This window comes from Streptomyces boncukensis, assembly GCF_011045075.1.
Classification (GTDB): domain Bacteria; phylum Actinomycetota; class Actinomycetes; order Streptomycetales; family Streptomycetaceae; genus Streptomyces; species Streptomyces boncukensis.
Window position 1 is genome coordinate 1 of record NZ_JAAKZZ010000003.1, and the last position, 50,188, is coordinate 50,188.

Sequence of the window (50,188 nt, forward strand, 5' to 3'; positions counted from 1 at the left end):
CGTTCAAGGACGAGCCGCCGCCCCCTCCCCCGCCGCAGGACTTCATCAAGGACGCCAAGCGGGACAAGGCGCCGCTCAGCGCGGGCACCCTCTTCGACACCGAACGCTTCTCCGTCCAGGGCCGCGACTACGCGCTGACCAAGAAGGACACCAGCGGCAACTGCGCCGACGCCGCCTACGCGGGCCTCGGCCCCGTCCTGACCCGGCACGACTGCGGCGCCCTGTACCGCGCGACGTACCGCCGCGGCGGGCTCGCCGTCACCATCGGCATCGCCACGTTCCAGGACACGGCGACGGCTGCCCGGGTCAGGAAGGAGTACGCGCCCAACCTGGTCGCCCTCCCGGGCGGCGGCGTCCCCGACTTCTGCCGCACGGTCACCTGCCGTACGACGGCCAACCAGGTCGGCCGCTACGCCTACTTCACCATCGCGGGCCGCGTCGACGGCAAGCCGTCCGGCACCTCGGACACGGCGGCCACCCGGGCCGCGCGCGACGGCTCCGACTTCGCGCGGGCGCGGATACTGCAGCGCGGGAGGGAGCAGGCGGAGAAGTCGGTCCGCTCACCTTCCTGACGGGGCGCGGCTCAGCAGCAGCCGGGCCCTCCCGGGAGGGTGCGCCTGTTGCGGGCGGCGCGGTTGCGGGCGGCCAGCTCGGCCTCGTCCGGGTAGCCGACCTCCTCCAGGGTCAGCCCGTGCGGGCGCACGACATGCACCGCCGAGTCCCGCACCCCCGCCTCCAGCACCTTGCCCGGCCACTGAGGCGGACGGTGCCCGTCCCCGACGAACAGCAGCGCGCCGACCAGCGAGCGCACCATGTTGTGGCAGAACGCGTCCGCGAGCACCGTGGCCTCCAGCACCCCGTCGCCCCGCCGCACCCACTCCAGCCTCCGGAGCGTGCGGATCGTGCTGGCGCCCTCGCGCTTCTTGCAGTACGCGGCGAAGTCGTGCTCGCCCAGCAGCGGCCGCGCCGCGGCGTTCATCGCGTCGACGTCCAGCGGCCAGTTGTGCCACAGGACGTGGCCGCGCTGGAGGGGGTCCACTCCGCCGGGGTGGTCGCTGACCCGGTATGCGTAGCGGCGCCAGATCGCGGAGAAGCGCGCGTTGAAGTGCGGCGGGGCCTCGCTGACGCGGAAGACCCGCACATCCATGGGCAGCCGTCCGGCCAGCCGGCGCAGCAGCCCGCCGCCGTGCTCGGCCCAGACGTCCGCCGGCAGGTCGACGTGCGCGACCTGGCCGCGGGCGTGCACCCCGGCGTCCGTACGGCCCGCGACGGTCAGCTCGGGCGGGGCCGGCAGCCGCAGCACGACCCGCAGCGCGTCCTCCAGCTCGGCCTGCACCGTGCGCCGGTCGCCCTTCTGCCGGGCCCACCCGGAGAACGCCCGCCCGTCGTACGCCAGATCCAGCCGGGCCCGTACGAAGCCCGGCGCCACCTCGTCAGTCACCCCGTGATCCTCTCACCGCACAGCACAGCGGGCCCGCCCCGAGGGGCGGGCCCGCTGTGCACGCTCAGCAGCCGGCGTCAGGCGTCCTTGCTCTCGGACTCGCCCTCGGCGCCGGCGTCGCCCTCGGCGTCAGCCTCGGCATCGGCCTTCGGCTCGGCATCGGCCTTCGGCTCGGCGTCCTGCGGCTCGGCGCCCTTGGTCAGGTCCGTCTTGGCCTGCTCACCGGCGGCGTCCTTCGCGGAGCGCTTGGTCGCCGCCTCGGCCTCGCCGACCGCCTCCTGCTGCACCGTCAGCGCCTCGACCAGCTCGATCACGGCCATGGGCGCGTTGTCGCCACGGCGCGGGCCGATCTTGGTGATGCGGGTGTAGCCACCCGGCCGGTTGTCGTACCGCGGGCCGATCTCGGTGAAGAGGGTGTGCACGACGCTCTTGTCGCCGATCGTGCGCATGACCTGGCGACGGTTGTGCAGATCGCCCTTCTTCGCCTTGGTGATCAGCCGCTCGGCGACCGGACGCAGGCGGCGGGCCTTCGCCTCGGTCGTGGTGATCCGGCCGTGCTCGAAGAGGCTGGTGGCGAGGTTCGCCAGCATCGCCTTCTGGTGCGAGGCGCTGCCGCCGAGACGGGGGCCCTTGGTGGGCTTCGGCATGGTGGTGCTCCTTTACGTTGTCACTGCGTCGGCCGTGCCAGGCACCGACGGCAGTCCCGGCCGTGTCAGGTACCGGGGATGTGGGGGTGCGCCCCTGGCGGGGCGCACCTTCAGGGGCGCGGGGATACTGCGCGGCCCCCGTGCTCTCAGTACTGCTCGGTCTCCACAAAGCCCGCGTCCGCGTCGTCCTCGGCGCCGAAGGCGTCCGCGGCGGCGGTCGGGTCGAATCCGGGCGGGCTGTCCTTGAGGGCCAGGCCCATCCCGGCGAGCTTGGCCTTGACCTCGTCGATGGACTTCGCGCCGAAGTTGCGGATGTCCAGCAGATCCGCCTCGGAGCGGGCCACCAGCTCGCCCACCGAGTGGATGCCCTCGCGCTTCAGGCAGTTGTACGAGCGGACCGTGAGCTCCAGCTCCTCGATCGGCAGCGCCAGATCGGCGGCCAGGGCTGCGTCCGTCGGGGACGGGCCCATGTCGATGCCCTCGGCGTCCACGTTCAGCTCGCGGGCCAGGCCGAAGAGCTCGACCAGGGTCTTGCCGGCCGAGGCGACCGCGTCCCGCGGGCGCATGGCCTGCTTGGTCTCGACGTCGACGATCAGCTTGTCGAAGTCGGTGCGCTGCTCGACTCGGGTGGCCTCTACCTTGTAGGTGACCTTGAGCACCGGCGAGTAGATGGAGTCGACCGGGATACGGCCGATCTCCTGGCCGACCTGCTTGTTCTGCACGGCGGAGACATAGCCGCGGCCGCGCTCGACGGTCAGCTCCATCTCCAGCTTGCCCTTGCCGTTGAGGGTGGCGAGGACCAGCTCCGGGTTGTGCACCTCGACACCGGCCGGCGGGGCGATGTCGGCGGCCGTGACCAGTCCGGGGCCCTGCTTGCGCAGGTACATCACGACCGGCTCGTCGTGCTCCGAGGAGACGACCAGGGACTTGATGTTGAGGATGAGGTCGGTGACGTCCTCCTTGACGCCCGGCACGGTGGAGAACTCGTGCAGCACGCCGTCGATGCGGATGGACGTGACCGCCGCACCCGGGATCGAGGAGAGGAGCGTACGACGCAGGGAGTTACCGAGGGTGTAGCCGAAGCCGGGCTCCAGCGGCTCGATCACGAACCGGGAGCGGAACTCGTCGACGACCTCTTCGGTCAGGGAAGGACGCTGAGCGATCAGCATGTGGTGTTTTCCTCCAGTTTTCGGCAACCGCTATTTGATGCCGTTACTGCAAGGGTACGGGCGGAACGGCGGTATTCCCAGCCGCTCCGCCCGCCCCCTGGCTGAGCCGTGACCCGAACTACTTCGAGTACAGCTCGACGATCAGCTGCTCCTGCACCTGGGTGTCGATCACCGGGCGCTCGGGCAGCGAGTGGACGAGGATCCGCATCCGGGACGGGATGGCCTCCAGCCACGCCGGAACCGTCTTCTCGCCGGCCTCCGCAGCCGCCACCTGGAAGGGTGTGAGGTTACGGGAGGACTCGCGGACCTCGACGATGTCGTTCACGGACACCCGCGCCGAGGGAATGTCGGTCTTGCGGCCGTTCAGCGCGATATGGCCGTGCTTGACCAGCTGACGGGCGTGGTCGCGGGACTTGGCGAAGCCCGCCCGGTAGACCACGTTGTCCAGCCGGGTCTCCAGGATCCGCAGCAGGTTCTCACCCGTCTTGCCCTGCTGGCGGTTGGCCTCCGTGAAGTACCCGCGGAACTGCTTCTCCAGGACCCCGTAGATACGGGCCGCCTTCTGCTTCTCACGCTTCTGCAGCAGGTACTCGGAGTCCTTGGTGCGCCCGCGTCCGTGCTCACCCGGGGGGTAAGGACGGATCTCGATCGGGCACTTCGCGCTCTCGCACTTGCTCCCCTTGAGGAAGAGCTTCTGCTTCTCCCGACGGCAACGCTTGCAGTCGGCCCCGGTGTAACGCGCCATGTGGAATTGATCTCCTACTTCAGTTGGTCAGACCCGGCGACGCTTCGGCGGGCGGCAGCCGTTGTGCGGGGTCGGGGTGACGTCCTGGATCGAGCCGACCTCCAGCCCGGTGGCCTGGAGCGAGCGGATCGCGGTCTCCCGGCCGGAGCCGGGGCCCTTGACGAAGACGTCGACCTTGCGCATGCCGTGCTCCTGCGCGCGGCGCGCGGCGTTCTCCGCGGCCATCTGCGCGGCGAACGGCGTGGACTTGCGCGAGCCCTTGAAGCCGACGTGACCGGCCGAAGCCCAGGAGATCACGTTGCCGGTCGGGTCGGTGATCGAGACGATGGTGTTGTTGAACGTGCTCTTGATGTGAGCGTGCCCGTGGGCGACGTTCTTCTTCTCCTTGCGGCGCACCTTCTTGGCGCCGGCCGTACGGCTCTTCGGAGGCATATGAGAGAACTCCCGTGGAGGTGGTCGGTCCTACAGCGCGGACCGCTTGCAGCGTGTCCGGTGCGGACTACTTCTTGCCCGGCTTCTTCTTGCCGGCGATGGCGCGACGCGGGCCCTTACGGGTGCGGGCGTTGGTCTTCGTGCGCTGACCGTGGACCGGGAGGCCGCGGCGGTGACGCAGCCCCTCGTAGCAGCCGATCTCGACCTTGCGGCGGATGTCGGCCTGGATCTCGCGCCGGAGGTCGCCCTCGACGCGGAAGTGGTTGTCCACGTAGTCGCGGAGCTGGACCAGCTCCTCCTCGGCCAGGTCGCGGACCCGGGTGTCCGGGCTCACGCCGGTGGCGGCCAGGGTCTGCTGGGACAGCGTCCTGCCGATGCCGAAGACGTAGGTGAGGGCGACCTCGATGCGCTTCTCACGCGGGAGGTCGACGCCTGCGAGGCGTGCCATGGATGTGACTCCAGATGGATTCGTCGGAGGTCTGCAACAGCGCCGCTCCCTTACCCCCCGCCTGTGCGGCCGGGGGTACCCCCTGCTCGAAGAGCTTGGGGGAAGGTCCCCGGCCTCCGACCGGGGGTGTCGCCGCCGTCACACCGGGTGTGCGGCAGCGGGCCCTGCTGTATGGCTGTTGTTGCGTGCGTCGCGCGAAGTGCTGCGAAAAGGCGTAAGGAGGGTGGTCGTGCGTCAGCCCTGGCGCTGCTTGTGGCGCAGGTTCTCGCAGATGACCATGACCCGGCCGTGACGGCGGATCACCTTGCACTTGTCGCAGATCTTCTTGACGCTCGGCTTGACCTTCATGCTGTGAGGTTCTCCGGGTCTCGATCTACTTGTAGCGGTAGACGATCCGTCCGCGCGTCAGGTCGTACGGAGACAGCTCCACCACGACCCTGTCGTCGGGAAGGATACGGATGTAGTGCATCCGCATCTTGCCGCTGATGTGCGCGAGGACCTGGTGCCCGTTCTGGAGCTCCACCTTGAACATAGCGTTCGGGAGAGACTCGACGACGGTGCCCTCGATCTCGATGGCCCCTTGTTTTTTGGCCATGCTTGAGCGCTTCACCTTCCGGGATCGGCTACCTGGGGTCAGCCCCGCGCACACCTGCATACGGGTACACCTGGGCCGACGAGCCAGTCTACGGCACGGCACCCGGAAAGACGAATCCGGGATTCTCCCCGGCAAGAGTGATCGTTAAGCCGGATGGGCCCGGCCGGTTACGCCAGCGGGTCGGGAGCGGCGGTCACACCCAGCTCCGCCAGCCTGGCCCGGCCGCCGTCCGGGGCCGTCAGCACCAGCGGGCCGTCCTCGGTGAGCGCCACCGAGTGCTCCCAGTGCGAGGACCAGGTGCCGTCGTTCGTCTTGACCGTCCAGTCGTCGGACAGCACATGCGTCTTCGCGGTGCCCAGGCTCAGCATCGGCTCGATGGCCAGGCACATCCCGGGCACCAGCTTGGGGCCCCGGCCGCGCTTGCGGTCGACGTAGTTCAGCAGATGGGGGTCCATATGCATCTGGGAGCCGATGCCGTGGCCGCCGTAGTCCTCGATGATGCCGTACTTCCCGGAGGACGGGCGGGGCTGGCGGCGCACATAGCCCTCGATGGCCTTGGAGACGTCCACCAGGCGGTTGCCCTTGTGCATCGCGGCGATACCGGCCCACATGGACCCCTCGGTCACCCGGCTGAGCTCGTGCAGCTCCGCCGAGTGGCCCTCGCCCACGAAGACGGTCAGCGCCGCGTCCCCGTGCCAGCCGTCGATGATCGCGCCGGCGTCGATGGAGAGCAGGTCACCGGCCTTCAGCACGGTCTCGCGGGAGGGGATGCCGTGGACGACGACATCGTTCACGGAGGTGCAGATATTGCCGGGGAAGCCGCCGTAACCGAGGAAGTTCGGCTTCGCGCCGTGGTCGGCCAGCACCTTGGCCGCGACCTCGTCGAGGTCCTTGGTCGTCGCGCCGGGCACGGCGGCCTCCGCGCACGCCCGGTGCATGGCGGCGACGACCAGCCCGGCCTCTCGCATCTTCGCGACCTGAGAGGGGGTCTTGATCTCCACCATGGCGGCTTCACCCTTCTTCCCGGTTTGACGTGATGGCGCCCTCCCAAGGATGCCATCTTGCTGGACAGGGGCTGCCCCGGCAGGCGCAGCCCCTGTCCAGCCCTCGGAGAAGGGCACGGCAAGGCGCCGGGCACGCCCCACAGGCTAGTCCCCGGAAAGTGCTCTCATCGCGCGCCGGGTGACCTCGCTCACCTCGCCGAGCGCGCTGATCGTCGTCACCAGGCCCTGCCGCTTGTAGTGGTCGATGATCGGCTCGGTCTCGCTGTGGTACACGGCGAGCCGCTTGCGCACCGTCTCCTCGCGGTCGTCGTCCCGCTGGAAGAGCTCCCCGCCGCACACGTCGCAGACGCCCTCCCGCTCGGGGGGCGTATAGGCGACGTGGAAGACATGGCTGCTGTCGTTCCGGCAGATCCGCCGGCCGGCGATCCGCTTGACGACCTCGTCCTCGGGGACCTCCAGGTCCAGCACGGCGTCCAGCTGCCGGCCGCCCTCGACCAGATAGGCGTCCAGCGCTTCGGCCTGCGCGATGTTCCGCGGGAAGCCGTCGAGCAGAAAGCCGTCTGCCGCGTCCGGCTCCGCCATCCGGCTCTGCGCCATCCCGATGGTGACCTCGTCCGGCACCAGTTGCCCGGCCCGCATGTACTCCTGGGCCTGCCGGCCCAGCGGGGTGCCCTGGTTGATGTTGGCGCGGAACAGGTCTCCGGTCGAGATGTGCGGAATCGACAGGTTCTCGGCGAGGAATGACGCCTGTGTTCCCTTGCCCGCACCCGGCGGTCCGACGAGGACGATACGCATCAGCGGAGGAACCCTTCGTAATGACGCTGCTGAAGCTGGCTCTCGATCTGCTTCACGGTCTCAAGTCCCACACCGACGACGATCAGAATGCTGGTCCCGCCGAACGGGAAGTCCTGGTTGGCGTTGAACAAGATCAGCGCGACGGTCGGCACCAACGCGATCAGCCCCAGATACAGCGAGCCCGGCCATGTGATCCGGTTCAGCACATAGCTCAGGTACTCGGCGGTGGGACGGCCCGCACGGATGCCCGGGATGAAGCCACCATACTTCTTCATGTTGTCGGCAACCTCCTCGGGGTTGAAGGAGATAGCCACGTAGAAGAACGCGAAGAAGACAATCAGCAGGAAGTACGTGACGATATAGATCGGGTGGTCACCCCGGACGAAGTGGTCCTGGATCCATGTCGCCCAGCCCGCGTTGGACCCGCTGAACTGCACGATGAGCGCCGGAATGTAGAGCAGCGAGGACGCGAAGATGACGGGAATCACACCGGCCTGATTGACCTTCAGCGGAATGTAGGTCGAGGTGCCGCCGTAACTCCGCCGACCGATCATGCGCTTGGCATACTGCACCGGAATGCGGCGCTGCGCCTGCTCCACGAAGACCACCAGGGCGACCATGGCCAGGCCGCAGGCGATGACCGCGCCGAACTCGATCCAGCCGTCCGCCAGCTTGCCCTGCTTCTTGATGGACCACAGCGCACCCGGGAACCCGGCGGAGATCGAGACGAACATCAGGATCGACATGCCGTTGCCGATGCCGCGGTCCGTGACCAGCTCACCGAGCCACATGATCAGACCGGTGCCCGCGGTCATCGTGATCACCATGGTGATCGTGTTGAAGATGTCCTGGTCGGGGACGATCTGGCTGCCGACCGAGCAGTTCTGGAAGAGCGAGCCGCTGCGCGCGGTCGCCACCAGCCCGGTGGCCTGCAGGATCGCGAGCGCGATGGTCAGATAGCGGGTGTACTGGGTGATCTTCGCCTGTCCGGCCTGGCCCTCCTTCTTCAGGGCCTCCAGCCGGGGGATCACCACCACCAGCAGCTGCAGGATGATGCTCGCCGTGATGTACGGCATGATCCCGAGGGCGAAGATGGTGATCTGGAGCAGCGCCCCGCCACTGAACATGTTCACCAGGCCGAAGAGCCCCTGCGCTCCCTGGGCCTCGTCCATGCACTGCTGGACGTTCTGATAGCTGATGCCCGGCACGGGAACGTGGGCTCCGATGCGGAAGAGCACCACGATGCCCAGCGTGAACAGCAGCTTCTTGCGCAGGTCGGGCGTCTGGAACGCTCGGGCGAACGCGGTGAGCACGGTGCCTCCTGCGCCCCCCGCGCGGGTCTCCTACGCGAGAGGTGACGGTCTTGAGGATCGACAGATAGCAACAGTGCCCGACACCTTACCGGCGATCGCACTGCCCTTGAAACGACGGACCTATACGAGCCGCAGAACGGCCGACCGGGGATGCCCCGTTGGGACATCCCCGGTCGCTCCGTCAGCCGGCCAACGAGCTCAGATGAGCTCGGTGACGGTGCCGCCGGCAGCGGCGATCTTCTCCTTGGCGGAACCGGAGACCTTGTCCACGGTCACCGTGAGCGCCACGGAGATGTCGCCCTCGCCGAGCACCTTGACCAGTTCGTTCTTGCGCACGGCGCCCTTGGCGACCAGATCGGCCACCGTGACCTCGCCACCCTGCGGGTAGAGCGCGGCCAGCCTCGTAAGGTTCACCACCTGGAACTGCTTGTGCGCCGGGTTGTTGAAGCCCTTCAGCTTGGGCAGCCGCATATGCAGCGGCATCTGCCCGCCCTCGAAGCGCTCCGGGACCTGGTAGCGGGCCTTGGTGCCCTTGGTGCCACGACCCGCGGTCTTGCCCTTCGACGCCTCGCCACGGCCCACCCGGGTCTTGGCGGTCTTGGCGCCGGGAGCAGGACGGAGGTTGTGGACCTTCAGCGGGTTCTCCCCCTGGGAGCCAGCCATCTCAGTCGACCTCCTCGACCGTCACGAGGTGGCGCACCGTGTGCACCTGACCGCGCACGACGGCGCTGTCCTCGCGGACGGCCACGTCGTTGACACGCTTGAGACCGAGGGTCCGCAGCGTGTCACGGTGGTTCTGCTTCGTCCCGATGACGGACTTGTTCTGCGTGATCTTCAGGCGAGCCATTACGCACTCACCCCGGCACGCGCCCGCAGCAGAGCGGCGGGAGCCACGTCCTCCAGCGGCAGGCCGCGGCGCGCCGCGATCTCCTCGGGGCGCTGCAGCCCCTGGAGCGCGGCACGCGTGGCGTGCACGATGTTGATCGGGTTGGCGGAGCCGAGCGACTTGCTCAGCACATCGTGGATGCCCGCGCACTCCAGCACGGCGCGCACCGGGCCACCGGCGATCACACCGGTACCCGGCGAAGCCGGCTTGAGCAGCACGACACCCGCGGCCTCCTCACCCTGGATCGGGTGCGGAATGGTGCCCTGGATACGCGGGACCTTGAAGAAGTGCTTCTTGGCCTCCTCCACACCCTTGGCGATGGCGGCCGGCACCTCCTTGGCCTTGCCGTATCCGACACCCACGGTGCCGTCACCGTCGCCCACCACGACCAGCGCGGTGAAGCTGAAGCGACGACCACCCTTCACAACCTTGGCGACGCGGTTGATCGCGACAACGCGCTCAACGTACGCGGTCTTCTCGGCGGCGGCGCCGCCATCCCGGCCCTTACGGTCCCGCCGCTCGCCGCCACCGGCGCCGCCACCGCGGCGCTGGGGTCCAGCCATTGGAATTACCTCTCTCGATTCACGTCCGCTTGCGGGCGGCTCAGAACTTGAGTCCGGCCTCGCGGGCGGCGTCGGCCAGAGCGGCAATCCGCCCTGCGTACTTGTTGCCGCCGCGGTCGAACACGACGGCCTCGATGTCCGCGGCCCTCGCGCGCTCGGCAACCAGCGCGCCGACCTGCTTGGCCTGCGCTGTCTTGTCGCCCTCAGCGCCGCGGACCGACGCGTCCAGGTGCGAGGCGGAGGCCAGCGTGTGGCCCGCCACATCGTCGATCACCTGGGCGGTGATCCCGCGGTTCGAACGCGTCACGACCAGACGGGGGCGCTCGGGGGTGCCCGAGACCTTCTTCCGGATGCGGATGTGACGGCGCTTGGCGGCGGCGCGCTTGTAGGCGTCGCCCTTAGCGATCTTCACGCCGTATGCCATGGCTTACTTACCAGCCTTTCCGACCTTGCGGCGGATGACCTCGCCCGCGTACTTGACGCCCTTGGCCTTGTACGGGTCGGGCTTGCGCAGCTTGCGGATGTTCGCGGCGACCTCGCCGACCTTCTGCTTGTCGATGCCCTCGACCGAGAACTTGGTCGGCGACTCGACCTTGAAGGAGATGCCCTCGGGGGCCTCCACCAGGATCGGGTGGCTGTAGCCCAGGGAGAACTCCAGATCGGAGCCCTTGGCCTGGACGCGGTAGCCTACACCGCTGATCTCCAGGTCCTTGGTGAATCCCGCGGTCACGCCAGTGATCATGTTCGCCACCAGCGTGCGGGACAGACCGTGCAGGGCCCTGTTCCGGCTCTCGTCGTTCGGGCGGGTGACGACGAGCGCGCCGTCCTCGCCCTTGGCGATCTCGATGGGCGCGACAACGGTGTGCGAGAGGGAGCCCTTGGGGCCCTTCACCGCGACCGTCTGGCCATCGATGGTGACGTCCACACCGGCGGGAACCTGGATGGGGAGCTTGCCGATACGCGACATGGCTTTACCTCCGTTCCCTTCCGTTACCAGACGTAGGCGAGGACTTCCCCGCCCACACCCTTCTTGCTCGCCTGCTTGTCGGTGAGCAGGCCGTGCGACGTGGAGATGATCGCCACGCCCAGGCCGCCGAGCACCTTCGGCAGGTTGGTGGACTTTGCGTAGACCCGCAGACCCGGCTTGGAGATCCGCTTGATGCCGGCGATCGAGCGCTCGCGGTTCGGGCCGAACTTCAGCTCCAGCACGAGGCTCTTGCCCACCTGGGCGTCCTCGGTCTTCCAGCCGGTGATGTAGCCCTCCTGCTGGAGGATCTCCGCGATATGCGACTTGATCTTGCTGTGCGGCATCACGACGGTGTCGTGGTACGCCGAGTTCGCGTTACGCAGACGCGTGAGCATGTCTGCGATCGGATCGGTCATGGTCATGTGATGGCCTTCGGCCTCTCTCGCCGGGGTTTCCCGCTTGCGTCGCGGGACCTACGGCGTAGTAAGCGACTTTGCAGCTTACCGAGAGTCCTGGTCTGTCCCGGAAGGGATTACCAGGAGCTCTTGGTCACGCCCGGCAGCTCGCCACGGTGCGCCATCTCGCGGAGGCACACGCGGCACAGGCCGAACTTGCGGTAGACGGAGTGCGGACGGCCGCAGCGCTGGCAGCGCGTGTACGCGCGCACCGAGAACTTCGGCTTGCGGCTGGCCTTCGAGATCAGAGCCTTCTTCGCCATGATCAGTTCTCCTTGAACGGGAAGCCGAGGTGACGAAGCAGGGCACGGCCCTCGTCGTCCGTGTTCGCCGTGGTGACCACGGTGATGTCCATGCCCCGGACCCGGTCGATCTTGTCCTGGTCGATCTCGTGGAACATGACCTGCTCCGTGAGACCGAAGGTGTAGTTGCCCCGGCCGTCGAACTGCTTCGGCGACAGCCCGCGGAAGTCGCGGATGCGCGGCAGCGCGAGCGACAGCAGGCGGTCCAGGAACTCCCACATCCGGTCGCCACGCAGGGTCACGTGGGCACCGATCGGCTGGCCCTCACGCAGCTTGAACTGCGCGATGGACCTGCGGGCCTTGGTCACGGCGGGCTTCTGGCCGGTGATCGTGGCGAGGTCCTTGACGGCGCCCTCGATCAGCTTGGAGTCGCGGGCGGCGTCGCCCACACCCATGTTGACCACGATCTTGGTCAGCCCGGGGATCTGCATGACGTTCTCGTAGGTGAACTCGTCCTGCAGCTTGCCCTGGATCTCGGCGCGGTAGCGCTCCTTCAGGCGCGGGGCCTGAGTGATGGTGGCAGTCATCAGATGTCCTCACCGGTCCGCTTGGCAACGCGGATCTTGTTGCCTTCGTCGTCGAAGCGGTAACCGACGCGGGTGACGACCTTCTGGCCGTCCTTCTCCACGACGAGCTGCACATTGCTCACGTGGACCGGGGCCTCGGTCGTCACAATGCCGCCGGTCTTGGAGCCGCGCGCCGTCTGGCCGGCCTTGGTGTGCTTCTTGACCCGGTTGACACCCTCGACCAGGACCCGGTCCTCGCGCGGGTAGGCCACGATGACCTTGCCCTGCTTGCCCTTGTCCTTGCCGGTGATGACCTGTACCAGGTCGCCCTTCTTGATCTTCATGCTCACAGCACCTCCGGCGCGAGGGAGATGATCTTCATAAACTTCTTCTCGCGCAGCTCCCGGCCCACCGGGCCGAAGATACGAGTGCCGCGGGGGTCGCCATCGTTCTTGAGGATGACGGCCGCGTTCTCATCGAAGCGGATGTACGAGCCGTCGGGGCGGCGGCGCTCCTTGACGGTGCGCACGATGACCGCCTTGACGATGTCGCCCTTCTTTACGTTCCCGCCCGGGATCGCGTCCTTGACGGTAGCGACGACGACGTCACCGATGCCCGCGTAGCGCCGGCCCGAGCCGCCGAGCACGCGGATGGTCAGGATTTCCTTCGCACCCGTGTTGTCGGCGACGCGAAGCCGAGACTCCTGCTGGATCACGTCTATCTCCTGTATGTCTGCCGGTTCCCCGACGGGGCTGGGTCAGCCCCGTCGGAGCCTGGCGGAACGAACCTGGGGCCTGGAGTGGTCCCAGGAATTACTTGGCCTTTTCGAGGATCTCGACGATGCGCCAGCGCTTGGTGGCGGACAGCGGCCGGGTCTCCATCAGGAGGACGCGGTCGCCGACACCGGCAGCGTTCTGCTCGTCGTGCGCCTTGAGCTTGTTGGTACGGCGGATGACCTTGCCGTACAGCGCGTGCTTCACCCGGTCCTCGACGGCGACAACGACGGTCTTGTCCATCTTGTCGCTGACGACCAGACCCTCGCGGGTCTTGCGGAAGCCGCGCTCGTTCTTTGCCTCAGTCACATTCGTCTCGCTCATCAGGCGCTCTCCACGCTCTCCACCGTCTCGATGCCCAGCTCACGCTCGCGCATCAGGGTGTAGATCCGGGCGATGTCCTTGCGGACGGCCTTCAGCCGGCCGTGGTTCTCAAGCTGCCCCGTCGCCGCCTGGAAGCGGAGGTTGAACAGCTCTTCCTTGGCCTCGCGGAGCTTGGAAACCAGCTCCTCGTTGCCCAGCTCGCGCAGCTCGGACGCCTTGGTTCCGGCCGCCATCACGCGTCACCTGCCTCGCGCCGCACGATGCGGCACTTCATCGGAAGCTTGTGAGCAGCGCGGGTGAGCGCCTCACGAGCAATCTTCTCGTTCGGGTAGGACAGCTCGAACATCACGCGCCCCGGCTTGACGTTCGCGATCCACCACTCCGGCGAGCCCTTGCCGGAACCCATGCGGGTCTCGGCGGGCTTCTTGGTCAGCGGACGGTCCGGGTAGATGTTGATCCACACCTTGCCGCCACGCTTGATGTGCCGGGTCATCGAGATACGCGCGGCCTCGATCTGCCGGTTCGTCACATACGCGCCGGTCACGGCCTGGATGCCAAACTCACCGAAAGCCACCTCGGTGCCACCCTTAGCCATGCCCTTGCGCTTGGGGTGGTGCTGCTTGCGGTGCTTGACCCTGCGAGGGATCAGCATGTCGGTCAGCCCTCCGTTCCCGTGCTCTCAGCCGGAGCAGCGGCCGGAGCGGCGGCGGCCTCGGCCTTGGGGGCCTCGGAGGCGCCGGCGCCCTGGTTGCCCTGCTGCTGCGGCTTCCGGCCGCGGCCGCCACGCTCGCCACCACGGCGGGGGCGGTCGTTGCCGCCACCGCCACGCGACGGGCGGTTGCCCGCGCGGGCCGCGGCGTTCTCGGCGCGAACCTCAGCGATGTTCTTGACGTCGCCCTTGTAGATCCAGACCTTCACGCCGATCCGGCCGAAGGTGGTGCGGGCCTCGAAGAAGCCGTAGTCCACGTTCGCGCGGAGCGTGTGCAGCGGCACCCGGCCCTCGCGGTAGAACTCCGAGCGGGACATCTCGGCGCCGCCGAGGCGGCCACCGCACTGGATCTTGATGCCCTTGGCGCCGGCCTTCATCGCCGTCTGCATGCTCTTGCGCATGGCGCGGCGGAAGGAGACCCGGGAGGACAGCTGCTCGGCGACCGCCTGGGCCACGAGCTGCGCGTCCGTCTCGGGGTTCTTCACCTCAAGGATGTTGAACTGGATCTGCTTGCCGGTGAGCTTCTCCAGGTTGCCGCGCAGGCGGTCGGCCTCGGCGCCGCGGCGGCCGATGACGATGCCCGGACGCGCGGTGTGCACGTCCACCCGGACGCGGTCCCGGGTGCGCTCGATCTCGACCTTGGAGATGCCCGCCCGCTCCATGCCCTGCGTGAGCATGCGGCGGATGGCGACGTCTTCCTTGACGTAGTCCTTGTACAGCTTGTCGGCGTACCACCGGGACTTGAAGTCGGTGGTCACACCGAGCCGGAACCCGTGCGGGTTTACCTTCTGGCCCATTACCGGGTTCCTTCCTTGCTGCTCACGACCACGGTGATGTGGCTCGTCCGCTTGCGGATCCGGTAGGCGCGGCCCTGGGCGCGCGGCCGGAACCGCTTCAGGGTCGGGCCCTCGTCGACGTACGCCTCGGAGATGTAGAGGCTGTCGGCGTCCGTGTGGTCGTAGTTGTGCGCGGCATTGGCGATGGCACTGTCCAGTACCTTGCCCACGGGCACGCTCGCGGCCTGCGGGGCGAAACGCAGGACCGCCTGAGCCTCCGTGGCGCCCATGCCACGGACGAGGTCCACCACCCGGCGGGCCTTCATGGGCGTGACGCGCACGTAGCGCGCTCGGGCCCTGGCTTCCATGGTTGTCCCTTCGGTGTCAGTCATAGTCGGATCACCCCCGCTCTCGCGGGGAACCACCCTTCGTTGGCTCTGCGCTCATCAGCGACGACGCGACTTGCGGTCGTCCTTGACGTGGCCGCGGAAGGTGCGGGTCGGCGCAAACTCGCCGAGCTTGTGGCCGACCATCGACTCGGTGACGAACACCGGGACGTGCTTGCGGCCGTCGTGCACCGCGATCGTGTGGCCCAGCATGGCCGGGACGATCATCGAGCGGCGAGACCAGGTCTTGATGACGTTCTTGGTGCCCGCGTCGTTCTGGACCTCGACCTTCTTGGCGAGGTGGTCGTCGACGAAGGGCCCCTTCTTGAGACTGCGCGGCATCTAAAACCCGCCTCCTAGCGCTTCTTGTTCGTCTTGCGGCGGCGGACGATGTACTTGTTGCTGGCCTTCTTCGGCGCGCGCGTACGGCCTTCCTTCTGGCCCCACGGCGACACCGGGTGGCGGCCACCGGAGGTCCGGCCCTCACCACCACCGTGCGGGTGGTCGATCGGGTTCATGACCACACCGCGCACGGTCGGCCGGACGCCCTTCCAGCGCTTCCGGCCGGCCTTGCCCCAGTTGATGTTCGACTGCTCGGCGTTGCCGACCTCGCCGACGGTGGCGCGGCAGCGGACGTCGACCAGCCGGATCTCACCGGACGGCATGCGCAGGTGGGCCATCCGGCCCTCCTTCGCCAGCAGCTGCACCGAGGAGCCGGCGGAGCGGGCGAACTTGGCGCCGCCGCCCGGCTTCAGCTCCACGGCGTGGATCGTCGTACCGACCGGCATATGACGCAGCGGCAGGTTGTTGCCCGGCTTGATGTCGGCGCCCTGACCGTTCTCCACCCGGTCGCCCTGCTTCAGATCGCGGGGGGCGAGGATGTAGCGCTTCTCGCCGTCCACATAGTGCAGCAGCGCGATGCGCGCGGTGCGGTTCGGGTCGTACTCGATGTGCGCGACCTTGGCCGGCACGCCGTCCTTGTCGTGCCGACGGAAGTCGATCACGCGGTAGGCGCGCTTGTGGCCGCCGCCCTGGTGACGTGCTGTCACACGACCGGCGTTGTTACGGCCGCCCTTGCTGTGCAGCGGGCGGACCAGCGACTTCTCCGGCGTGGACCGCGTGATCTCGACGAAGTCGGCGACACTGGCGCCACGACGGCCCGGAGTCGTCGGCTTGTACTTGCGGATACCCATTGTCTCTCAGTCCTCGGAAGAATCCGGACTTCTGGACGATCCAGACCTCCGTCAGGAGGTCGGACCGCCGAAGATGTCGATACGGTCGCCCTCGGCGAGGGTCACGACGGCGCGCTTGGTGTCCGCGCGCTTGCCGTAGCCGGTGCGGGTGCGCTTGCGCTTGCCCTGCCGGTTGAGCGTGTTGACGCCGATGACCTTGACCGAGAAGACCTCTTCGACGGCCTGCTTGATCTGGGTCTTGTTGGCGCGCGGGTCGACGATGAACGTGTACTTGTTCTCGTCCAGCAGCGCATAGCTCTTCTCCGAGACGACCGGCTTGATCAGCAGGTCGCGCGGGTCGGTGAAGGTCTTGCTCGGGTCGGCGGGCGCGATCGGCCCCGGACCCTCGGCGGCGCGGCGCGCGGCCCTGGCGACGCGCGCGGCCTTGGCGGCCTTGGCGGCCTTCGGCGCGATGCTCGGGTGCCGGATGGCCATCAGGCGTCACTCCCCTCGGTCTTCGTACGCGCGGCCACGAAGGACTCGAAGGCGGCCTGGGTGAAGACCACGTCGTCGGACACGAGCACGTCGTACGTGTTCAGCTGGCCCGGCTCCAGGATGTGCACCTGGGGCAGGTTGCGGGCGGACAGCCACGCGGCCTCTTCGGCGCGCTCGGCGACCAGCAGCAGCTGCTTGCGGCCGCTGATCCCGCCGAGCAGGGTGCGGGCCGCCTTGGTGGACGGGGCTTCGCCCTCGATCACACCGGAGACCACGTGCACCCGGTCGTGGCGGGCCCGGTCGGAGAGGGCACCGCGCAGCGCGGCGGCCTTCATCTTCTTCGGGGTCCGCTGGCTGTAGTCGCGCGGCACGGGGCCGTGCACGACGCCGCCGCCGGCGAACTGCGGAGCGCGGGTCGAGCCCTGGCGCGCCCGGCCTGTGCCCTTCTGGCGGTACGGCTTCTTGCCGCCGCCGCGGGTCTCACCGCGGGTCTTGGTCTTGTGCGTGCCCTGACGGGCCGCTGCCTGCTGCGCGACGACGACCTGGTGGATCAGCGGAACGCTGACCTGCGCGTCGAAGATCTCCTCGGGGAGCTCGACGGTCCCGGTCTTCTCGCCAGCGGGCGAAAGGATGTCAATGGTGCTCATTTACCTTCAGGCCCCCTTGGCCGCGGTACGGACCAGGACGAGGCCGCCGTTCGGACCGGGGACCGCGCCCTTGATGAGCAGCAGACCCTTCTCCGCGTCAACGGCGTGGACGGTCAGGTTCTGGGTGGTGACCCGCTCGTTGCCCATACGGCCGGCCATGCGGGTGCCCTTGAAGACCCGGCCCGGGGTGGCGCAGCCGCCGATGGCGCCGGGCTTGCGGTGGATGCGGTGGGCACCGTGGCTGGCCTTGCCGCCGCGGAAGCCGTGCCGCTTCATACCGCCGGCGAAGCCCTTGCCCTTCGACTTGCCGGTCACGTCGACCTTGCGGCCCGCCTCGAAGGTCTCCGCCGTGACCTCCTGGCCGAGGGTGTACTCGGCGGCGTCGGAGGTGCGGATCTCCACCAGGTGGCGGCGGGGGGTGACGTCGGCCTTGGCGAAGTGGCCCTTGAGGGGCTTGTTCACCTTGCGCGGGTCGATCTCGCCGAAGGCGAGCTGAACGGCCTCGTAGCCGTCCCTGTCTGCGGTGCGGACCTGGGTGACCACATTGGGCCCGGCCTTGACGACGGTCACGGGGACAATACGGTTGTTCTCGTCCCAGACCTGGGTCATGCCGAGCTTCTCGCCCAGGACGCCCTTGATCTGCTTAGCCATCTTCCCGCACCCCTCAGAGCTTGATCTCGATGTCGACGCCCGCCGGCAGGTCGAGGCGCATCAGCGAGTCAACGGTCTTGGGCGTCGGGTCGAGGATGTCGATCAGACGCTTGTGCGTGCGCATCTCGAAGTGCTCGCGCGAGTCCTTGTACTTGTGCGGCGACTTGATGACGCAGTACACGTTCTTCTCGGTGGGCAGCGGCACCGGGCCAGCGACCGACGCACCAGTACGGGTCACCGTCTCGACGATCTTCTTCGCCGAGTTGTCGATGACCTCGTGGTCGTAGGCCTTGAGCCGGATGCGGATCTTTTGTCCCGCCATGGCTACTTCGTAGTCCTGTCTCTCGTAACGCTCTGGAACCTGTGGGCCACTCCCTCCCGCCGATCCCTGCTCTCGACCCACGCGGTCGGGCGTGTCGCACGCCTTCTCGCACGTCGCCGAGGAGGTGTTTCCCGAAGCGGGGGACGGGGGAGAAAACCCACCGGTGCCTGGTTGGAAGCCCCTCCCGCACTTCCCGGAAGATTCCCGTACTTCCGCCCCTGATGAGGAGCGACGAATACGCTGGGACTCGCTTCCAGTCCTCCCGGCGGGAGGCGTGCGGCATCGGCACTCAACCGAGCAACCCCGATAGTCTGCCACAGAGGGCGTCCCGCCTGCCAATCGGGCTTCTATCACACGGGGCCGTACCCGGGCGCCGTGCCGAATGTCACACCGAAGGCTCGCGGAGCCGGCGGCCGCAGCGCCTCAGGGGCCTCAGGGATGGGCCCCGCCCAGCGGGTTCCGCCAGTCACGGGCCTCGCCGGTGCGCGGCTTGCGCTGGAGCCACTGCCAGGGGGTGCGCCGCGGCAGGCGGGCCACGATGTCGCCGCCGGTCGAACGGCCGGCGAGCAGGACGCGGAGCAGCACCGGGGCATCCGGGTCGGCGGGCGGCTGGATGCTGATGTCGCCGCGGGTGTAGGTGATGTCGTCGGCGTCGACCACGATGCCCGGTCTGGTCACCAGCGTGAGATTGCCGCCGATGCGCAGGTCCAGGTCGATGTGCAGGGTGTCGTGGGTGATCACGGCCTCGGTGAAGTCGAGCTTCAGCTCGCCGAACTTCAGCCGGATCTCCATCCGCCGGGGCACCAGCCACCGGCCGGTCCGCTTGGCGTCGCCGAGGCGCTGGTCGATCCGGATCACGTCCCGGGCCTGCTGCGGCATCCCCTCGGGCGGCAGATCGGCGGTCAGCACCGCGAGGTCGGCGGCGGTGCGCGCCGCGAGCGCAGCGCCGACGCGTTCGTCCAGCTCGTCGGCCGTCAGCCGGCCCTCGCCCGCCGCGACCCGCAGGACCTCCACGGCGCGGTCCCGGTCCCGGTGGGACACGCGCAGCTCGGCGGCGTCGCGACGGGATGAAGAACCCTCTGTTCCGGAGACCTCGCCTGGCATGCGTCCAGTGTGCTCGCGGGGCCCGCGCACCAGCAACACACCCCCGCGGAAATGGGGGATTCCCCTGATCTCCGCCGGGGCCCGCGCCGCGCCGGGCCGGGCCCCGGCCGCCGGGCTCAGCCGACCCGGCCGGCCCCGGCGCGGCGGTCCACGAGGGCGGGGACGGCCCGCGGGTGGTGCACCCGGGCGCGGAGGGTCGGGGTCCAGCCGACGCCCCGCTGCAGGGCGTCGTCCGGGTTCGCCGCGTTGTGCGCGGCGATCAGGTCGGTCCGCCTGCCGTTGACGTAGTTGTTCTCCGCCGTCAGCGGCGCCTCGCTCCACTTCTTCAGGGTCCGGGCCGCGCCGACGCCCGGCGGGAGGGAGAAGGCGTTGTCGGTGGCGTACAGCCGGCAGTCCTTGCCGACGCCGAAGGTGTAGCCGTAGGGCTCGTCCTGGTTCACCACGAAGTGGTTGTTGTACGCGTCGACCTGGCCGAAGCGCACCCGGGGCGCCCGCTCCACGATGCCCTCGAAGCGGTTGTGGTGCAGGGTGACCCTGAGCTTGCCCGCGTCCGTGTCGCCCGCGCTGTCGCTGTTGCCGATCAGCATGGTCTTGTCGTGGTCCTCGAAGGAGTTCCAGGACAGGGTGACGCGGTCGGCGCCGCGCACGATGTCGACCAGGCCGTCGTGCTGCTGGTACCGCTTGCCGAAGTACCTCGGCAGGGAGCTGTCGGGGTGGCGGCCGTCGGTGAGGGTGTTGTGGTCGAGCCACACCTGGCGGGAGCCGTACACGACGACGCCGTCGTACTCGGAGTTCCAGGCACCGGTCCCCTCGTCGTCGGTCGGATCCCACTGCGGGAAGCAGTCGAGCGAGGCCTCGACGGTGAGGTTGCGGACAATGACGTTCTCGACGCCCCTGATCTGCAGGCTGCCGCCCAGGATCCCGGAGCGCGGGCCCACGCCGACGATGGTGGTGTTGGCGGGGACCCGCGCCGTGACGGCCTCGGCCTGGCGCTGCGCCGACGCGGCCCGCAGATCCTCCTGCTCGCCGCTGACGGGGGTGTCGTGACCCCACACCTCGGGGTCGTAGTCGGCGAGGTACCGCTGGAAGTCGTAGCCCTCGGCTGCGAACGCGTCGCAGCCCCGGGACACGGCGTCGATCATGCCCTTGACCCGGATGATCCTGGGCTCGTTGCCGTCCTGCGCCAGCGCGGACCTCAGCTCCCGCCAGGTGGTGACGGTGTGGACGCGCGCGGCGCCGGCGGCCGAGCCGCCGGTGGTGCCCGGACCCGCCGCGGCCCAGCCGTCGCCCTCGGGCAGCACCTGGCGGCCGAGGTCCCGGCCGCGCTCGTGGGCCGACGCCGGGGCCGCCGTCAGGGACAGCGTCAGGGCGGTGCAGGCGAGCAGTGCGGAGACCGGCAGGCCCTGCAGGACATGGCCATGCCCCTTACGTATGTTCACGGTGCGGCTCTCCTCCCTCGGGGACCCCCGCGGATCCCCACACCGCCTGGTCGCCGCGGGAGCCCCGCGCGTTGACGCCCGCCCCGCACGGCCCGCACACACGCGTCGGGGCCCGCACACCTCGCGGTGCGCGGGCCCCGTCGGCGGCGGGTCAGCCCCCTGCGGCTTCGCCGCCTCCGGCGTGCTCCGTGTCTTCGGCGAACAGTTCCCCGGCCGCGGCGACGTCGAGGGCCCGGTCCGCCCAGCGGTCCAGCATGTCCGCGTCGTCGCAGGCTCGGATGCGCTCCCGGACATCGTCCGGGACGGGGATCCCGCGGTGGTCGAGGATGCGCAGAATCATCCGGGACCGCTCCTCGACGCGAGTCGCTGCCGCGCCCTTGAGGTAGTACTCCTCGACGAGGGTCCCCCGGCCGGGGAAGAAAACGCCACTACGCGCCATGTCTCTCCAGACGTCTCCGGCCGGGCTGCCTGCCAGGCCGATCTCCAGCAGTTCGGTGAAGTACTCGGCGGACTCGTCATCGACCTCGCCGAGCGCGGTGGCCAGCGCTTCCAGTATGGCTGCCGCATCCGCATCCCGGGCGTGTGTGATGGCAGAGAACGTGGCGAGCGCAAGGTCCCGCGCGGCCCGCCCCGCATCTCGGATCACGGGAACGTTCCCAGGCCCCAGAACCAGCGGCCGCACCGACAGCGCGGCCCGCCAGCCGTCGGGCCCGAGGGCGAACGGCCCCGACGCCCAGCGGGCCGTGCCCTGCTCCTGGCAGGTCACCAGCAGCAGGACCGGGACCGCGTACTTCGCCCTCATATAGGCCAGGTAGTACGCCCAGCTCGCAGGCTTCTCGGCATCCCGTCTCCCCTGGGCCTCGATGGCCAGCAGAAAGCCGTCGTCGTCCGCCGCCTTCGGACGGACGCGCAGCACGCTGTCGACGCGCCGCTCCAGCGGCCGGATCTCCGTCGCGTCCGGCGACAGGACCTCGACATCGGCGGGTGCGGGTAACGGCACATCCAGCAGTCGGAAGACCGGGACCAGCAGATCCGGGTGCTCCTGGAAGATCCGGTGTGCCGCCTCGTGGGAGGAGTTGACCATGCGGGCGAACGTACGCGCCCGGAAGACGGGCTCGCGGCGCGATAAACGTATGTTCACCCGGACGGGTGGACGGCGGCGCACGAGGCGACGTCCGCGCTCAGGGCATGCAAAGGGCCCGTACGAGCGGATTCTCTCGTACGGGCCCTTTCGACCGGACCGGCTGAGCCGGGTCAGTCGACCAGGTTCACTTGACGATCTTGGTGACCTGGCCGGCGCCCACGGTGCGGCCACCCTCGCGGATGGCGAACTTGAGGCCCTCCTCCATGGCGACCGGCTGGATGAGCTGGACGCTCATCGAGGTGTTGTCGCCCGGCATGACCATCTCGGTGCCCTCGGGGAGGGTCACCACGCCGGTCACGTCCGTGGTACGGAAGTAGAACTGCGGGCGGTAGTTGTTGAAGAACGGGGTGTGGCGGCCGCCCTCGTCCTTCGACAGGATGTACGCCTGCGCCTCGAACTCCGTGTGCGGGGTGACCGAGCCCGGCTTGATGATGACCTGGCCGCGCTCGACGTCCTCGCGCTTGATGCCGCGGAGCAGCAGACCGACGTTCTCACCGGCCTGGCCCTCGTCGAGGAGCTTGCGGAACATCTCGATACCGGTAACGGTCGTGGAGGTCTTGTCCTCCTTGATACCGATGATGTCCACCGACTCGTTCACCTTGAGCACACCGCGCTCGATACGGCCGGTGACGACCGTACCGCGGCCGGTGATGGTGAAGACGTCCTCGATCGGCATCAGGAACGGCTTGTCGGTGTCGCGCTCCGGGGCCGGGATGGCCTCGTCGACGGCGGACATCAGGTCCAGCACCGACTGGCCCCAGGTCTCGTCGCCCTCCAGCGCCTTCAGCGCGGAGACCTTGACGACCGGAACCTCGTCGCCCGGGAACTCGTACTCGGAGAGCAGCTCACGGACCTCAAGCTCGACGAGCTCCATGATCTCCTCGTCGTCCACCATGTCGGCCTTGTTCAGGGCGACGACGATGTACGGAACGCCGACCTGGCGGGCCAGGAGCACATGCTCCTTGGTCTGCGGCATCGGGCCGTCCGTGGCGGCGACCACGAGGATGGCGCCGTCCATCTGGGCAGCACCGGTGATCATGTTCTTGATGTAGTCCGCGTGACCCGGGCAGTCGACGTGGGCGTAGTGCCGGTTCTCCGTCTGGTATTCGACATGCGCGATGGAGATGGTGATACCGCGCTGGCGCTCCTCGGGAGCCTTGTCAATGTTCTCGAACGCCGATGCCTCGTTGAGGTCGGGGTACGCGTCGTGCAGCACCTTGGTGATCGCCGCGGTGAGCGTCGTCTTACCGTGGTCGATGTGACCGATGGTGCCGATATTGACGTGCGGCTTAGTCCGCTCGAACTTCGCCTTCGCCACTGGGGTCCTCCTGTGGACTGGTGCTGTACACCCTCCACACTCTGCGGAGGGGTTCAGGTGGTCATTCCGAACGGGACAGGACCCCTAGGGGGATGCCCTTGTCCAGTTCGCTTGGGTGGGCCGGCGGCCGGGGCCCGGTCAGACCGTACGGACGTGCCGTACGGTCTGCCCCGGATTGCCCCGAATGCCGATGCTCCAGCCTAAGGGGTGAGCGTGGGGCCTGCGGCCGCCTTACTCGCCCTTGGCCTTCGCGATGATCTCCTCGGCGACGCTCTTCGGAACCTCGCCGTAGGAGTCGAACTGCATGGAGAAGTTCGCCCGGCCGGAGGTCTTGCTGCGCAGATCCCCGATGTAGCCGAACATCTCCGAGAGCGGGACCAGAGCCGTCACGAGCTTGGCGCCCGCGCGGTCGTCCATGGACTGGATCTGGCCACGGCGCGAGTTGAGGTCGCCGATCACATCGCCCATGTACTCCTCGGGCGTGATGACCTCGACCTTCATCAGCGGCTCCAGCAGGGCCGGGCTGGCCTTGCGCGCGGCCTCCTTGAAGGCCATGGAACCGGCGATCTTGAAGGCCATCTCGGACGAGTCCACATCGTGGAAAGCACCGTCGAGCAGCGTCACCTTGACGCCGGTCAGCGGGTAGCCCGCCAGCACGCCGAACTCCATGGCCTCCTGGCAGCCCGCGTCCACGGACGGGATGTACTCCCGCGGGATGCGGCCACCGGTGACCTTGTTCTCGAACTCGTAGCCGTCGCCCTCAAGCGGTTCGACATCGATGATCACGCGGCCGAACTGGCCGGAACCACCGGTCTGCTTCTTGTGCGTGTAGTCGATCTTCTCGACCTTCTTGCGCAGCGTCTCGCGGTACGCGACCTGCGGCTTGCCGATGTTGGCCTCGACCCGGAACTCACGCTTCATCCGGTCGACCATCACATCGAGCTGGAGCTCGCCCATACCGGCGATGATGGTCTGGCCGGTCTCCTCGTCGGACTTGACCTGGAAGGTCGGGTCCTCCTCGGAGAGCCGCTGGATCGCGACGCTCAGCTTCTCCTGGTCGGCCTTCGACTTCGGCTCGATGGCCACCTCGATGACCGGCGTCGGGAACTCCATCGACTCCAGGATCACCGGGTCCGACGCATCGCAGAGGGTCTCGCCGGTGGTGGTCTGCTTCAGACCCATGACGGCGACGATGTCGCCGGCACCCACCGACTCGATCTCCTCACGCTTGTTCGCGTGCATCCGGTAGATCTTGCCGATGCGCTCCTTCTTGCCCTTCACCGGGTTCAGCACCTGAGTACCGGTGTGCAGCCGGCCGGAGTAGACCCGGACGAAGGTGAGCTTGCCGAGGTGCGGGTCGCTGGCGATCTTGAACGCCAGGGCCGACATCGGCTCCTCCTCGGAGGGGCGGCGCGCGATGACCTTGCCCGAGTCCTTCGGGTCGTGGCCCTCGATCGCCTCGACGTCCAGCGGGGCCGGCAGATACCGGCAGATCGCGTCGAGCAGGGGCTGCACGCCCTTGTTCTTGAACGCGGTACCGCAGAAGACGGGAGTGACCGTGGTCGTGCCCTCGGCACCGGTGGAGGCGAGGGTGATCCGGCGGATCGCCGCGATGAGCTGCTCCTCGGAGGGCTCCTCGCCCTCCAGGTACAGCTCCATCATCTCCTCGTCGTTCTCCGCGACGGCCTCAAGCAGCTTGCCGCGCCACTCGTCGGCGGCCTCGGCGTGCGTCTCGGGGATGTCGACGGTGTCGTACGCCTCGCCCAGCTTCGTCTCGGCCGACCACACCAGGGCCTTCATCGACACCAGGTCGACGAGGCCCTTGAAGTCGGCCTCGGCGCCGATCGGCAGCTGCATGACCAGCGGCTGCGCGCCCAGCCGGTCGACGATCATGTCGACGCAGCGGTGGAACTCGGCGCCGGTCCGGTCCAGCTTGTTGACGAAGCAGATACGCGGAACGCCGTACCGGTCCGCCTGCCGCCAGACGTTCTCCGACTGGGGCTCGACGCCAGCCACACCGTCGAACACCGTGACCGCACCGTCGAGCACGCGCAGCGAGCGCTCCACCTCGGAGGTGAAGTCGACGTGGCCCGGCGTGTCGATGATGTTGATGGTGTAGTCGACGTCGTTGAGCGGCCAGTGAGTGGTCGTCGCGGCGGACGTGATCGTGATGCCGCGCTCCTGCTCCTGCTCCATCCAGTCCATCGTGGCTGCGCCGTCGTGGACCTCACCGATCTTGTAGCTGCGACCGGTGTAGAAGAGAATCCGCTCGGTGGTGGTCGTCTTGCCCGCGTCGATGTGGGCCATGATCCCGATGTTTCGGACCTTGGCCAGGTCAAGTGAAGTGGTAGCCATAAGGCTGTCAGTCTTCTCTCGGTCTCGATGGGGTCAGCGACTACCAGCGGTAGTGCGCGAAGGCCTTGTTGGACTCGGCCATCTTGTGCGTGTCCTCGCGCTTCTTGACGGCGGCGCCGAGCCCGTTGGAGGCGTCGAGCAGCTCGTTCATCAGGCGCTCGGTCATGGTCTTCTCGCGGCGGGCGCGGGAGTACCCCACGATCCAGCGCAGCGCGAGGGTGGAGGAGCGGCCGGGGCGGACCTCGACCGGCACCTGGTAGGTGGCGCCGCCGACACGCCGGGAGCGGACCTCCAGGGTCGGCTTCACATTCTCCAGGGCGCGCTTGAGGGTGATGACCGGGTCGTTGCCGGTCTTCTCCCGCAGACCCTCCATGGCGCCGTAGACGATGCGCTCGGCGGTGGAGCGCTTGCCGTTCAGCAGCACCTTGTTGATCAGGGAGGTCACCAGAGGAGAGCCGTAAACCGGGTCGATGATGACCGGGCGCTTCGGGGCGGGGCCCTTACGAGGCATGCTTACTTCTCCTTCTTGGCGCCGTAGCGGCTGCGAGCCTGCTTGCGGTTCTTGACGCCCTGCGTGTCGAGGGAACCGCGGATGATCTTGTAGCGAACACCCGGCAGGTCCTTCACACGGCCACCGCGCACGAGCACGATCGAGTGCTCCTGCAGGTTGTGGCCCTCACCCGGAATATAAGCGGTGACCTCGATCCCGCTGGTCAGACGCACACGCGCGACCTTACGCAGGGCCGAGTTCGGCTTCTTCGGGGTGGTCGTGAACACACGCGTGCAGACGCCGCGGCGCTGGGGCGAGCCCTCCAGTGCGGGCGTCTTGTTCTTCTCGACCTTGTCCTGCCGGCCCTTGCGGACCAGCTGCTGGATCGTAGGCACCGTTTCTCCGGTTTCTGTGTGCCGTCTGAGTAAAGCTAACCTGGGCCAACCCCGACCCACGAGGTCGGGTGTGTCGAAAGCTGCGGAATCCCACCAGGGAAGAACGCCTCACATACCACGATGAAGCCGCAGATTTCGGTGTCACCGTCCGTGCTGGACGCTCTCTGCTCGGCGGGGCCGCAGCAGAGCAGGGGACACCCCAGGCACAAGGTCAGATCGTACCGAGCGCAACGGCTCGGGTCAAAACGAGTCCCGCGCCACCGTATCCCTCACCACCTGCGAGGAGAAGGGCGACGCGGGCCCGGCAGGCGTTCTCCGCCCGTCCCGGCGCCCGTCAGCTGGCGCCGATGACGATCAGCATGATCATCACGGCTACTCCGATCGCCATCCAGCCGAGCACCAGCCCGGCCGTGGCCAGCCCTTCCCCTTCCTCGCCGTTCTTGCGGATCTCCGCCTTCGCCTTGTGCCCCAGGATGACGGCCGGGATGGCGGTGAGCCCGTACATCGGCGTGAGAATGCCGCACACCAGTGCGCCGATCGCCGTGCCGTTCGTCTTGGGCATCGGCTTGGCGGGCAGGAAGGTGCGGGGGGCGACCGGCTGGGGCTGCGGGAAGTGCTGCTGCGGAACCGGGGACGGAAGCGGCACCGGCCCCTGCGGCAGATCGGCCAGCAGCGCGTGCAGATCTCCGTAGGTCTCGGCCTGCGCGGCGCGGGCCAGCCGCTGCTCGTACTCGTCCTGGCCCAGCCTGCCCTCGCTGAAGCCCGCCTTCAGCACATCGATCGCCCGCTCGCGGTCGGAGTGCGACGCACGCATGACGTGCAGCGGCTGCCCCGGCTGCTGCGGTCCCGGGACACCACCCGGATTCCATGGTCCAAACGACACTGCCCCCACCTCCCAGTCGCCTCTTCCCCATCATCCATGACGCGGACGCCTTCTGGCCGGTTCACAGCGAGGCCGAAGTCAGTTACCAGCCACGGTAAGCCCTCTCACGTAAGGCCCCCATAACCGTGCCTCGTCTCCATTAAACGCCGCGAGGCGGCCACCCGGGATGGGTGACCGCCTCGCGCGGGGCCTGCCGGGCCCGGCAGGGCCGTCAGGCGTTGTACGGACCGTAGTCGTAGTCCTCCAGCGGGACCGCCTGGCCGGAGCCGGTGCCGAACGGCGAGTAGTCGATGTCGTCGTAACCGACGGCCGAGTACATCGCGGCCTTGGCCTCCTCGGTGGGCTCCACCCGGATGTTGCGGTAGCGGGACAGGCCCGTACCGGCCGGGATCAGCTTACCGATGATCACGTTCTCCTTGAGGCCGATCAGGGAGTCGGACTTGGCGTTGATCGCCGCGTCCGTCAGGACCCTGGTCGTCTCCTGGAAGGACGCCGCCGACAGCCAGGACTCGGTGGCCAGCGACGCCTTGGTGATGCCCATCAGCTGCGGACGGCCGGAGGCCGGGTGACCGCCCTCAGCCACCACGCGGCGGTTCTCGCCCTCGAACTTGGTGCGCTCCACCAGCTCGCCCGGCAGCAGCTCCGCGTCGCCGGACTCGATGATCGTCACACGGCGCAGCATCTGCCGGATGATGATCTCGATGTGCTTGTCGTGGATCGACACACCCTGCGAGTTGTAGACCTTCTGGACCTCGCCCACCAGGTGCACCTGGACCGCGCGCTGGCCGAGGATACGGAGCACGTCGTGCGGGTTCTCCGTACCGACGGTGAGCTTCTGGCCGACCGCGACATGGTCGCCCTCGCCCACCATGAGCCGGGCGCGCTTGGAGACGCTGTACGCCGTCTCGTCCGAGCCGTCGTCCGGGGTGACGACGACCTTCTTGGTCTTCTCCGTCTCCTCGATCCGGACCCGGCCCGCCGTCTCGCAGATCGGGGCCACGCCCTTGGGCGTACGGGCCTCGAACAGCTCGACGACACGCGGCAGACCCTGGGTGATGTCGTCACCCGCCACACCGCCGGTGTGGAAGGTCCGCATCGTCAGCTGGGTGCCGGGCTCACCGATCGACTGGGCCGCGATGATGCCGACGGCCTCGCCGATGTCCACCAGCTTGCCGGTGGCCAGCGAGCGGCCGTAGCACATGGCGCAGGTGCCGACCGCCGACTCGCAGGTGAGGATCGAGCGGGTCTTGACGGTCCCCACGCCGTGCCGCACCAGCTCGTCGATGAGCACGTCGCCCAGGTCGGTGCCGGCCGGGGCCAGCACCTTGCCGTCCACGACGATGTCCTCGGCGAGGCAGCGCGCGTACACGCTGGTCTCGACGTCCTCCGCCTTGCGCAGCACGCCGTCCGTGCCCTGGGAGGCGATCGTCAGCTTGAGGCCGCGGTCGGTGCCGCAGTCCTCCTCGCGGATGATCACGTCCTGCGAGACGTCGACCAGGCGGCGGGTGAGGTAGCCGGAGTCCGCGGTCCGCAGCGCGGTGTCCGCGAGGCCCTTGCGGGCACCGTGCGTGGAGATGAAGTACTCCAGCACGGAGAGGCCCTCGCGGAACGACGCCTTGATCGGCCGCGGGATGGTCTCGTTCTTCGCGTTGGACACCAGACCGCGCATACCCGCGATCTGCCGCATCTGCATCATGTTCCCTCGGGCGCCCGAGTCCACCATCATGAAGATCGGGTTCGTCTTCGGGAAGTTCTCGTTCATCGCCTCGGAGACCTCGTTGGTCGCCTTGGTCCAGATGGCGATGAGCTCCTGAGTGCGCTCGTCCTTGGTGATCAGGCCGCGCTCGTACTGCTTCTGGACCTTCTCGTCCTGGGCCTCGTAGGAGCCGATGATCTCCTTCTTGGCCTCCGGGACGACCACGTCCGAGATGGCGATGGTGACGCCGGAGCGGGTCGCCCAGAAGTAGCCGGCCGCCTTGAGGTTGTCCAGCGCCGCCGCGACGACGACCTTGGGGTAGCGCTCGGCCAGGTCGTTGACGATCTGGGAGAGCTGCTTCTTGCCCACGGTGTAGTCGACGTAGGGGTACTCGTCGGGCAGCAGCTCGTTGAAGAGCGCGCGGCCCAGCGAGGTCGTCAGCCGGAAGCCGTCGCCCGGCTGCCACTCCGGCTCGCCCTCCTCCGGCTGCGGCGGGGTCCAGCCCAGCGGCGGGGTGGTCCCGACCGGGAAGCGGATGTCGACCGTCGCCTGGAGCGAGAGCTCCCCGGCGTCGAACGCCATGATCGCTTCGGCGGTGGAGTTGAACGAGCGCCCGTCGCCCTTGGTCTCGCGCTGCTCCTCGTCGGTGGTGAGGAAGAACAGCCCGAGCACCATGTCCTGCGTCGGCATGGTCACCGGACGGCCGTCGGCGGGCTTGAGGATGTTGTTCGAGGACAGCATCAGGATGCGGGCCTCGGCCTGGGCCTCAGCGGACAGCGGCAGATGCACGGCCATCTGGTCACCGTCGAAGTCCGCGTTGAACGCGGTGCACACGAGCGGGTGAATCTGAATGGCCTTGCCCTCGACCAGCTGCGGCTCGAACGCCTGGATGCCGAGGCGGTGCAGCGTCGGCGCGCGGTTGAGCAGCACCGGGTGCTCCGCGATGACCTCTTCCAGCACGTCGTACACGACCGTGCGGCCGCGCTCGACCATGCGCTTGGCGCTCTTGATGTTCTGCGCGTGGTTCAGGTCCACCAGGCGCTTCATCACGAACGGCTTGAACAGCTCCAGCGCCATGGCCTTGGGCAGACCGCACTGGTGCAGCTTGAGCTGCGGGCCGACGACGATCACGGAGCGCGCGGAGTAGTCGACGCGCTTGCCGAGCAGGTTCTGCCGGAACCGGCCCTGCTTGCCCTTGAGCATGTCGGACAGCGACTTCAGCGGGCGGTTGCCGGGCCCGGTGACCGGGCGGCCGCGGCGGCCGTTGTCGAACAGCGCGTCGACGGCCTCCTGGAGCATCCGCTTCTCGTTGTTCACGATGATCTCGGGCGCGCCGAGGTCGAGAAGCCGCTTGAGGCGGTTGTTCCGGTTGATGACGCGGCGGTACAGGTCGTTCAGGTCGGAGGTCGCGAAGCGGCCGCCGTCCAGCTGCACCATCGGACGCAGGTCCGGCGGGATCACCGGGACGCAGTCCAGCACCATGCCCTTGGGGCTGTTGCTGGTCTGCAGGAAGGCCGAGACGACCTTGAGGCGCTTGAGCGCCCGGGTCTTCTTCTGGCCCTTGCCGGTGCGGATGACCTCGCGGAGCTTCTCCGCCTCCTCGTTCAGGTCGAAGGTCTCCAGGCGCTTCTGCAGCGCGTTGGCGCCCATGGAGCCGTCGAAGTAGGTCCCGAAGCGGTCGCGCAGCTCGCGGTAGAGCAGCTCGTCGCCCTCCAGGTCCTGCACCTTGAGGTTCTTGAAGCGGTTCCACACCTCGTCGAGGCGGTCGATCTCGCGCTGCGCGCGGTCGCGGAGCTGCTTCATCTCGCGCTCGGCGCCCTCGCGCACCTTGCGGCGGACATCCGCCTTGGCACCCTCGGACTCCAGCTCGGCGAGGTCCGCCTCCTGCTTCTTGGCGCGGGCCTCCAGGTCGGCGTCGCGGCGCTGCTCGATCTGCTGGCGCTCCACGCCGACGTGCGCCTCCAGGGAGGGCAGGTCGCGGGTGCGGCGCTCCTCGTCGACGTACGTGATCATGTACGCCGCGAAGTAGATGACCTTCTCCAGGTCCTTCGGGGCGAGGTCCAGCAGATAGCCCAGCCGGGACGGGACGCCCTTGAAGTACCAGATGTGGGTGACGGGCGCGGCCAGCTCGATGTGGCCCATCCGCTCACGGCGCACCTTGGCGCGGGTGACCTCGACGCCGCAGCGCTCGCAGATGATGCCCTTGAAGCGGACGCGCTTGTACTTGCCGCAGTAGCACTCCCAGTCCCGGGTCGGGCCGAAGATCTTCTCGCAGAAGAGGCCGTCCTTCTCGGGCTTGAGGGTGCGGTAGTTGATGGTCTCCGGCTTCTTGACCTCGCCGTGCGACCACTGACGGATGTCGTCAGCGGTGGCCAGGCCGATTCGCAGTTCGTCGAAGAAGTTGACGTCGAGCACTCTCGTCAATCCCTCTCAGGGTCGTATGTCAATGGTCTGAACTGGGTCCCGGGAGGGCCGGAGCCGCCGCGGTGGCGGCTCCGGCGAACCCGTCAGACCTCTTCGACGCTGCTCGGCTCGCGCCGGGACAGGTCGATACCGAGCTCCTCCGCGGCGCGGAAGACGTCCTCGTCGGTGTCGCGCATCTCGATCGACATGCCGTCCGAGGACAGCACCTCGACGTTGAGGCAGAGCGACTGCATCTCCTTGATGAGCACCTTGAAGGACTCGGGGATGCCCGGCTCGGGGATGTTCTCGCCCTTGACGATGGCCTCGTAGACCTTCACTCGGCCGGTGACGTCGTCGGACTTGATGGTGAGCAGCTCCTGCAGCGCGTACGCGGCGCCGTACGCCTCCAGGGCCCACACCTCCATCTCGCCGAAGCGCTGGCCGCCGAACTGGGCCTTACCGCCCAGCGGCTGCTGCGTGATCATGCTGTACGGGCCGGTGGAGCGGGCGTGCAGCTTGTCGTCGACCAGGTGGTGCAGCTTGAGGATGTACATATAGCCGACGGAGATCGGGTCCGGGAACGGCTCGCCGGAGCGGCCGTCGAACAGCCGGGCCTTGCCGGACGGGAGGACCGTGCGGTCGCCGTCGCGGTTCGGCAGCGCGGACTGGAACAGACCGGCGATCTCGTCCTCGCGGGCGCCGTCGAAGACCGGGGTGGCGACGTTGGTCCGCGGGGCCACGTCGTCCGCGCCGATCTCCACCAGGCGCTGCTGCCACTCCTCGTCCAGGCTCTCGATCTTCCAGCCCTGGCTGGCGAGCCAGCCCAGGTGGATCTCCAGGACCTGGCCCGGGTTCATCCGGGAGGGGACGCCCAGCGGGTTGAGGATGATGTCGACCGGGGTGCCGTCCTCCATGAACGGCATGTCCTCGACCGGCAGGATCTTGGAGATGACGCCCTTGTTGCCGTGCCGGCCGGCGAGCTTGTCACCGTCGGTGATCTTGCGCTTCTGGGCGACGTAGACCCGCACCAGCTGGTTGACGCCCGGGGGCAGCTCGTCGCCCTCCTCGCGGTCGAACACGCGGACGCCGATGACCTTGCCGGTCTCGCCGTGCGGCACCTTCAGCGAGGTGTCGCGGACCTCGCGCGCCTTCTCGCCGAAGATCGCGCGCAGCAGCCGCTCCTCCGGGGTCAGCTCGGTCTCGCCCTTCGGGGTGACCTTGCCGACCAGGATGTCGCCCGCCTCGACCTCGGCGCCGATGCGGATGATGCCGCGCTCGTCGAGGTCGGCGAGGACCTCCTCGGAGACGTTCGGGATGTCCCGGGTGATCTCCTCCGGGCCCAGCTTGGTGTCCCGCGCGTCGACCTCGTGCTCCTCGATGTGGATCGAGGAGAGGACGTCGTCCTGCACCAGGCGCTGGCTGAGGATGATCGCGTCCTCGTAGTTGTAGCCCTCCCAGGGCATGAAGGCGACCAGGAGGTTCTTGCCGAGCGCCAGCTCGCCGTCCTCGGTGGACGGGCCGTCGGCCAGCACCTGGCCCTCGATGACCCGGGAGCCCTCGTCGACCAGCGTCTTCTGGTTGAAGGAGGTGCCCTGGTTGGAGCGGGTGAACTTGGAGACGCGGTAGGTGGTGTAGGTGCCGTCGTCGTTGGCCACCGTGACGTAGTCCGCGGAGACCTCCTGGACCACACCGTCCTTCTCGGCCTTGATGACGTCCCCGGCGTCCACCGCGGTGCGGTACTCCATGCCGGTGCCGACCAGCGGCGACTCGGTCTTGATGAGCGGCACGGCCTGCCGCATCATGTTCGACCCCATCAGGGCGCGGTTGGCGTCGTCGTGCTCCAGGAAGGGGATCATCGCGGTGGCGACGGACACCATCTGGCGCGGCGAGACGTCCATGTAGTCCACGTCGTCGCCGGGGATGTAGTCGATCTCGCCGCCGCGGCGGCGGACCAGCACCCGGTCCTCGGCGAACCGCATGTCCTCGCCCAGCGGCGCGTTCGCCTGGGCGATGACGAACCGGTCCTCTTCGTCCGCCGTGAGGTAGTTCACCTCGTCGCCGACGACGCCGTCGGTCACCTTGCGGTACGGCGTCTCGACGAAGCCGAAGGCGTTGACCCGCCCGAAGGTGGCGAGCGAGCCGATCAGGCCGATGTTCGGGCCTTCCGGGGTCTCGATCGGGCACATCCGGCCGTAGTGCGAGGGGTGCACGTCCCGGACCTCGAAGCCCGCGCGCTCCCGGCTCAGACCACCCGGGCCCAGCGAGTTCAGCCGGCGCTTGTGGGTGAGCCCGGAGAGCGGGTTCGTCTGGTCCATGAACTGGGACAGCTGGCTGGTGCCGAAGAACTCCTTGATGGAGGCGACGACCGGCCGGATGTTGATCAGCGTCTGCGGCGTGATCGCCTCGACGTCCTGGGTGGTCATCCGCTCGCGGACGACCCGCTCCATCCGGGCGAGGCCGGTGCGGACCTGGTTCTGGATCAGCTCGCCGACGTTGCGCAGCCGGCGGTTGCCGAAGTGGTCGATGTCATCGGTCTCGATGACGATCTCGTCGCCCTCGGCGGAGGTGGACTCCGTCTCCCCCGCGTGCAGCTTCACCAGGTACTTGATGGTGGCGATGATGTCGGCGGTGGTGAGCACGCCGGAGCTGAGCGGCTCTTCGCCGCCGAGCTTCTTGTTGACCTTGTGCCGGCCGACCTTGGCCAGGTCGTACCGCTTCGGGTTGAAGTAGAGGTTCTCCAGCAGCGTCTGCGCGGCCTCGCGGGTCGGTGGCTCGCCCGGACGCAGCTTGCGGTAGATGTCGAGGAGCGCGTCGTCCTGGCCCTGGGTGTGGTCCTTCTCCAGGGTGGCGCGCATCGACTCGTACTGGCCGAACTCCTCCAGGATCTGCTCGTTCGTCCAGCCGAGGGCCTTGAGCAGCACGGTCACCGACTGCTTGCGCTTGCGGTCGATGCGCACACCGACCATGTCGCGCTTGTCGACCTCCATCTCCAGCCAGGCACCGCGGGACGGGATGATCTTGGCGGAGTAGATGTCCTTGTCGGACGTCTTGTCGATGGAGCTGTCGAAGTAGACGCCGGGCGAGCGGACGAGCTGGGTGACGACGACCCGCTCGGTGCCGTTGACCACGAAGGTGCCCTTGTCGGTCATGAGCGGGAAGTCGCCCATGAAGACCGTCTGGGACTTGATCTCGCCGGTCTCGTTGTTGGTGAACTCGGCCGTGACGAAGAGCGGGGCCGCGTAGGTGAAGTCGCGCTCCTTGCACTCGTCGATCGAGTTCTTGGGGGGCTCGAAGCGGTGGTCGCGGAAGGTCAGCGACATCGACCCGGAGAAGTCCTCGATCGGGGAGATCTCCTCGAAGATCTCTTCCAGACCGGACTTGGTGGGGACGTCCTGTCCACTGTCCAGAGCGGCCTCGACGCGACCCTTCCAGGCGTCGTTGCCGAGCAGCCAGTCAAAGCTCTCGGTCTGGAGCGCGAGGAGGTTGGGAACCTCCAGCGGTTCCCGGATCTTCGCAAAGGAGATACGCAGCGGGGCAGTGCTGGCGCCGTTGTTCGAATTGGCAGTCGAGGCAGTGCGCGAGGCGGCCAAGAGGGGGTCCTTCCGAGGGCTCGGACTCTCTACACGCATACCGGTGCCCCTGGTGACGGGCAGGGGGCAGCTAAAAGGCAGCGCAAAGGGTCAGTGTAGCCACAAGGCCCACTGATGTCCAGAGGGGAATGCGGGAAACCGGCTCACGCCCCGGTCTCCACCTCCTGCGGTTGTTCTTCTCGGCACTGCCGCCGCCCTCCCGGCGGCCTCGATCGCCGGTCCGGACTGCGTCTGCCGCAACACTTCCCGCTCCGCCCCCGATCCATGCCTCGGATCCAGGATCGATGTGACGACGCGTCCCGAGAATTGCGCGCTGCGTGCCGTTCGTCAAGGCCCCCTAGGGCAACGAAGATCACCATACCTGCCACCGGGCCCAGGGCCGCGCAGGCGTCACAGATACGCCGAAGGGCGATCACCCGTACGGGTGATCGCCCTTCGCTGCTCCGCTCCCCCGCGGGGGTTTCCGGAGCGATGACTGCGCGCACCGGCCGGGCCGGTGCGGCGCGTCAGGCCGGTGTGACCGGTGTCACTTGACCTCGACGCTGGCGCCGGCGCCCTCCAGGGACTCCTTCGCCTTGTCGGCGGCGTCCTTGGCCACCTTCTCCAGGACCGGCTTCGGGGTGCCGTCGACCAGCTCCTTGGCCTCCTTCAGGCCGAGCGAGGTCAGCTCCCGCACCACCTTGATGACCTGGATCTTCTTGTCGCCCGCACCGGTGAGCACGACGTCGAACTCGTCCTGCTCCTCGACGGCGGCGGCCTCGCCGCCGCCCTGCGCCGGGGCGGCGACCACGGCGGCGGCCGGCGCGGCGGCCTCGACGTCGAACTCCTCCTCGAACTTCTTCACGAAGTCCGAGAGCTCGACGAGGGTCATCTCCTTGAACTGCTCCAGCAGCTCGTCCTGGCTGAGCTTCGCCATGGTGGCGGTCCTTCCACTAATTCGGCTGGTGCCGGATGTACAGATGAGGCGGGCGTACTAGCGGCCCGCTGCGGCCCCCGCGTACACGGCGCTGCACCGCCGCGCGGGGGTCAGTGCGCGAGCCGAGTTACTCGGCACCGCCCTGCTCTTCCTGCTTGGCACGGAGCGCGTCCGCGGTGCGGACGAACTTCGTGAGCGGGGCCTCGAAGGTCGCCGCGGCCTTGGCCATCGACCCCTTCATCGCGCCCGCCAGCTTGGAGAGCAGCACCTCGCGGGACTCCAGGTCCGCGAGCTTCTTCAGATCGTCGGCGCCGTAGAGCGTGCCGTCGACGATGCCGCCCTTGAGCACCAGGGCGGGGTGGTCCTTGGCGAAGTCACGAAGACCCTTCGCCGCCTCGACCGGGTCACCGGTCACAAAGGCGACAGCCGACGAGCCCGTGAAGAACTCGTCCAGCTCGCTGATCCCGGCCTCATTGGCCGCGATCTTGGTCAGCGTGTTCTTCACCACTCGGTACTGAGCGTTGTCACCGAGCGACCGGCGCAGCTGCTTGAGCTGAGCCACGGAGAGTCCGGTGTACGCGGTGACCACCGCAGCGCTGGAGTTGCGGAACTGATCCGTCATCTCGGCGACCGCTTCGATCTTGTCGGGCGCGACCTGCTCCCTCGCCATGGGCCTCGGCCTCCTTCCGGGTGATGAGGACCGCTCGGAAGGGGCTGACACAGCGAAACGCCCCGGCGCAGGCACACGGGGCGCAGCTCGACCGGGGCGGCGGAGCGCTCCGGGAGTCATTCCTCGTCACCTGCGCGGGTCGTCCGCAGCGAGCGGATCCTTCGGCCGTCGTGCCCTCTTGTACGCGCACGACAGCGACCAGCGGTCTTTGGCTTCCCGACGAGAGTACGCGAGCGGCCCCGCAGGCGCCAAATCGCCCGCGGGGCCGCTCCGCACCTGCGGCGGCTGTCAGCTCTGGCCGGCCGCGGCTCCCGCGCCCGCCATGTCCTCGAAGTTCATGGCGCCGGCCGGCGCCGAGACGTTCACGGGGGTGCCGTAGTCCGAGTAGTAGACCGTGTTGTCCACGTCGGTGGACCCCGTGCTGCTCCGGGCGACCTCGCGCTTCTTGATCAGCAGGTCCTTGTCGTCGATCCAGAGGTCGATCCGCTCCTTGGTGAGCCCGAGCTGGCGGAACTGCTGCTCCAGCGCCTTCAGATCGGACTCGCTGAGCTCCTGGGACTGCGAGCGCGTCAGCTCGCCCAGCTCGACCACACCGGTGTAGTGCGTGGCCTGCACGCCGCGCACGGACTCCTTGCCGACCGCCTTGACCTTGCCGGTGGCCAGCAGCAGCTGCACGGAGCGGGCCGGGTTGTTGTTCTGGATCTGGTCCTTCAGATACGCGCCGGAGGCGCCGCCCTTCTGGGCGAGCACGTCGTAGTCGTACTTGACCCACTTGCCCTCGTAGGGCCCGGCCGGCAGCTGGGTGTACATCGCGTCCTTGAGGTAGCGCGCCTGCATCGGCCTGCCGCCGGCGGCGCCCGCCGCGCTGCCCTCCGTGGTGATCTCGGCGGTGCCGGTCATCCCGGACCCGGCCCACTCGAAGGAGCCCTCGCTCCGGGAGCGCATCGAGGCGCCCCGCGCGGTCTGCTTCTGGTCGCCCTCGACCTTCGCCGACTCCTGCTTCTGCGTGGTCTTGGACGCGGCCTGGAGCGCGGTGAGCGCGCTGCGGACGGGCGAGTCGCCGTCCTTCTTGCCGCCTTCGCTGCTGCTGCCCCCGGCCTTGCTGCTGCCGCCGCTGCTGCCGCCGTCGCCGTCGCTGCCGCACGCGGTCAGTCCCGCCATCAGGACGACGCTCGCCGCGGCGACGGCTATTCGAGTCTTGCGCACCGGATTACCCCCCATGATTCAGAGCCAGGCTCGGGATGTTTATCCGAACCTTACGCAACGGCGAAGACGCCTCCTGCGCCAGGTGGGGTTCCAGCGGTTCCCACCGGGCGCGGGGCGGACGACAGACGCCGGGGTCCCGGGGCGTGCCGCCCCGGGACCCCGGCGTCGGAATGCGGCGGCGTCAGACGGCCGCCGGGCCCTCCTCGACGAGGAGGTTGCGAGTGCGCTGGGCGTCGACCGGGACGCCCGGTCCCATCGTCGTCGAGACGGTGGTCTTCTTGATGTAGCGCCCCTTGGCCGCGGACGGCTTCAGCCGGGTGACCTCTTCCAGCGCCGCCGCGTAGTTCTCCACCAGCTGCTCGTCCGTGAAGGACGTCTTGCCGATGATGAAGTGCAGGTTGGCGTGCTTGTCGACGCGGAACTCGATCTTGCCGCCCTTGATGTCGCCGACGGCCTTGGTGACGTCCGGCGTCACGGTGCCGGTCTTCGGGTTCGGCATCAGACCGCGCGGGCCGAGCACCCGGCCCAGCCGGCCGACCTTGCCCATCAGGTCCGGGGTGGCGACCACGGCGTCGAAGTCGAGACGGCCGCCCGCCACCTCCTCGATGAGTTCGTCGGCGCCGACGATGTCGGCGCCCGCGGCCTCCGCCGCCGCAGCACGGTCACCGGTCGCGAAGACCAGGACCCGGGCCGTCTTGCCGGTGCCGTGCGGAAGGTTCACGGTGCCGCGCACCATCTGGTCGGCCTTGCGCGGGTCGACACCCAGGCGCATGGCGACCTCGACGGTGGCGTCGAAGTTCTTCGTGGAGGTGTCCTTCGCGAGCCGGACGGCCTCCAGCGGCGCGTACTGCCGCGCCCTGTCGACCTTGGCGTCCGCTGCGCGGAGATTCTTGCTGCGCTTCACTGCTGCTCCTGAGACGGATGGAGTCGTGGTGCGGGCCAGCGCCGGCCCTGCCACGGGGATGGGACGGGGTGGGTCAGCTCTCGACGGTGACGCCCATGGAGCGGGCGGTGCCGGCGATGATCTTCTCGGCCGCCTCCATGTCGTTGGCGTTGAGGTCGGGCATCTTGGTGGTGGCGATCTCGCGCACCTGGTCGCGGGTGATCTTGGCGACCTTGGTGGTGTGCGGGGTGCCGGAGCCCTTCTCCACGCCCGCGGCCTTGAGGATCATCTTGGCGGCCGGCGGCGTCTTGGTGACGAAGGTGAAGGAGCGGTCCTCGTAGACCGTGATCTCCACCGGGATGACCCAGCCGCGCTGCGACTCGGTCGCGGCGTTGTACGCCTTGCAGAACTCCATGATGTTGACGCCGTGCTGACCCAGCGCCGGGCCCACCGGCGGTGCCGGGTTCGCCTGGCCGGCCTGGATCTGGAGCTTGATCAGCCCCGCGACCTTCTTCTTCTTGGGAGGCATGCTCTCTCCGGGTCCTAGTGAGAGGTGATTCGCCCTCCGCCCGGCAACCGGGCGGAGGCATACCGCACAACGATAGCCCGTACCGTCGCGCGCGCTGAAACCGAGCAGGTCAGGCAGCCCCGAGGGCTGCCTGACCTGGCCGGAAACTCGATGGGAAGATCCGGGAGGAACTCAGTTCTTCTGGATCTGGTCGAAGCTCAGCTCGACCGGGGTCTCGCGGCCGAAGATCTCGACGAGGCCCTTGACCTTCTTCGAGTCGGCGTTGATCTCGTTGATCGTGGCCTGCAGGGTGGCGAACGGGCCGTCGGTGACGGTGACCGAGTCGCCGACCTCGAAGTCCAGCACCTGGACCTCGACCTTGCGGCCCGGCGTGCCCGCCGGCTTGCCCTCCTCGGCCTCGGTCGCGGCCTTGGCGGCCTTCTCCTCGGCCTCCGGGGCGAGCATCTTGACGATCTCGTCGAGCGTCAGCGGGTACGGGTCGTAGGCGTTGCCGACGAAGCCGGTGACGCCCGGCGTGTTCCGTACGACGCCCCAGGACTCGTTCGTCAGCTCCATACGCACCAGGCAGTAGCCCGGGAGCTTGTTCTGGCGGACGGTGCGGCGGTCGCCGTTCTTGATCTGGACGACCTCCTCCTGCGGCACCTCGGCCTGGAAGATGTAGTCCTCGACGTTGAGCGAGACGGCGCGCTGCTCCAGGTTGGTCTTCACGCGGTTCTCGTAGCCGGCGTAGGTGTGGATGACGTACCACTCGCCGGGGAGGAAGCGCAGCTCCTCGCGGAGCTGGGCGACCGGGTCGACCGGCTCCTCTTCCTGCTCCTGCTCCGGGGCGGGCTCCGCCTGCTCCTCGGGGGACTGCGCGGCCGCTTCTTCGGCGTCCTCTGCCGTCTCGGCGACGGCGTCGGTCTCGACGTGCACGGCAGCCTCTTCGGCCGCCTCGCCGACCGCGGCCTCGGCAGCTTCCGCCTGGTCAACGCCGGCGTCCGCGCCCTCGACGATGTCGCGCGCGGTGTCGTCGCCCTCGGCGGGCTCGACTGCGTCGTTCGGGTTCGGCTCAGACACGGTGGCTGCTTCTTCCTGGCTTCAAGGGGTCGAACATGCGGAAAGCGCCGCCGGGGCGGCTCCGCTTCAGGTCAGCCGAAGACGTGCTTCATGACTTCGGACAACCCATAGTCAAGCACGAACACGAAGGCGATGACGACGATCACGAAGATGATCACCACGGTCGTGTACGTGGACAGCTGGTTCCGCGAGGGCCAGACGACCTTGCGGAGCTCCGCGACGATCTGCCGGTAGAACAGCGCGAGCCGACCCAGGGGGCCCCGCTTGCCGCGCCTGCTGCCCCGCCGGGGCTTCTTACCGTCCGACGACCCTCCGGGCTCGGGGACCTCGGTGGTGTCCGTGATCTCCGTCACTCGTCCTCACCTGATCCGGGTCGTTGCCCTGCGGCGTCCGGGCCCGGCCGCACGGCGGTGCAATTCAGTGCAGTTCGTCACGTACGCAAGCACACGCCTTGGTGCGTGTGTAGCAGGGCCGGAGGGACTCGAACCCCCAACCGCTGGTTTTGGAGACCAGTGCTCTTCCAATTGAGCTACGACCCTTTGTGTCCCCCTCAACCTACCGCATCCGCGCGGCTGCATGGAGTGCGCGCTCCGGACGAGCTGCCGGACGGTTGAGGGCCAACGACGTGTGAGTGTACGTGCTCGGCGCGCGGGCGTCGAACAGGAAGCAGCCGCCGACCCGGCCCGGAACCCCGCGAACCGCCGTGCTCCGGGCGCCGGGGGTCTGGGAACATGCCTGTATGACCGCTGCGACTCCTCCTGCACAGTCCCCTGCCGAGCGACGCGTCTCCGCCCGGATCGGCGCCATCTCCGAGTCGGCGACGCTCGCCGTCGACGCCAAGGCGAAGGCCCTGAAGGCGGCCGGGCGGCCGGTGATCGGGTTCGGCGCCGGCGAGCCCGACTTCCCCACGCCCGGCTATATCGTCGACGCCGCGGTGGAGGCCGCCCGCGACCCGAAGAACCACCGCTACACCCCGGCGGGCGGACTCCCCGAACTGAGGTCCGCCATCGCCGAGAAGACGCTGCGCGACTCCGGCTACGCCCTCGACGCGTCCCAGGTGCTCGTCACCAACGGCGGCAAGCAGGCCATCTACGAGGCGTTCGCCACCCTGCTCGACCCGGGCGACGAGGTCATCGTGCCCGCGCCGTACTGGACCACCTACCCCGAGTCCATCCGGCTGGCAGGCGGCGTCCCGGTCGAGGTCACCGCCGACGAGACGACGGGCTACCGGGTGACCGTCGAGCAGCTGGAGGCCGCCCGCACGGAGCGCACCAAGGTGCTGCTCTTCGTCTCGCCGTCCAACCCGACCGGCGCGGTCTACCCCCGCGAGCAGGTCGAGGCGATCGGCCGGTGGGCCGCCGAGCGCGGCCTGTGGGTGCTGACGGACGAGATCTACGAGCACCTGGTGTACGGCGAGGCGGAGTTCTCCTCCCTGCCCGTCGTCGTCCCCGAGCTGCGGGACAGGTGCGTGGTCGTCAACGGCGTCGCGAAGACCTACGCCATGACCGGCTGGCGCGTCGGCTGGCTGATCGGCCCGCAGGACGTGGTCAAGGCGGCGGCCAACCTGCAGTCGCACGCCACCTCGAACGTGAGCAACGTCGCGCAGCGCGCCGCGCTCGCCGCCGTCTCCGGCGACCTGACGGCCGTCGCCGAGATGCGCGAGGCGTTCGACCGGCGCCGCCGCACGATTGTGCGGATGCTGAGCGAGATCGACGGTGTGGTCTGCCCGGAGCCGGAGGGCGCCTTCTACGCGTACCCCTCGGTCAAGGGGCTGCTCGGCAGGGAGATCCGGGGCAGGCGGCCGCAGACCTCGGTCGAGCTGGCCGCGCTGATCCTGGAGGAGGTCGAGGTCGCCGTCGTCCCGGGCGAGGCGTTCGGCACCCCGGGCTATCTGCGGATGTCCTACGCGCTGGGCGACGAGGACCTGGTCGAGGGCGTCTCCCGGATGCAGAAGCTCCTGGCCGAGGCGCGCTAGCCAGGCGCTCTCGGGGCCCCGGCCCTCTCGTCCAGCTCCCCCGGCTCCTCCGGGGGAACCGGCTACCGGTCGCACACGCCGGTACGGCAGGATCTGGGGATGTTGCACGAAAGCGCGAACGGCGAGGGTACGGGGCGGGATCTGCGGGCGCTGCCGAAGGCCCATCTGCATCTGCACTTCACGGGCTCCATGCGCCCCGGCACCCTGCTGGAACTGGCCGACAAGTACGGCGTCCACCTGCCGGACGCGCTGAGCGGCGGCGAGCCCCCCAGGCTGCGCGCGACCGACGAGCGCGGCTGGTTCCGGTTCCAGCGGCTCTACGACATCGCCCGCTCCTGCCTGCGCACCCCGGAGGACATCCAGCGGCTGGTGCGCGAGGCCGCCGAGGAGGACGTGCGGGACGGCTCGCGCTGGCTGGAGATCCAGGTCGACCCCACCTCGTACGCGCCCCGGCTGGGCGGCCTCACGCCCGCGCTGGAGGTCATCGTGGACGCGGTGGACAGCGCCGCGCGGGAGACCGGGCTCGGCATCCGGCTGCTGGTCGCGGCGAACCGGATGAAGCACCCGCTGGACGCCCGTACGCTGGCCCGGCTCGCGGTCCGCTACCGGGACCGGGGCGTGGTCGGCTTCGGGCTGTCCAACGACGAGCGGCGCGGGTTCGCGCGGGACTTCGACCGCGCCTTCACCATCGCGCGGGACGGCGGGCTGCTGGCGGCGCCGCACGGCGGGGAGCTGGCGGGCCCGTTCAGCGTGCGCGACTGCCTGGACGACCTGCGCGCCCGGCGCGTGGGCCACGGAGTGCGCGCCGCCGAGGACCCGTGGCTGCTGGCGCGGCTCGCCGAACAGGGCGTCACCTGCGAGGTGTGCCCGGCGTCCAATGTCGCGCTGGGGGTGTACGAGAAGGCGGAGGACGTGCCGGTGCGCGCGCTGTGGCGGGCCGGGGTGCCGATGGCGCTGGGCGCCGACGACCCGCTGCTGTTCGGCTCCCGGCTGGCCGCGCAGTACGAGCTGGTGCGGGAGGCGCACGGCTTCTCCGACGCGGAGGTCGCCGAGCTGGCCCGCCAGTCCGTACGGGGTTCCGCGATGCCGGCGGACCTGCGGGAGAAGACGCTGGCCGACATCGACGCCTGGCTGGCCGCCTGAGCGCGGGCCGTGCCCCTCGCCTCCCCTCGTCTCGTCTACCCTTCGCCGCCCAGCCCGCGCATCAGGGTCCGCACGAGCCCCGCCACGAACACCTCGTCGCTCTCGGGCGCCGGGGCGCCCTCGGCCGCGTCGTAGACGAACGCCCGCTGCGCGCAGGCGCCCAGCAGCAGCGCGGCCGCCGCGTCGACATCGGCGTCGGCCCGGATCGCACCGCGCTCGCGCTCGGCGCGCAGATAGCCGGCGAGCGCCTCCAGCGGCTTGTGCGGGCCCTGCCCCAGCTCCCGTACGCCGTCGAAGTGCCGTTTGCGCAGCGCGGGCTCCGCGAACAGGGAGGCGGTGATGGGGAAGCTCTCGGCGTAGAAGCGCACGGCGTGCCCGGCGACGCGGGTGAGGTTGTGCGCCACCCCCGCATCGCCGGGGTCCCGGGCCAGCTCGTCGAGCAGCGGGTTGAGGCGGGGCAGCCGGTCCCGCAGGACACGGACGTAGATCTCCTCCTTGCTGCGGTAGTGCTTGTAGAGGGCCGCCTCGGAGCAGCCCGCCTCGCGGGCGATCTCCTTGGTGGTGGTGCGGACCAGCCCGGCGGTGCGCAGCAGATGCTCGGCGGCGTCGATGATCCGCTCGCGGGTGGGACGCGTTGACTTCCGGTTGGGCATGCCCGCACCCTAAGGGGTGAGTGAGCACTTACCCACCCTGATCGAGGGAAGAGGCGCGACACCATGCGGTTGACGGTCTTCGGCGCGAGCGGCGGCACCGGACAGCAGGTCGTACGGCAGGCACTGGACGCCGGGCACGAGGTGACGGCGGTGGTACGGAACCCGGACCGGCTGCCGGTGCGGCACGAGCGGCTGGAGGTGGTCACGGCCGAGCTGGCGGACCCCGAACCGCTGCGCGCGGCGGTCGCGGGGCGCGACGCGGCGCTGTCCGGGCTGGGCGCGCCCACCAACAAGGCCGCCGGGATCGCATCGCGGGGCACCCGGACGATCCTGCGCGCCCTGGAGGCGGAGGGCGTGCGCCGCTATGTCGCGGTGAGCGCCCCGCCCGCCGGGCCGGTCCCCGAGGGCGAGAGCCTGCTGTTCCGCGCGGTGATGTGGCCGCTGATCGGCCGCGTGTTCAAGGACATCTACGCCGATCTGCGGCTGATGGAGCGGGAGATCCGGGCCAGCGCCACGGACTGGACGCTGGTCCACCCGCCGCAGCTGAAGGACGGCCCGCCGACGGGCGCGTACCAGAAGCGGATCGGCGGCGCGGTGCCGCGCAGCCACACCGTCGTCCGCGCGGACGTCGCACACCTGATGCTCGCACTGCTGGACGACCCGGCGACGGTGCATCAGGTGGTCGGCGTCGCCGCGGGCAGGCGCTCGCGGACGCGGCCGGGGCCGGAGACGGGGCCGGAGCCAGGGCCGGGGACGGCTACAGCGCGCAGCCGACGGTGACCGGCTCGTTGACCAGGGTGACCCCGAAGGCGTCCCGCACCCCGTCCCGCACCTCGCGGGCGAGCGCGAGCAGGTCGGCGGTGCGCGCGGAGCCCCGGTTGGTGAGCGCGAGAGTGTGCTTGCTGGAGATCCGGGCCGGGCCCGAGCCGTACCCCTTGGTGAAGCCCGCGCGGTCGATCAGCCAGGCGGCCGAGGTCTTGGTGCGCCCCTCCCCCGCCGGGAAGGCGGGCGGCGCCGCGTCCGCGCCGAGCCGCTCGCGGACACGCGCGGCGAAGGCGGCGAACTCGGCCTCCGCCAGGATCGGGTTGGTGAAGAACGAGCCCGCCGACCAGGTGTCGTGGTCCTCGGGGTCGAGCACCATGCCCTTCCCGGCGCGCAGCTTCAGCACGGTGTCGCGCGCGGTGGGGAGCGGCACCCGCGCGCCGGTCTCGACACCGAGCAGCCGCGCGGTCTCCGCGTAGCGCAGCGGCGCCGAGCGGCCGCCCGCGTCCTGAAGCGCGAACCGCACCCGCAGCACGACGAAGCGCTCGGGGTCGGCCTTGAAGCGGCTGTGCCGGTACGCGAAGCCGCACTCGGCGCCCGCGAGGGTGACGGTGGCCCGCTCCCGCCGGTCGTACGCGACGACCTCGGTGAGGGTGGCGGCCACCTCCTGGCCGTACGCGCCGACGTTCTGCACCGGGGTCGCGCCCGCCGACCCCGGGATGCCGGCCAGGCACTCGATGCCCGCCAGCCCCGCGTCCACGGTCCGCGCGACGGCGTCCGACCAGTTCTCCCCCGCGGCCAGCTCCAGGCGGGTGCCGTCCAGCCGGAACCCGGAGGTGGCGATCCGCACGGCGGTGCCCTCGAACCCCTCGTCCGCGATCACGAGGTTGCTGCCGCCCGCGATGAGCAGCAGCGGGGTCCCGGTGTCGTCGGCCTCCCGTACCGCCCGCACCAGCGCGTCGTCGGTGGTGGCGGTGACGAGGCGGCGGGCGGGCCCGCCGAGCCGGAGCGTGGTCAGCGGGGCGAGGGGGGCGTCGGTGGCTGCGTGGTTGTCGTCCTGCACGGGCCCAAGCGTACGGGGCGGAGCGGTCCGGTCCGGGCCCGCGTCCGCCCCGTACGCTCTGTCATGGCCTCGCCGAACCCGCCCCGTCCGTGCGCAGCTCCCCGCGCCCCTGACCGGACACCGGTGTGCTCTGCGCCTGGGGGGTCTGCGCTGGGGAGGTCTGCGCCACAGGCGAAGGGATGCCCCCGCCCCGCAGGGCCCCCGGGATCAGGAGGGCCGCCAGGGCGCCCACGGCCACCGCCGCGGTTCCGGCCCACAGCGCGGGGCGCAGCCCGTCGGCGAACGTCTGGGGCGACTCGTAGCCGCCGCGCGCCGCGAAGACGGCCGCGAGGACGGCGATGCCCAGTGCGCCGCCCAGTTCGCGCAGCGCGTTGTTCGCGCCGGAGGCGATGCCCTGCTCGTGGGGGCGCACGGCGGACATCACGACGTTCGCGGCAGGCGCGAAGTACATCGCCATGCCCACGCCATTCACCAGGAACGCGGGCAGGTACGCCCCGTAGGAGAAGTCCGCCGAGACCAGTGCCGCGATCCAGCCGAGCCCGACGGCCTGGAGCGCGAGCCCGGCCGCGACGACGGGACCGCCCCCGATCCGGTCGGAGAGCACGCCCGCGAGCGGGGCGACGATCAGCGACATACCGGTCCACGGCAGCATCCGCACCCCGGCCTCGGTCGGCGAGTAGCCGCCGACGCCCTGGAGGAACTGGCTCAGCAGGAAGATCGAGCCGAACATGCCGACGAACATCAGCAGACTCGCCGCGTTGACGGAGCTGAAGGCCCGGTTCCTGAAGAGCCGCATCGGCAGCATGGGGGACGCGGCCCGCAGCTCGTAGCCGACGAACACGGGCAGCAGGAGGCCGCCGCCGACCAGCCCGGCCAGGACGGTGCCGCTCGTCCAGCCGTCGGGGTTGCCGCGCACCAGGCCGTAGACGACGCCGAAGAGGCTGACGCTGGCGAGCGCCGTGCCGGTGAGGTCGAGCCGGCGGTCTTTCGCGCCGTGGCTCTCGTCGAGCCGCAGCAGCACCAGCGGGATCAGCACCAGCCCGATGGGGACGTTCAGCCAGAAGATCCAGTGCCAGGAGATGTGCTCGGTGAGCGCGCCGCCGACCAGCGGCCCGGTGGCGACGGCCACGCCCTGCACCGCCCCCCACACGCCGAGCGCGGTACCCCGCCGGGCCGCGGGCACGGCGGCGGTCAGCAGGGTGAGGCTGAGCGGCATCAGGATCGCGGCGCCGACCCCCTGCACGGCCCGCGCGGCGACCAGCGCGTCGATGCCGTCCGCGAGCGCGGCCCCCGCGGACGCCGCGGTGAAGATCCCGATGCCGATGGCGAAGAGCCGCCGGCGCCCGAACCGGTCGCCGAGCGCGGCGCCGGTCAGGAGCAGGACGGCGAAGGTGAGGGTGTACGCGCTCACCGTCCACTCCAGGTCCTCCAGGCCGCCGCCGAGGTCCTCGCGGATCCGGGGCAGGGCCGTGGTGACGACGAGGTTGTCGAGCGCGCCCATGAAACTGGCCACGCTGGTGACGACCAGGGCCCAGACGGCGCTGCCGCGCGCGGTGGGCGGCGCGGTGGGCGGGTGGTGCTGCATAGGTTCCCCCTGAAATTAGTTATCAGTCACTAAGTTTTTACGGCGTACGAAGCCGGCCCGGAACGCCGGAACGCCGGATCGGAGAGCCGGAGGCCGGAGGACCGGCGCGCCGGTTCAGTCAGCCGACGGCTTCGGGCACGGCACGATGTCGAACCCCTCCCACACCCGGTGCCCCTGCGGGTAGCCCAGCGAGGCGAGCACGTTGATCAGCATCCCGAAGGCCAGGAACTCCGTCGTCTGTCCGACGTCGGCGCCGAGCGCCAGGTGCAGCGCGTCCCACAGCTCCTCCCACATGGCGCGCACCTCCGCGCCGAACGCGTGGTCCCCCGTCGCCTCCGCCGAGGCGACGGCGACGTACACCTGCATCTGCAGGAGCAGCGTGTCCGGGTCGGCGAGCAGCTGCTTGTACGCCTCGGCCATGGCGTCGTGCGCCTCGTGCGGCTCAAGCCCGTCCGCCGCCTCGGTCATCCGCTGCCGGGCCTCGGCGACACAGCGCCGCGCGACGACGAGGAAGAGCTCCTCCTTGCTCTTGAACAGCCGGAAGAGATACGGCTGGGAGACGCCGACGCGCCGCGCGATGACCTCCGTGGACGTGCCCCGGTACCCGCCGCGGGCGAACTCGGTCATCGCCGCACGGATGACGCTCTCGCGCCGCTCCTCGGCGCTCATCCTGACCATGCGACTAAGTTATTGGCTACTCACTAACTATGTCAACACCCGGCCGACACCCTGGTGCCCTCGAGGCCCCAGGGCCGGGAGGCCGGGAGGTCCGAAGGGCCGGGGGGCCGGTGTCAGGCCAGCCGGACGACCGCCCGGGACATACCGAGCACCTTCCGCCCCTCGCTGGTGACGGTCAGGTCCACCCGGACCGTCCGCTCCGCGTCGTCCAGCTTGGCCCCGACCTTCGCGGAGACCTCGATCAGGGCGCCCTCGGCGTCGTCCGGCACGACGACCGGCTTGGTGAAGCGGACGCCGTAGTCCACCACGGCCCCCGGGTCGCCGGCCCAGTCGGTCACCACGCGGGCCGCCTGCGCCATGGTGAACATGCCGTGCGCGATGACGTCCGGGAGCCCGACCTCCTTGGCGAACCGCTCGTTCCAGTGGATGGGGTTGAAGTCCCGCGAGGCGCCCGCGTACCGCACGAGCGTCGCGCGGTCCACGGGGAAGCTCCGCGCGGGCAGTTCGGCGCCGACCTCGACATCGGCGTACGCGACCTTGGCTGTCATCTGGGTCACTCCCCTTCCGCCGCGCGGACGACCAGCTTGGTGTGCACGGTCACCACGAGCTCTCCCTGCGCGTCGTGCACATCGCCGCGGACGTCCATGACCTCGTTCCCCGCGAGGGACTTGATCGACTCGATGGTGGAGGTGACGGAGAGCAGGTCACCGGCGCACACGGGGCGCACGTAGTGGAACTTCTGGTCGCCGTGCACCAGCCTGCCGTAGTCCAGGCCGAGCTGCGGATCGCGCACCACGCGCATCGCCTCGTCGAAGGTGAGGGTGAACACGAAGGTCGGCGGCGCGATCACGTCCGGGTGGCCGAGCTCCTTCGCCGCCGCCATGTCCACGTAAGCGGGACTGTCGTCGCCGATGGCCTCCGCGAACTCGCGGATCTTCTCCCTGCCCACCTCATACGGACGGGCGGGCGGATACGTCCGCCCGGTGAAGGACTGATCGAGCGCCATCGACGGCACCTCCTGCGAGAGCGTACGAACGGAAGCCTACGGGCGGGCCCGCCAAACACCACGAGGCCGTCCCCGGCTCCGGGGGCGGCCTCATGGCGAAGACAGTGGAGCGGTGAAGCGGAACTCAGGCGCTCAGCGCGTCTCGCGGTGCACGGTGTGCCGGTTGTCGCGCGGGCAGAACTTCTTCATCTCCATACGGTCCGGGTTGTTACGCCGGTTCTTCTTCGTGATGTAGTTCCGCTCCTTGCACTCCACGCAGGCCAGCGTGATCTTCGGGCGGACGTCTGTGGCAGCCACGTGAGTGCTCCTTGACGAACGGACGGAATTAACGCAGAAAGAGTAGCCGATCGGAGGACCGAGCCCACAATCGGCTACTGTCAGTGAAGTAGCGGTGACCGGACTTGAACCGGTGACACAGCGATTATGAGCCGCTTGCTCTACCGACTGAGCTACACCGCCACGATGCGGCGACCCCCGCCGGGCGACGGAAGATCTCTCACATCAGAGCCCCAAAACGGAATCGAACCGTTGACCTTCTCCTTACCATGGAGACGCTCTGCCGACTGAGCTATTGGGGCGAGCGGTGAAGACATTACACGCCCGGCCGCCAAAGGTGAAATCCGTATTGGCGCGTTCGGCGCCCTCGCCGCGCCCTCCCGCCTCCCGCGCCCCAACCGGCGCACGCACCACGTCAGTACGACTATTCATCACCTCCCCGGC

At 69.2% G+C, this 50,188-nt stretch carries 59 protein-coding genes, 3 tRNA genes and 1 pseudogene; 4 read left to right on the forward strand and 59 right to left on the reverse strand.

Translation table 11 applies throughout. From position 1 onward, the window contains the following. A pseudogene (locus G5C65_RS00605) lies at window positions 1–572 on the forward strand (hypothetical protein); the annotation flags it as partial. A gap of 11 nt (window positions 573–583) precedes the next feature. On the opposite strand, the gene truA reads toward G5C65_RS00605, so the two are convergent. From truA to G5C65_RS00855, 50 genes are all read right to left on the reverse strand, one after another. Further along, window positions 584–1,441 (reverse strand): tRNA pseudouridine(38-40) synthase TruA, encoded by an 858-nt coding sequence (gene truA, locus G5C65_RS00610; RefSeq protein ID WP_165296562.1) that lies wholly within the window; start codon window positions 1,439–1,441, stop codon window positions 584–586. Between the two features lie 77 nt (window positions 1,442–1,518). Beyond that, window positions 1,519–2,088 (reverse strand): 50S ribosomal protein L17, encoded by a 570-nt coding sequence (gene rplQ / locus G5C65_RS00615; protein ID WP_165296563.1) that lies wholly within the window; start codon window positions 2,086–2,088, stop codon window positions 1,519–1,521. 146 nt (window positions 2,089–2,234) lie between these two features. Beyond that, the gene (locus G5C65_RS00620) at window positions 2,235–3,257 is read right to left on the reverse strand and encodes a DNA-directed RNA polymerase subunit alpha (protein WP_165296564.1); all 1,023 of its coding nucleotides are present in this window, start codon (window positions 3,255–3,257) and stop codon (window positions 2,235–2,237) included. A gap of 118 nt (window positions 3,258–3,375) precedes the next feature. Beyond that, on the reverse strand, window positions 3,376–4,002 hold the full coding sequence (gene rpsD, locus G5C65_RS00625; RefSeq protein WP_165296565.1) for a 30S ribosomal protein S4: 627 nt from the start codon (window positions 4,000–4,002) through the stop codon (window positions 3,376–3,378). Window positions 4,003–4,029: 27 nt separating this feature from the next. Next, entirely contained in the window at window positions 4,030–4,434 is a 405-nt protein-coding gene (gene rpsK, locus G5C65_RS00630; protein ID WP_165296566.1) for a 30S ribosomal protein S11, read from the reverse strand. Window positions 4,435–4,501: 67 nt separating this feature from the next. Beyond that, window positions 4,502–4,882, reverse strand: coding sequence for a 30S ribosomal protein S13 (gene rpsM, locus G5C65_RS00635; protein ID WP_165296567.1), 381 nt, complete (start codon window positions 4,880–4,882; stop codon window positions 4,502–4,504). A gap of 234 nt (window positions 4,883–5,116) precedes the next feature. Beyond that, window positions 5,117–5,230: a 50S ribosomal protein L36 gene (gene rpmJ / locus G5C65_RS00640; protein ID WP_009740505.1), complete on the reverse strand. Its 114-nt coding sequence runs from the start codon at window positions 5,228–5,230 to the stop codon at window positions 5,117–5,119. A gap of 25 nt (window positions 5,231–5,255) precedes the next feature. Further along, window positions 5,256–5,477, reverse strand: coding sequence for a translation initiation factor IF-1 (infA, locus tag G5C65_RS00645; RefSeq protein ID WP_003948620.1), 222 nt, complete (start codon window positions 5,475–5,477; stop codon window positions 5,256–5,258). A gap of 167 nt (window positions 5,478–5,644) precedes the next feature. Then, window positions 5,645–6,481, reverse strand: a complete 837-nt coding sequence (map, locus tag G5C65_RS00650; RefSeq protein ID WP_165296568.1) for a type I methionyl aminopeptidase — start codon at window positions 6,479–6,481, stop codon at window positions 5,645–5,647. A gap of 144 nt (window positions 6,482–6,625) precedes the next feature. Further along, a complete protein-coding gene (locus G5C65_RS00655) occupies window positions 6,626–7,276 on the reverse strand; it encodes an adenylate kinase (RefSeq protein ID WP_165296569.1) in 651 nt (216 codons plus the stop codon). Then, window positions 7,276–8,589, reverse strand: a complete 1,314-nt coding sequence (secY, locus tag G5C65_RS00660; protein ID WP_165296570.1) for a preprotein translocase subunit SecY — start codon at window positions 8,587–8,589, stop codon at window positions 7,276–7,278. Before secY ends, G5C65_RS00655 begins: the two co-directional genes overlap by 1 nt. Before the next feature lie 198 nt (window positions 8,590–8,787). Beyond that, window positions 8,788–9,252: a 50S ribosomal protein L15 gene (gene rplO / locus G5C65_RS00665; RefSeq protein WP_165296571.1), complete on the reverse strand. Its 465-nt coding sequence runs from the start codon at window positions 9,250–9,252 to the stop codon at window positions 8,788–8,790. Window position 9,253: 1 nt separating this feature from the next. Beyond that, a complete protein-coding gene (gene rpmD / locus G5C65_RS00670; RefSeq protein ID WP_165296572.1) occupies window positions 9,254–9,436 on the reverse strand; it encodes a 50S ribosomal protein L30 in 183 nt (60 codons plus the stop codon). Further along, window positions 9,436–10,038: a 30S ribosomal protein S5 gene (gene rpsE / locus G5C65_RS00675; RefSeq protein ID WP_028433263.1), complete on the reverse strand. Its 603-nt coding sequence runs from the start codon at window positions 10,036–10,038 to the stop codon at window positions 9,436–9,438. Before rpsE ends, rpmD begins: the two co-directional genes overlap by 1 nt. A 40-nt stretch (window positions 10,039–10,078) precedes the next feature. Beyond that, on the reverse strand, window positions 10,079–10,462 hold the full coding sequence (rplR, locus tag G5C65_RS00680; RefSeq protein ID WP_165296573.1) for a 50S ribosomal protein L18: 384 nt from the start codon (window positions 10,460–10,462) through the stop codon (window positions 10,079–10,081). Between the two features lie 3 nt (window positions 10,463–10,465). Next, a complete protein-coding gene (gene rplF, locus G5C65_RS00685; protein ID WP_165296574.1) occupies window positions 10,466–11,005 on the reverse strand; it encodes a 50S ribosomal protein L6 in 540 nt (179 codons plus the stop codon). Window positions 11,006–11,028: 23 nt separating this feature from the next. Continuing rightward, window positions 11,029–11,427 (reverse strand): 30S ribosomal protein S8, encoded by a 399-nt coding sequence (rpsH, locus tag G5C65_RS00690; protein ID WP_165296575.1) that lies wholly within the window; start codon window positions 11,425–11,427, stop codon window positions 11,029–11,031. A gap of 110 nt (window positions 11,428–11,537) precedes the next feature. After that, window positions 11,538–11,723, reverse strand: a complete 186-nt coding sequence (locus tag G5C65_RS00695) for a type Z 30S ribosomal protein S14 (RefSeq protein ID WP_016473415.1) — start codon at window positions 11,721–11,723, stop codon at window positions 11,538–11,540. A 2-nt stretch (window positions 11,724–11,725) separates the two neighbouring features. Beyond that, window positions 11,726–12,289 (reverse strand): 50S ribosomal protein L5, encoded by a 564-nt coding sequence (gene rplE, locus G5C65_RS00700; protein ID WP_165296576.1) that lies wholly within the window; start codon window positions 12,287–12,289, stop codon window positions 11,726–11,728. Further along, window positions 12,289–12,612 carry a 50S ribosomal protein L24 gene (rplX, locus tag G5C65_RS00705; protein WP_165296577.1) on the reverse strand — a complete coding sequence of 108 codons (324 nt, stop codon included), beginning with the start codon at window positions 12,610–12,612 and terminating at the stop codon, window positions 12,289–12,291. The genes rplE and rplX overlap by 1 nt, the downstream gene beginning before the upstream one ends. A 2-nt stretch (window positions 12,613–12,614) precedes the next feature. Further along, window positions 12,615–12,983: a 50S ribosomal protein L14 gene (gene rplN, locus G5C65_RS00710; protein ID WP_019354942.1), complete on the reverse strand. Its 369-nt coding sequence runs from the start codon at window positions 12,981–12,983 to the stop codon at window positions 12,615–12,617. Window positions 12,984–13,080: 97 nt separating this feature from the next. Then, window positions 13,081–13,365 carry a 30S ribosomal protein S17 gene (rpsQ, locus tag G5C65_RS00715; RefSeq protein WP_165296578.1) on the reverse strand — a complete coding sequence of 95 codons (285 nt, stop codon included), beginning with the start codon at window positions 13,363–13,365 and terminating at the stop codon, window positions 13,081–13,083. Next, on the reverse strand, window positions 13,365–13,598 hold the full coding sequence (gene rpmC, locus G5C65_RS00720; protein WP_165296579.1) for a 50S ribosomal protein L29: 234 nt from the start codon (window positions 13,596–13,598) through the stop codon (window positions 13,365–13,367). The genes rpsQ and rpmC overlap by 1 nt, the downstream gene beginning before the upstream one ends. Continuing rightward, a complete protein-coding gene (gene rplP / locus G5C65_RS00725; RefSeq protein ID WP_030883879.1) occupies window positions 13,598–14,017 on the reverse strand; it encodes a 50S ribosomal protein L16 in 420 nt (139 codons plus the stop codon). The genes rpmC and rplP overlap by 1 nt, the downstream gene beginning before the upstream one ends. Window positions 14,018–14,022: 5 nt before the next feature. After that, window positions 14,023–14,871, reverse strand: a complete 849-nt coding sequence (gene rpsC / locus G5C65_RS00730; RefSeq protein ID WP_165296580.1) for a 30S ribosomal protein S3 — start codon at window positions 14,869–14,871, stop codon at window positions 14,023–14,025. After that, entirely contained in the window at window positions 14,871–15,218 is a 348-nt protein-coding gene (gene rplV / locus G5C65_RS00735; RefSeq protein ID WP_165296609.1) for a 50S ribosomal protein L22, read from the reverse strand. Before rplV ends, rpsC begins: the two co-directional genes overlap by 1 nt. A 78-nt stretch (window positions 15,219–15,296) precedes the next feature. Then, window positions 15,297–15,578: a 30S ribosomal protein S19 gene (gene rpsS, locus G5C65_RS00740; RefSeq protein WP_165296581.1), complete on the reverse strand. Its 282-nt coding sequence runs from the start codon at window positions 15,576–15,578 to the stop codon at window positions 15,297–15,299. Between the two features lie 14 nt (window positions 15,579–15,592). Then, the gene (gene rplB, locus G5C65_RS00745; RefSeq protein WP_165296582.1) at window positions 15,593–16,429 is read right to left on the reverse strand and encodes a 50S ribosomal protein L2; all 837 of its coding nucleotides are present in this window, start codon (window positions 16,427–16,429) and stop codon (window positions 15,593–15,595) included. Window positions 16,430–16,480: 51 nt separating this feature from the next. Continuing rightward, on the reverse strand, window positions 16,481–16,903 hold the full coding sequence (gene rplW, locus G5C65_RS00750) for a 50S ribosomal protein L23 (RefSeq protein ID WP_165296583.1): 423 nt from the start codon (window positions 16,901–16,903) through the stop codon (window positions 16,481–16,483). Then, window positions 16,903–17,550: a 50S ribosomal protein L4 gene (gene rplD, locus G5C65_RS00755; protein ID WP_165296584.1), complete on the reverse strand. Its 648-nt coding sequence runs from the start codon at window positions 17,548–17,550 to the stop codon at window positions 16,903–16,905. Before rplD ends, rplW begins: the two co-directional genes overlap by 1 nt. A 6-nt stretch (window positions 17,551–17,556) precedes the next feature. Continuing rightward, window positions 17,557–18,201 carry a 50S ribosomal protein L3 gene (rplC, locus tag G5C65_RS00760; RefSeq protein ID WP_165296585.1) on the reverse strand — a complete coding sequence of 215 codons (645 nt, stop codon included), beginning with the start codon at window positions 18,199–18,201 and terminating at the stop codon, window positions 17,557–17,559. 13 nt (window positions 18,202–18,214) lie between these two features. After that, window positions 18,215–18,523 (reverse strand): 30S ribosomal protein S10, encoded by a 309-nt coding sequence (gene rpsJ / locus G5C65_RS00765; RefSeq protein WP_016473429.1) that lies wholly within the window; start codon window positions 18,521–18,523, stop codon window positions 18,215–18,217. Window positions 18,524–18,955: 432 nt separating this feature from the next. After that, window positions 18,956–19,627 (reverse strand): DUF1707 SHOCT-like domain-containing protein, encoded by a 672-nt coding sequence (locus tag G5C65_RS00770; RefSeq protein WP_165296586.1) that lies wholly within the window; start codon window positions 19,625–19,627, stop codon window positions 18,956–18,958. Between the two features lie 116 nt (window positions 19,628–19,743). Further along, window positions 19,744–21,066 carry a pectate lyase family protein gene (locus tag G5C65_RS00775; protein WP_206441095.1) on the reverse strand — a complete coding sequence of 441 codons (1,323 nt, stop codon included), beginning with the start codon at window positions 21,064–21,066 and terminating at the stop codon, window positions 19,744–19,746. Window positions 21,067–21,217: 151 nt separating this feature from the next. Further along, window positions 21,218–22,150, reverse strand: a complete 933-nt coding sequence (locus G5C65_RS00780; RefSeq protein ID WP_165296587.1) for a hypothetical protein — start codon at window positions 22,148–22,150, stop codon at window positions 21,218–21,220. A gap of 184 nt (window positions 22,151–22,334) precedes the next feature. Continuing rightward, window positions 22,335–23,528: an elongation factor Tu gene (tuf, locus tag G5C65_RS00785; RefSeq protein ID WP_165296588.1), complete on the reverse strand. Its 1,194-nt coding sequence runs from the start codon at window positions 23,526–23,528 to the stop codon at window positions 22,335–22,337. Window positions 23,529–23,759: 231 nt separating this feature from the next. Continuing rightward, on the reverse strand, window positions 23,760–25,883 hold the full coding sequence (gene fusA / locus G5C65_RS00790) for an elongation factor G (protein WP_165296589.1): 2,124 nt from the start codon (window positions 25,881–25,883) through the stop codon (window positions 23,760–23,762). 40 nt (window positions 25,884–25,923) lie between these two features. Continuing rightward, window positions 25,924–26,394: a 30S ribosomal protein S7 gene (gene rpsG, locus G5C65_RS00795; RefSeq protein WP_019354980.1), complete on the reverse strand. Its 471-nt coding sequence runs from the start codon at window positions 26,392–26,394 to the stop codon at window positions 25,924–25,926. Between the two features lie 2 nt (window positions 26,395–26,396). Then, window positions 26,397–26,768: a 30S ribosomal protein S12 gene (gene rpsL / locus G5C65_RS00800; protein WP_003948652.1), complete on the reverse strand. Its 372-nt coding sequence runs from the start codon at window positions 26,766–26,768 to the stop codon at window positions 26,397–26,399. Between the two features lie 334 nt (window positions 26,769–27,102). Continuing rightward, entirely contained in the window at window positions 27,103–27,582 is a 480-nt protein-coding gene (locus tag G5C65_RS00805) for a DUF1707 and DUF4190 domain-containing protein (RefSeq protein ID WP_165296590.1), read from the reverse strand. Between the two features lie 280 nt (window positions 27,583–27,862). Beyond that, a complete protein-coding gene (locus tag G5C65_RS00810) occupies window positions 27,863–31,762 on the reverse strand; it encodes a DNA-directed RNA polymerase subunit beta' (protein ID WP_165296591.1) in 3,900 nt (1,299 codons plus the stop codon). A gap of 92 nt (window positions 31,763–31,854) precedes the next feature. Further along, window positions 31,855–35,340, reverse strand: a complete 3,486-nt coding sequence (gene rpoB, locus G5C65_RS00815; RefSeq protein ID WP_165296592.1) for a DNA-directed RNA polymerase subunit beta — start codon at window positions 35,338–35,340, stop codon at window positions 31,855–31,857. 526 nt (window positions 35,341–35,866) lie between these two features. Then, window positions 35,867–36,256, reverse strand: coding sequence for a 50S ribosomal protein L7/L12 (gene rplL, locus G5C65_RS00820; protein WP_165296593.1), 390 nt, complete (start codon window positions 36,254–36,256; stop codon window positions 35,867–35,869). A gap of 127 nt (window positions 36,257–36,383) precedes the next feature. Then, window positions 36,384–36,926: a 50S ribosomal protein L10 gene (rplJ, locus tag G5C65_RS00825; protein ID WP_165296594.1), complete on the reverse strand. Its 543-nt coding sequence runs from the start codon at window positions 36,924–36,926 to the stop codon at window positions 36,384–36,386. Window positions 36,927–37,214: 288 nt separating this feature from the next. After that, a complete protein-coding gene (locus G5C65_RS00830; protein ID WP_241265450.1) occupies window positions 37,215–38,147 on the reverse strand; it encodes an SCO4651 family lipoprotein in 933 nt (310 codons plus the stop codon). A 166-nt stretch (window positions 38,148–38,313) separates the two neighbouring features. Further along, window positions 38,314–39,036, reverse strand: a complete 723-nt coding sequence (gene rplA / locus G5C65_RS00835; protein WP_165296595.1) for a 50S ribosomal protein L1 — start codon at window positions 39,034–39,036, stop codon at window positions 38,314–38,316. Between the two features lie 73 nt (window positions 39,037–39,109). Next, entirely contained in the window at window positions 39,110–39,544 is a 435-nt protein-coding gene (gene rplK, locus G5C65_RS00840) for a 50S ribosomal protein L11 (protein ID WP_165296596.1), read from the reverse strand. Window positions 39,545–39,715: 171 nt separating this feature from the next. Next, the gene (gene nusG / locus G5C65_RS00845) at window positions 39,716–40,603 is read right to left on the reverse strand and encodes a transcription termination/antitermination protein NusG (RefSeq protein WP_165296597.1); all 888 of its coding nucleotides are present in this window, start codon (window positions 40,601–40,603) and stop codon (window positions 39,716–39,718) included. A 71-nt stretch (window positions 40,604–40,674) separates the two neighbouring features. Next, window positions 40,675–40,956, reverse strand: coding sequence for a preprotein translocase subunit SecE (secE, locus tag G5C65_RS00850; RefSeq protein ID WP_165296598.1), 282 nt, complete (start codon window positions 40,954–40,956; stop codon window positions 40,675–40,677). 113 nt (window positions 40,957–41,069) lie between these two features. After that, window positions 41,070–41,142: transfer RNA gene (locus G5C65_RS00855), tRNA-Trp, on the reverse strand. 200 nt (window positions 41,143–41,342) lie between these two features. Between G5C65_RS00855 and G5C65_RS00860 the strand changes: the two genes are divergently transcribed. Beyond that, window positions 41,343–42,578: a pyridoxal phosphate-dependent aminotransferase gene (locus tag G5C65_RS00860; RefSeq protein ID WP_165296599.1), complete on the forward strand. Its 1,236-nt coding sequence runs from the start codon at window positions 41,343–41,345 to the stop codon at window positions 42,576–42,578. A 99-nt stretch (window positions 42,579–42,677) separates the two neighbouring features. Continuing rightward, window positions 42,678–43,721, forward strand: a complete 1,044-nt coding sequence (locus tag G5C65_RS00865) for an adenosine deaminase (protein ID WP_165296600.1) — start codon at window positions 42,678–42,680, stop codon at window positions 43,719–43,721. Between the two features lie 35 nt (window positions 43,722–43,756). Here G5C65_RS00865 and G5C65_RS00870 read toward each other — a convergent pair whose 3' ends face one another. Next, window positions 43,757–44,374, reverse strand: a complete 618-nt coding sequence (locus tag G5C65_RS00870) for a TetR/AcrR family transcriptional regulator (RefSeq protein ID WP_165296601.1) — start codon at window positions 44,372–44,374, stop codon at window positions 43,757–43,759. Between the two features lie 63 nt (window positions 44,375–44,437). Between G5C65_RS00870 and G5C65_RS00875 the strand changes: the two genes are divergently transcribed. Further along, the gene (locus tag G5C65_RS00875) at window positions 44,438–45,154 is read left to right on the forward strand and encodes an NAD(P)-dependent oxidoreductase (RefSeq protein WP_165296602.1); all 717 of its coding nucleotides are present in this window, start codon (window positions 44,438–44,440) and stop codon (window positions 45,152–45,154) included. Here G5C65_RS00875 and G5C65_RS00880 read toward each other — a convergent pair. The 8 genes from G5C65_RS00880 to G5C65_RS00915 form a co-directional block, all read right to left on the reverse strand. After that, complete coding sequence (locus tag G5C65_RS00880) at window positions 45,132–46,199, reverse strand: UDP-N-acetylmuramate dehydrogenase (protein WP_165296603.1); 1,068 nt, start codon at window positions 46,197–46,199, stop codon at window positions 45,132–45,134. The two genes, G5C65_RS00875 and G5C65_RS00880, sit on opposite strands and share 23 nt — an antisense overlap. Before the next feature lie 61 nt (window positions 46,200–46,260). Then, window positions 46,261–47,784 (reverse strand): MFS transporter, encoded by a 1,524-nt coding sequence (locus G5C65_RS00885; protein ID WP_165296604.1) that lies wholly within the window; start codon window positions 47,782–47,784, stop codon window positions 46,261–46,263. Window positions 47,785–47,898: 114 nt separating this feature from the next. Beyond that, window positions 47,899–48,462 (reverse strand): TetR/AcrR family transcriptional regulator, encoded by a 564-nt coding sequence (locus G5C65_RS00890; RefSeq protein ID WP_165296605.1) that lies wholly within the window; start codon window positions 48,460–48,462, stop codon window positions 47,899–47,901. Between the two features lie 113 nt (window positions 48,463–48,575). Then, window positions 48,576–49,010: a MaoC family dehydratase gene (locus G5C65_RS00895; RefSeq protein WP_165296606.1), complete on the reverse strand. Its 435-nt coding sequence runs from the start codon at window positions 49,008–49,010 to the stop codon at window positions 48,576–48,578. 5 nt (window positions 49,011–49,015) lie between these two features. Further along, window positions 49,016–49,468, reverse strand: coding sequence for a MaoC family dehydratase N-terminal domain-containing protein (locus G5C65_RS00900; RefSeq protein WP_165296607.1), 453 nt, complete (start codon window positions 49,466–49,468; stop codon window positions 49,016–49,018). Window positions 49,469–49,600: 132 nt separating this feature from the next. Then, window positions 49,601–49,765: a 50S ribosomal protein L33 gene (gene rpmG / locus G5C65_RS00905; protein ID WP_165296608.1), complete on the reverse strand. Its 165-nt coding sequence runs from the start codon at window positions 49,763–49,765 to the stop codon at window positions 49,601–49,603. Window positions 49,766–49,854: 89 nt separating this feature from the next. After that, window positions 49,855–49,927 (reverse strand) — tRNA-Met (locus tag G5C65_RS00910). 46 nt (window positions 49,928–49,973) lie between these two features. Next, window positions 49,974–50,046, reverse strand: a tRNA-Thr gene (locus tag G5C65_RS00915). Window positions 50,047–50,188: the final 142 nt, after the last annotated feature.

Coding starts and splice junctions, on each gene's coding strand:
- rplQ (WP_165296563.1), bottom strand. CDS start 2,088: ATGCCGAAGCCCACCAAGGGCCCCCGTCTCGGCGGCAGCGCCTCGCAC.
- G5C65_RS00620 (WP_165296564.1), bottom strand. CDS start 3,257: ATGCTGATCGCTCAGCGTCCTTCCCTGACCGAAGAGGTCGTCGACGAG.
- rpsD (WP_165296565.1), bottom strand. CDS start 4,002: ATGGCGCGTTACACCGGGGCCGACTGCAAGCGTTGCCGTCGGGAGAAG.
- rpsK (WP_165296566.1), bottom strand. CDS start 4,434: ATGCCTCCGAAGAGCCGTACGGCCGGCGCCAAGAAGGTGCGCCGCAAG.
- rpsM (WP_165296567.1), bottom strand. CDS start 4,882: ATGGCACGCCTCGCAGGCGTCGACCTCCCGCGTGAGAAGCGCATCGAG.
- rpmJ (WP_009740505.1), bottom strand. CDS start 5,230: ATGAAGGTCAAGCCGAGCGTCAAGAAGATCTGCGACAAGTGCAAGGTG.
- infA (WP_003948620.1), bottom strand. CDS start 5,477: ATGGCCAAAAAACAAGGGGCCATCGAGATCGAGGGCACCGTCGTCGAG.
- map (WP_165296568.1), bottom strand. CDS start 6,481: ATGGTGGAGATCAAGACCCCCTCTCAGGTCGCGAAGATGCGAGAGGCC.
- G5C65_RS00655 (WP_165296569.1), bottom strand. CDS start 7,276: ATGCGTATCGTCCTCGTCGGACCGCCGGGTGCGGGCAAGGGAACACAG.
- rplO (WP_165296571.1), bottom strand. CDS start 9,252: ATGGCTGGCTCCCAGGGGGAGAACCCGCTGAAGGTCCACAACCTCCGT.
- rpmD (WP_165296572.1), bottom strand. CDS start 9,436: ATGGCTCGCCTGAAGATCACGCAGAACAAGTCCGTCATCGGGACGAAG.
- rpsE (WP_028433263.1), bottom strand. CDS start 10,038: ATGGCTGGACCCCAGCGCCGCGGTGGCGGCGCCGGTGGCGGCGAGCGG.
- rplR (WP_165296573.1), bottom strand. CDS start 10,462: ATGGCATACGGCGTGAAGATCGCTAAGGGCGACGCCTACAAGCGCGCC.
- rplF (WP_165296574.1), bottom strand. CDS start 11,005: ATGTCGCGTATCGGCAAGCTCCCCATCCAGGTTCCCGCCGGTGTGGAC.
- rpsH (WP_165296575.1), bottom strand. CDS start 11,427: ATGACCATGACCGATCCGATCGCAGACATGCTCACGCGTCTGCGTAAC.
- G5C65_RS00695 (WP_016473415.1), bottom strand. CDS start 11,723: ATGGCGAAGAAGGCTCTGATCTCGAAGGCCAGCCGCAAGCCGAAGTTC.
- rplE (WP_165296576.1), bottom strand. CDS start 12,289: ATGACTGCCACCATCACTCAGGCCCCGCGCCTGAAGGAGCGCTACCGC.
- rplX (WP_165296577.1), bottom strand. CDS start 12,612: ATGAAGATCAAGAAGGGCGACCTGGTACAGGTCATCACCGGCAAGGAC.
- rpsQ (WP_165296578.1), bottom strand. CDS start 13,365: ATGAGCGAGACGAATGTGACTGAGGCAAAGAACGAGCGCGGCTTCCGC.
- rpmC (WP_165296579.1), bottom strand. CDS start 13,598: ATGGCGGCCGGAACCAAGGCGTCCGAGCTGCGCGAGCTGGGCAACGAG.
- rplP (WP_030883879.1), bottom strand. CDS start 14,017: ATGCTGATCCCTCGCAGGGTCAAGCACCGCAAGCAGCACCACCCCAAG.
- rpsC (WP_165296580.1), bottom strand. CDS start 14,871: ATGGGCCAGAAGGTAAACCCGCACGGGTTCCGGCTCGGTGTGACCACC.
- rplV (WP_165296609.1), bottom strand. CDS start 15,218: ATGGAAGCCAGGGCCCGAGCGCGCTACGTGCGCGTCACGCCCATGAAG.
- rpsS (WP_165296581.1), bottom strand. CDS start 15,578: ATGCCGCGCAGTCTCAAGAAGGGGCCCTTCGTCGACGACCACCTCGCC.
- rplB (WP_165296582.1), bottom strand. CDS start 16,429: ATGGGTATCCGCAAGTACAAGCCGACGACTCCGGGCCGTCGTGGCGCC.
- rplW (WP_165296583.1), bottom strand. CDS start 16,903: ATGGCCATCCGGCACCCGAGCATCGCGCCGAAGGCCGCCAAGGCCGCC.
- rplD (WP_165296584.1), bottom strand. CDS start 17,550: ATGAGCACCATTGACATCCTTTCGCCCGCTGGCGAGAAGACCGGGACC.
- rplC (WP_165296585.1), bottom strand. CDS start 18,201: ATGGCTAAGCAGATCAAGGGCGTCCTGGGCGAGAAGCTCGGCATGACC.
- rpsJ (WP_016473429.1), bottom strand. CDS start 18,523: ATGGCGGGACAAAAGATCCGCATCCGGCTCAAGGCCTACGACCACGAG.
- G5C65_RS00770 (WP_165296586.1), bottom strand. CDS start 19,627: ATGCCAGGCGAGGTCTCCGGAACAGAGGGTTCTTCATCCCGTCGCGAC.
- G5C65_RS00780 (WP_165296587.1), bottom strand. CDS start 22,150: ATGGTCAACTCCTCCCACGAGGCGGCACACCGGATCTTCCAGGAGCAC.
- fusA (WP_165296589.1), bottom strand. CDS start 25,883: ATGGCTACCACTTCACTTGACCTGGCCAAGGTCCGAAACATCGGGATC.
- rpsG (WP_019354980.1), bottom strand. CDS start 26,394: ATGCCTCGTAAGGGCCCCGCCCCGAAGCGCCCGGTCATCATCGACCCG.
- G5C65_RS00805 (WP_165296590.1), bottom strand. CDS start 27,582: ATGCGTGCGTCGCACTCCGACCGCGAGCGGGCGATCGATGTGCTGAAG.
- rplL (WP_165296593.1), bottom strand. CDS start 36,256: ATGGCGAAGCTCAGCCAGGACGAGCTGCTGGAGCAGTTCAAGGAGATG.
- rplJ (WP_165296594.1), bottom strand. CDS start 36,926: ATGGCGAGGGAGCAGGTCGCGCCCGACAAGATCGAAGCGGTCGCCGAG.
- G5C65_RS00830 (WP_241265450.1), bottom strand. CDS start 38,147: ATGGGGGGTAATCCGGTGCGCAAGACTCGAATAGCCGTCGCCGCGGCG.
- rplK (WP_165296596.1), bottom strand. CDS start 39,544: ATGCCTCCCAAGAAGAAGAAGGTCGCGGGGCTGATCAAGCTCCAGATC.
- G5C65_RS00860 (WP_165296599.1), top strand. CDS start 41,343: ATGACCGCTGCGACTCCTCCTGCACAGTCCCCTGCCGAGCGACGCGTC.
- G5C65_RS00865 (WP_165296600.1), top strand. CDS start 42,678: ATGTTGCACGAAAGCGCGAACGGCGAGGGTACGGGGCGGGATCTGCGG.
- G5C65_RS00870 (WP_165296601.1), bottom strand. CDS start 44,374: ATGCCCAACCGGAAGTCAACGCGTCCCACCCGCGAGCGGATCATCGAC.
- G5C65_RS00875 (WP_165296602.1), top strand. CDS start 44,438: ATGCGGTTGACGGTCTTCGGCGCGAGCGGCGGCACCGGACAGCAGGTC.
- G5C65_RS00885 (WP_165296604.1), bottom strand. CDS start 47,784: ATGCAGCACCACCCGCCCACCGCGCCGCCCACCGCGCGCGGCAGCGCC.
- G5C65_RS00890 (WP_165296605.1), bottom strand. CDS start 48,462: ATGGTCAGGATGAGCGCCGAGGAGCGGCGCGAGAGCGTCATCCGTGCG.
- G5C65_RS00895 (WP_165296606.1), bottom strand. CDS start 49,010: ATGACAGCCAAGGTCGCGTACGCCGATGTCGAGGTCGGCGCCGAACTG.
- G5C65_RS00900 (WP_165296607.1), bottom strand. CDS start 49,468: ATGGCGCTCGATCAGTCCTTCACCGGGCGGACGTATCCGCCCGCCCGT.